44 protein-coding genes and 1 tRNA gene (1 of these 45 cut by a window edge) are annotated in these 57,671 nt (G+C 59.9%); 18 read left to right on the forward strand and 27 right to left on the reverse strand.

Annotated elements, in window-relative coordinates; translation table 11 throughout:
* The 3 genes from PFAS1_RS26205 to PFAS1_RS26215 all read right to left on the reverse strand — a co-directional run.
* Positions 1–312 carry the beginning of a type I secretion system permease/ATPase gene (locus PFAS1_RS26205; protein ID WP_076031111.1) on the reverse strand. The gene continues 1,410 nt to the left of window position 1, outside the view, so the window shows 312 of its 1,722 coding nt (coding positions 1–312); its start codon is at positions 310–312; the stop codon falls past the left edge of the window.
* 335 nt (positions 313–647) lie between these two features.
* Positions 648–1,883: a saccharopine dehydrogenase family protein gene (locus tag PFAS1_RS26210; protein WP_076031112.1), complete on the reverse strand. Its 1,236-nt coding sequence runs from the start codon at positions 1,881–1,883 to the stop codon at positions 648–650.
* A 27-nt stretch (positions 1,884–1,910) separates the two neighbouring features.
* Complete coding sequence (locus PFAS1_RS26215; protein ID WP_074876628.1) at positions 1,911–3,008, reverse strand: carboxynorspermidine decarboxylase; 1,098 nt, start codon at positions 3,006–3,008, stop codon at positions 1,911–1,913.
* Between the two features lie 261 nt (positions 3,009–3,269).
* Between PFAS1_RS26215 and PFAS1_RS26220 the strand changes: the two genes are divergently transcribed.
* Positions 3,270–3,917, forward strand: coding sequence for an MliC family protein (locus tag PFAS1_RS26220; RefSeq protein WP_076031113.1), 648 nt, complete (start codon positions 3,270–3,272; stop codon positions 3,915–3,917).
* 132 nt (positions 3,918–4,049) lie between these two features.
* Here PFAS1_RS26220 and PFAS1_RS26225 read toward each other — a convergent pair whose 3' ends face one another.
* From PFAS1_RS26225 to PFAS1_RS26250, 6 genes are all read right to left on the reverse strand, one after another.
* The gene (locus tag PFAS1_RS26225) at positions 4,050–5,234 is read right to left on the reverse strand and encodes a patatin-like phospholipase family protein (protein ID WP_076031114.1); all 1,185 of its coding nucleotides are present in this window, start codon (positions 5,232–5,234) and stop codon (positions 4,050–4,052) included.
* A 99-nt stretch (positions 5,235–5,333) separates the two neighbouring features.
* Positions 5,334–5,798 carry a MaoC family dehydratase gene (locus PFAS1_RS26230; RefSeq protein ID WP_074876624.1) on the reverse strand — a complete coding sequence of 155 codons (465 nt, stop codon included), beginning with the start codon at positions 5,796–5,798 and terminating at the stop codon, positions 5,334–5,336.
* A 13-nt stretch (positions 5,799–5,811) separates the two neighbouring features.
* Positions 5,812–6,543, reverse strand: coding sequence for a hypothetical protein (locus PFAS1_RS26235; RefSeq protein ID WP_076031115.1), 732 nt, complete (start codon positions 6,541–6,543; stop codon positions 5,812–5,814).
* A 66-nt stretch (positions 6,544–6,609) separates the two neighbouring features.
* A complete protein-coding gene (locus tag PFAS1_RS26240) occupies positions 6,610–7,710 on the reverse strand; it encodes an AI-2E family transporter (protein WP_074876620.1) in 1,101 nt (366 codons plus the stop codon).
* A gap of 78 nt (positions 7,711–7,788) precedes the next feature.
* Entirely contained in the window at positions 7,789–8,424 is a 636-nt protein-coding gene (locus PFAS1_RS26245) for a response regulator transcription factor (RefSeq protein WP_076031116.1), read from the reverse strand.
* Positions 8,425–8,428: 4 nt separating this feature from the next.
* Entirely contained in the window at positions 8,429–10,705 is a 2,277-nt protein-coding gene (locus tag PFAS1_RS26250; protein ID WP_074876614.1) for a PAS domain-containing sensor histidine kinase, read from the reverse strand.
* 231 nt (positions 10,706–10,936) lie between these two features.
* Here PFAS1_RS26250 and PFAS1_RS26255 point away from each other — a divergent pair, with 231 nt between their 5' ends.
* The 6 genes from PFAS1_RS26255 (at position 10,937) to phaR (ending at position 18,629) form a co-directional block, all read left to right on the forward strand.
* Positions 10,937–12,559: an acyl-CoA synthetase gene (locus PFAS1_RS26255; protein ID WP_076031117.1), complete on the forward strand. Its 1,623-nt coding sequence runs from the start codon at positions 10,937–10,939 to the stop codon at positions 12,557–12,559.
* A gap of 125 nt (positions 12,560–12,684) precedes the next feature.
* Entirely contained in the window at positions 12,685–13,011 is a 327-nt protein-coding gene (locus PFAS1_RS26260) for a DUF485 domain-containing protein (protein ID WP_074876610.1), read from the forward strand.
* The gene (locus PFAS1_RS26265) at positions 13,011–14,681 is read left to right on the forward strand and encodes a cation acetate symporter (protein WP_074876608.1); all 1,671 of its coding nucleotides are present in this window, start codon (positions 13,011–13,013) and stop codon (positions 14,679–14,681) included. The genes PFAS1_RS26260 and PFAS1_RS26265 overlap by 1 nt, the downstream gene beginning before the upstream one ends.
* Positions 14,682–14,745: 64 nt before the next feature.
* Positions 14,746–16,518 (forward strand): acyl-CoA dehydrogenase C-terminal domain-containing protein, encoded by a 1,773-nt coding sequence (locus PFAS1_RS26270; RefSeq protein WP_076031118.1) that lies wholly within the window; start codon positions 14,746–14,748, stop codon positions 16,516–16,518.
* A gap of 129 nt (positions 16,519–16,647) precedes the next feature.
* Entirely contained in the window at positions 16,648–17,916 is a 1,269-nt protein-coding gene (locus PFAS1_RS26275; RefSeq protein ID WP_076031119.1) for an OprD family porin, read from the forward strand.
* 164 nt (positions 17,917–18,080) lie between these two features.
* A complete protein-coding gene (phaR, locus tag PFAS1_RS26280; RefSeq protein WP_102614684.1) occupies positions 18,081–18,629 on the forward strand; it encodes a polyhydroxyalkanoate synthesis repressor PhaR in 549 nt (182 codons plus the stop codon).
* A gap of 35 nt (positions 18,630–18,664) precedes the next feature.
* Here phaR and phaP read toward each other — a convergent pair whose 3' ends face one another.
* Positions 18,665–19,234, reverse strand: coding sequence for a TIGR01841 family phasin (phaP, locus tag PFAS1_RS26285; RefSeq protein ID WP_076031120.1), 570 nt, complete (start codon positions 19,232–19,234; stop codon positions 18,665–18,667).
* A 255-nt stretch (positions 19,235–19,489) separates the two neighbouring features.
* Between phaP and PFAS1_RS26290 the strand changes: the two genes are divergently transcribed.
* Entirely contained in the window at positions 19,490–22,027 is a 2,538-nt protein-coding gene (locus tag PFAS1_RS26290; RefSeq protein ID WP_076031121.1) for a DUF3141 domain-containing protein, read from the forward strand.
* Positions 22,028–22,051: 24 nt separating this feature from the next.
* Here PFAS1_RS26290 and PFAS1_RS26295 read toward each other — a convergent pair whose 3' ends face one another.
* Complete coding sequence (locus tag PFAS1_RS26295) at positions 22,052–23,089, reverse strand: AraC family transcriptional regulator (protein WP_076031122.1); 1,038 nt, start codon at positions 23,087–23,089, stop codon at positions 22,052–22,054.
* Positions 23,090–23,409: 320 nt separating this feature from the next.
* Here PFAS1_RS26295 and phbB point away from each other — a divergent pair, with 320 nt between their 5' ends.
* The 3 genes from phbB to phaC all read left to right on the forward strand — a co-directional run bounded on the left by phbB (position 23,410) and on the right by phaC (position 27,194).
* Positions 23,410–24,156: an acetoacetyl-CoA reductase gene (phbB, locus tag PFAS1_RS26300; protein WP_076031123.1), complete on the forward strand. Its 747-nt coding sequence runs from the start codon at positions 23,410–23,412 to the stop codon at positions 24,154–24,156.
* Positions 24,157–24,213: 57 nt separating this feature from the next.
* Positions 24,214–25,392: an acetyl-CoA C-acetyltransferase gene (locus PFAS1_RS26305; protein ID WP_076031124.1), complete on the forward strand. Its 1,179-nt coding sequence runs from the start codon at positions 24,214–24,216 to the stop codon at positions 25,390–25,392.
* 98 nt (positions 25,393–25,490) lie between these two features.
* Positions 25,491–27,194: a class I poly(R)-hydroxyalkanoic acid synthase gene (phaC, locus tag PFAS1_RS26310; protein ID WP_076031125.1), complete on the forward strand. Its 1,704-nt coding sequence runs from the start codon at positions 25,491–25,493 to the stop codon at positions 27,192–27,194.
* Positions 27,195–27,378: 184 nt separating this feature from the next.
* Here phaC and PFAS1_RS29655 read toward each other — a convergent pair.
* The 7 genes from PFAS1_RS29655 to fdnG all read right to left on the reverse strand — a co-directional run bounded on the left by PFAS1_RS29655 (position 27,379) and on the right by fdnG (position 36,465).
* Positions 27,379–27,471 (reverse strand) — tRNA-Sec (locus tag PFAS1_RS29655).
* Between the two features lie 6 nt (positions 27,472–27,477).
* Positions 27,478–29,385 carry a selenocysteine-specific translation elongation factor gene (gene selB / locus PFAS1_RS26315; RefSeq protein ID WP_076031126.1) on the reverse strand — a complete coding sequence of 636 codons (1,908 nt, stop codon included), beginning with the start codon at positions 29,383–29,385 and terminating at the stop codon, positions 27,478–27,480.
* Positions 29,382–30,806 carry an L-seryl-tRNA(Sec) selenium transferase gene (selA, locus tag PFAS1_RS26320; RefSeq protein WP_076031127.1) on the reverse strand — a complete coding sequence of 475 codons (1,425 nt, stop codon included), beginning with the start codon at positions 30,804–30,806 and terminating at the stop codon, positions 29,382–29,384. Before selA ends, selB begins: the two co-directional genes overlap by 4 nt.
* 76 nt (positions 30,807–30,882) lie before the next feature.
* A complete protein-coding gene (gene fdhE / locus PFAS1_RS26325; RefSeq protein WP_076031128.1) occupies positions 30,883–31,809 on the reverse strand; it encodes a formate dehydrogenase accessory protein FdhE in 927 nt (308 codons plus the stop codon).
* Positions 31,810–31,813: 4 nt separating this feature from the next.
* Positions 31,814–32,467 carry a formate dehydrogenase subunit gamma gene (locus tag PFAS1_RS26330; RefSeq protein ID WP_076031129.1) on the reverse strand — a complete coding sequence of 218 codons (654 nt, stop codon included), beginning with the start codon at positions 32,465–32,467 and terminating at the stop codon, positions 31,814–31,816.
* Complete coding sequence (fdxH, locus tag PFAS1_RS26335; RefSeq protein WP_076031130.1) at positions 32,464–33,399, reverse strand: formate dehydrogenase subunit beta; 936 nt, start codon at positions 33,397–33,399, stop codon at positions 32,464–32,466. Before fdxH ends, PFAS1_RS26330 begins: the two co-directional genes overlap by 4 nt.
* Positions 33,400–36,465, reverse strand: a complete 3,066-nt coding sequence (gene fdnG / locus PFAS1_RS26340; RefSeq protein ID WP_156886759.1) for a formate dehydrogenase-N subunit alpha — start codon at positions 36,463–36,465, stop codon at positions 33,400–33,402.
* 385 nt (positions 36,466–36,850) lie between these two features.
* Between fdnG and PFAS1_RS26350 the strand changes: the two genes are divergently transcribed.
* Positions 36,851–38,005: a MalY/PatB family protein gene (locus PFAS1_RS26350; protein WP_076031133.1), complete on the forward strand. Its 1,155-nt coding sequence runs from the start codon at positions 36,851–36,853 to the stop codon at positions 38,003–38,005.
* A gap of 133 nt (positions 38,006–38,138) precedes the next feature.
* Positions 38,139–38,996, forward strand: a complete 858-nt coding sequence (locus tag PFAS1_RS26355) for an SDR family oxidoreductase (RefSeq protein WP_076031134.1) — start codon at positions 38,139–38,141, stop codon at positions 38,994–38,996.
* A gap of 194 nt (positions 38,997–39,190) precedes the next feature.
* Here the strand turns inward: PFAS1_RS26355 and PFAS1_RS26360 are convergent, their stop codons facing one another.
* The 3 genes from PFAS1_RS26360 to PFAS1_RS26370 are packed head-to-tail and all read right to left on the reverse strand — an operon-like array spanning position 39,191 to position 40,677.
* The gene (locus tag PFAS1_RS26360; RefSeq protein ID WP_076031135.1) at positions 39,191–39,640 is read right to left on the reverse strand and encodes a DUF421 domain-containing protein; all 450 of its coding nucleotides are present in this window, start codon (positions 39,638–39,640) and stop codon (positions 39,191–39,193) included.
* A 7-nt stretch (positions 39,641–39,647) separates the two neighbouring features.
* Positions 39,648–40,166, reverse strand: a complete 519-nt coding sequence (locus PFAS1_RS26365) for a hypothetical protein (protein ID WP_076031136.1) — start codon at positions 40,164–40,166, stop codon at positions 39,648–39,650.
* Positions 40,159–40,677, reverse strand: a complete 519-nt coding sequence (locus PFAS1_RS26370; RefSeq protein WP_076031137.1) for a CinA family protein — start codon at positions 40,675–40,677, stop codon at positions 40,159–40,161. The genes PFAS1_RS26365 and PFAS1_RS26370 overlap by 8 nt, the downstream gene beginning before the upstream one ends.
* A 170-nt stretch (positions 40,678–40,847) precedes the next feature.
* Here PFAS1_RS26370 and PFAS1_RS26375 point away from each other — a divergent pair, with 170 nt between their 5' ends.
* The 4 genes from PFAS1_RS26375 to PFAS1_RS26390 all read left to right on the forward strand — a co-directional run bounded on the left by PFAS1_RS26375 (position 40,848) and on the right by PFAS1_RS26390 (position 44,059).
* Entirely contained in the window at positions 40,848–41,459 is a 612-nt protein-coding gene (locus PFAS1_RS26375; protein WP_074876562.1) for a Yip1 family protein, read from the forward strand.
* 40 nt (positions 41,460–41,499) lie between these two features.
* Positions 41,500–42,843 carry a cation:proton antiporter gene (locus PFAS1_RS26380; protein WP_076031138.1) on the forward strand — a complete coding sequence of 448 codons (1,344 nt, stop codon included), beginning with the start codon at positions 41,500–41,502 and terminating at the stop codon, positions 42,841–42,843.
* A 186-nt stretch (positions 42,844–43,029) separates the two neighbouring features.
* On the forward strand, positions 43,030–43,326 hold the full coding sequence (locus PFAS1_RS26385) for a hypothetical protein (protein WP_074880683.1): 297 nt from the start codon (positions 43,030–43,032) through the stop codon (positions 43,324–43,326).
* 256 nt (positions 43,327–43,582) lie between these two features.
* A complete protein-coding gene (locus PFAS1_RS26390) occupies positions 43,583–44,059 on the forward strand; it encodes a hemerythrin domain-containing protein (RefSeq protein WP_076031139.1) in 477 nt (158 codons plus the stop codon).
* 220 nt (positions 44,060–44,279) lie between these two features.
* On the opposite strand, the gene PFAS1_RS26400 is transcribed toward PFAS1_RS26390, so the two are convergent.
* The 3 genes from PFAS1_RS26400 to PFAS1_RS26410 all read right to left on the reverse strand — a co-directional run bounded on the left by PFAS1_RS26400 (position 44,280) and on the right by PFAS1_RS26410 (position 50,259).
* Positions 44,280–46,199, reverse strand: a complete 1,920-nt coding sequence (locus tag PFAS1_RS26400; protein ID WP_076031141.1) for a hybrid sensor histidine kinase/response regulator — start codon at positions 46,197–46,199, stop codon at positions 44,280–44,282.
* Between the two features lie 173 nt (positions 46,200–46,372).
* The gene (locus PFAS1_RS26405; protein ID WP_076031607.1) at positions 46,373–48,658 is read right to left on the reverse strand and encodes an ATP-dependent DNA helicase; all 2,286 of its coding nucleotides are present in this window, start codon (positions 48,656–48,658) and stop codon (positions 46,373–46,375) included.
* Complete coding sequence (locus PFAS1_RS26410) at positions 48,655–50,259, reverse strand: VRR-NUC domain-containing protein (protein ID WP_232252295.1); 1,605 nt, start codon at positions 50,257–50,259, stop codon at positions 48,655–48,657. Before PFAS1_RS26410 ends, PFAS1_RS26405 begins: the two co-directional genes overlap by 4 nt.
* 269 nt (positions 50,260–50,528) lie before the next feature.
* Here PFAS1_RS26410 and PFAS1_RS26415 point away from each other — a divergent pair, with 269 nt between their 5' ends.
* Complete coding sequence (locus PFAS1_RS26415; protein WP_046055248.1) at positions 50,529–50,753, forward strand: YgdI/YgdR family lipoprotein; 225 nt, start codon at positions 50,529–50,531, stop codon at positions 50,751–50,753.
* 119 nt (positions 50,754–50,872) lie between these two features.
* Here the strand turns inward: PFAS1_RS26415 and PFAS1_RS26420 are convergent, their stop codons facing one another.
* From PFAS1_RS26420 to PFAS1_RS26430, 3 genes are all read right to left on the reverse strand, one after another.
* Positions 50,873–52,726 (reverse strand): polyurethane esterase, encoded by a 1,854-nt coding sequence (locus PFAS1_RS26420; RefSeq protein WP_076031143.1) that lies wholly within the window; start codon positions 52,724–52,726, stop codon positions 50,873–50,875.
* 94 nt (positions 52,727–52,820) lie between these two features.
* Positions 52,821–54,509 carry a polyurethane esterase gene (locus PFAS1_RS26425; RefSeq protein WP_076031144.1) on the reverse strand — a complete coding sequence of 563 codons (1,689 nt, stop codon included), beginning with the start codon at positions 54,507–54,509 and terminating at the stop codon, positions 52,821–52,823.
* A gap of 23 nt (positions 54,510–54,532) precedes the next feature.
* A complete protein-coding gene (locus tag PFAS1_RS26430; RefSeq protein WP_076031145.1) occupies positions 54,533–57,604 on the reverse strand; it encodes an autotransporter serine protease in 3,072 nt (1,023 codons plus the stop codon).
* Between the last annotated feature and the right edge of the window lie 67 nt (positions 57,605–57,671).

The following is a 57,671-nucleotide window of genomic DNA, read 5'->3' on the forward strand; positions in this document are numbered from 1 at the left end:
GAAGGCGGCATCGAAAATCCGCTCGCCCAAGGCATCGTCCAGCCCCGCGCTCATGCGAATCATCACCTCACCGCGCACCCACTCGATCAGGGCGCTGAACATGAACAGGCCCAGGGCGATCAAGGTGAGCATGAACAAGGTGGTTTCGTTGCGGCTGGTGAGAACCCGGTCGTACACCTGCATCATGTAGAGCGACGGCACCAGCACCAGCAGGTTGATCACCCCACTGAACAGCGCCAGCGACCAGAACACCCGGCGATAGCTTAATAAAGCGGCATCAATGTCATGACGCGGATCGAGAAGCAAACCCATAAAGTGTCGCCCGCAAAAGAAATAGTCGGTCCAGGACGCAATCCATCGCTGGTTTTTGCCCTAAGGCAGTGGAGAAAACGCTAAACGTAGCCTGATGTGCCGCTATCAGAGACGATCCTCGTCGCTACTGGCGCCAATTACTGACCGCGCAACCTCGGGTTAGTGCCGGTTCGCCGGGCCGGGTTGGCATGTGGGTGACGGGCGGGAATGTTGCACCCCTGCCGTCCAAAGTCATGAGCCCATTACGCACAAACAAAAACGCCGCTCAATGAGCGGCGTTTTTGCGTATGGCGCGGGAAACTCGGTTCAACTGTAGGTTGCGAGCTTCAAGCGTTTCAGCTCCACGGACGATCTCCATTTTCGTCCTTGATGCGGGTCGGCAGGCCCATCACATCCAGCGCCTTGAGGAACGGCTCGGCCGGAAGCTCCTCGACGTTGGCCATGCGCTGCACGTCCCACTCGCCACGGGCGACCAGCAAGGCTGCGGCCACGGGCGGCACGCCTGCGGTATAGGAAATGCCCTGGCTGTCAGTTTCCGCGTAAGCGTCTTCGTGATCAGCCACGTTGTAGATGAACACTTCGCGCGGCTGACCATCCTTGGTGCCCTTGACCAGGTCGCCAATGCAGGTCTTGCCGGTGTAGCCAGGCGCCAGCGAGCTCGGATCAGGCAGCACGGCCTTGACCACTTTCAGCGGCACGACTTCCAGGCCTTCGGCGGTCTTGACCGGTTGCTCGGAGAGCAGGCCAAGGTTCCTGAGTACGGTGAACACATTGATGTAGTGCTCGCCGAAGCTCATCCAGAAACGCACGTTGGGCACGTCGAGGTTCTTCGACAGCGAGTGCACTTCATCGTGGCCGGTCAGGTACAGGTTCTGCTCGCCTACGACCGGCAGGTCGTCAGTGCGTTTGACTTCGAACATCGTGTTGCTGGTCCACTGGCTGTTCTGCCAGCTCCACACTTGTCCGGTGAATTCGCGGAAGTTGATTTCCGGGTCGAAATTGGTGGCGAAGTACTTGCCATGGGAACCGGCGTTGACGTCGAGAATGTCGATCGAATCAATGCGGTCGAAATACTGTTGTTGCGCTAGTGCTGCATAGGCGTTGACCACACCCGGGTCGAAGCCCACGCCAAGAATGGCGGTAATGTTCTTTTCTTTGCACTCTTCGAGGTGGTTCCACTCGTAGTTGCCATACCAGGGCGGCGTCTCGCAGACTTTGCCTGGTTCTTCGTGAATGGCGGTGTCCAGATAGGCCACGCCGGTATCGATGCAGGCGCGCAGCACCGACATGTTGAGGAACGCGGAACCGACGTTGATGACGATCTGCGATCCGGTTTCGCGGATCAGCGTCTTGGTCGCTTCGACATCCAGGGCGTTCAGCGAGAAGGCCTGGATTTCGGCGGGCACTTTGAGGCTGCCCTTGGCCTTGACGCTGTCGATGATGGCCTGGCACTTGGAGATGTTGCGCGACGCGATAGCAATACGACCGAGTTCATCGTTGTGCTGCGCGCACTTGTGGGCCACCACCTTGGCGACACCTCCTGCACCAATGATAAGCACGTTCTTCTTCAATTTTTCTCTCTCTCCTTCTCTGCCAGCTTACGAAAGGCTGGACATGTAGTCGTTGTAATCAAACTCACGAACCACTTCGACTGTACCGTCGAGTTGTTTCACTACGATGGACGGCATTTTCAGGCCGTTGAACCAGTTCTTCTTGACCATGGTGTAACCCGCTGCATCGATGAACGACAGCCGATCCCCAATCGCCAGCGGACGATCAAACTGATATTCACCGAAAATGTCGCCGGCCAGGCAGGATTTGCCGCACACCATGTAGGTGTGCTCACCCTCGCTGGGCGCCAGCTTGGCATTCAGGCGATAGATCAGCAGATCGAGCATATGCGCTTCGATGGAGCTGTCCACAACCGCCAGGTGCTTGCCGTTGTAGAGGGTGTCGAGCACGGTGACTTCCAGCGACGCGCTCTGCGTGATGGCCGCTTCGCCCGGTTCCAGGTAGACCTGAACGCCGTATTTTTGCGAGAAAGCCTTGAGGCGCGCGCAGAATTCGTCCAGTGCGTAGCCTTCACCCGTGAAATGGATACCGCCACCGAGGCTGACCCACTCGACCTTGTGCAGCAAGTCGCCGAAGCGTTCTTCGATGGTGCACAGCATCTGGTCGAACAGGCCGAAATCACCGTTCTCGCAGTTGTTGTGGAACATGAAGCCAGAGATCTGCCCGATGACCTGCTCGATCTTCACCGGGTCCCACTCGCCCAGACGGCTGAACGGTCGCGCGGGGTCAGCCAACAGATAGTCCGAGCTGCTCACTTGCGGATTGACCCGCAGGCCACGCACCTTGCCGGCCGAAGCCTCGGTGTAGCGCTGCAACTGACCGATGGAGTTGAAGATGATCTTGTCGCAGTTTTCGAGCATCTCCTCGATCTCGTCGTCGGCCCAGGCCACGCTGTAGGCGTGGGTTTCGCCAGCGAACTTCTGTCGACCGAGCTTGAGCTCGTAAAGCGACGACGACGTGGTGCCGTCCATGTATTGCTGCATCAGGTCGAACACCGACCAGGTGGCGAAGCACTTGAGTGCCAGCAGGGCCTTGGCCCCGGACTGTTCGCGCACGTAGGCGATCTTCTGCATGTTCGCCAGCAGCTTCTGTTTATCGATGAGGTAGTACGGCGTTTTGATCATTTCGAGGCGCCTCCGGCAAGGCCAGCCAAAAAAGGATGCGCATTGTGCCTTCACTGGCCACATATCGAAAGAGCAGGAAGCGCTCTGCGGGTGAAAGGCGGTTCAATTTAAGTCCAAAGCGCCCCGCAAGCCAGACCGGGAGTGGCAAGTTTTGAGCACTGACTTACACTCGATACACCCAATGCGAACGAATCAATGACCAACGGATCGATAGGTTCCATGGCACTCCGGGGATCACGTAATGATCTGGGTGAAGCCAACATGAAAACGGTCACCAACCTTTTCACCTGTCTGCTCGCTGCCAGCGTTTGCGCGGTGACGAGCACCTGCGCACAGGCGGCATCGTTCGAGACCAGCTTCGACTGCGCCACGGCAAGGGCATCCGTCGAAAAACTTATCTGTCGCGATCGGCAACTGGCGCAGATGGATATCGAACTGACGCGTCTTTATCGCCTGGCGCTCACGGATCAACGGTCTGTACCGCGGCCAGATAAAATCTTGATCGACCAGGAGTTCTGGATCGACTCCCGCAATCAGTGTGCATCCACGTCTGAGCCCAAGGCGTGCACGATCCGAAGTTATGCCGAGCGCGCGCACCAGCTGCGCCAAGGCTCGGCCATTGTGAGAACCAAGGATCCAGACAGGCTCACCGAAGGCCCCCTGGCTTTCCGGTGTACCGGGTTAAACCCACTGATTGCCGCCACCTTCTTTAATACGCAGCCAGGCGTCGTGTACCTGAAATGGGCGAACACCTCAGTCACCCTGAACCAGGTGCCGAGTGATTCGGGAACCCAATACACAGGCAAGGATTCCCAAGGCAACTACCGCTTCTGGCAAGACGGCAACGGGGTGATTTTCCAGAAACCAGGCTCGGGGGCGATGAGTTGTGTGGCTGAGCCGGTCAGCTGATTTCGCTGTGGCAAGCTCCGAAAAATCAAGCGCCGCTATTCCCGTATTTCAGCCGCAACACTTTTGTAACGTGGCGAGGGGATTTATCCCCTCGCCACAACGGCACGCATCAGGTAGAGCGCCAGCCCTCTCTCACGTACTCGGCGATTTATGCCACGGATAGCCTTTCGCGCTGAGTTCAAAGGCGTATTCGAACAAGCGCTTCATGTACTCGCCATCAAATCTGTGATTACGGGAAATATCAAAGTCGGAGCCGATGTACGCCAGATTGAAGTCCGCGCCATCCTGCTGCGCAATTCGGTAAATCCGATCCAGATCGCTGATCCCCTGAGTCTGGATCAACGCGCTGATGGCGCGACCGCCGATGCTCAAGGTGCGACGCTTGGTTCCAGACCATTGCAGCTCCAGTTTGCCGTTGCGAATGACATAAAAATGCCGTTCATCACGTAAACGCGCCCCGGTCACGCGGTTCAGCGCCATCACAGTGCCCGGTGGATAGAGAAACACCTGAGTCAGGACGCCTCCGTCCACGTGCATTTCCTGAAACTGTTGGCCATCAACCTCCACATCGATCATGACCGGTGAGACGGCGCCGGGAATACTCATCGAGGCGATCATGATGTTGCGAAACAGGTCGAGCGCGCCCGGTGCCTGGCTGGAGGCAATAGCGCCCATGTTCCAGGTGACCGGGCGCCCTGAATCGAGATCGGTGGTGCCGATCATCAGCAGACGCCCTTTGGCGTATTCCGAGGCGATCGCCGCAAGAACCTCGGCAGTGACATGCTGTGCAATCAGCCGCGACAGCGGCTTGCTGTGCGCCATACCATCGCTGGCAAGACGGGTCAGCATATTGCGCGGATGGAAAATGTCTTTTGGACCGACTGCATTGCAGATACCCAGAATGACACTGTCGTACTGGGGCCCAAGGTAGGCAAACGGGGCGACCAGGGCGCCAGCGCTAATGCCGGTGACGACTTTGAACACAGGTCGAGACCCATGCAGGGTCCATCCCGCAATGATGCCCCCCGCGAATGTGCCAGCATCGCCGCCCCCCGAAACGGCCAACATGCTGGCCAACGGCAGGGTGTCATTGGGCATCCCTGCGCTGGCAAGCGCTTCGGCTTCTCGGAGGTTGGCCTGACTCACATCCCGAATGAACGGCGTCAGGTCCTGGTCCAGCCAGTAGCGTGCATCTGGAATGCCTGGGATGAGCGCTTTTTCGGTTAACGTTGGCGGCACCGCATCACGGCGTTGCAGGCACGCTTGACGCAACATGTTCAGCGTTGAGGCGCTAGGCCTGAGCAGGAATGTTTTCAAAACGCCTCCTCCGGCCCCTGCAATAGACAAGGAACGCGCTCAATGCAACGGCAAGACGCCTTGCCGCTCACGCCCGCTCCATATACCCATGACTATTTCTCAATCAGGCGCCGGTCTTCTGAACACCAGCAGTTTGCCGGTGGCTCGCTGCACGACCTTGTCGTTTTGATTGAGTGTTTCCATGAACAGGGTCACCACACCCCGATCTGGTTTGGTGCTGGATGGATCGATGGCCTGCACGGTGCATTGCAGACGCAACAGATCGTCCGGGTAGGTTGGCGTCGGCCAGCTCAACTCGATGCCTAGGCCGATGATCCCGTCTGCCAATGGCACGCTTTCCACCAGCAGCTTCATGGTCAGGGCTGCGGTGTTCCAGCCACTGGCTGCCAGACCACGGAACAGGCTCAGCTCGGCGGCTTCAGGATCGAGGTGAAACGGTTGCGGGTCGAATTCCTGAGCAAAGGCCAGCATCGACGCTCGATGGACACGCAGGCTGTCGCTTTCGAACTGCTGACCCAAACTCAGGTCATCGAGGTAGAGTTTTTCCCAGGAATGAATGGTCATGATTCAACCCTCTCTAGGCGTAGCCGATTTCGCTGAGGTCGATAGCCACCAACAAGTCATCCTTGTCTGGCTGCCCGTCCGCTCCGCGACGATAGGCTCGCCGTTTGCCGGGCATGCGCAGCCCGTCTGCTTCAACGTAGTCATGAACATACTGCGCGGCAGGCAGGCCACCACTCACGTCAACGTTGTAGTCATGTCGACGAAGCAGGAAGTCCTCGCCGAAATAGAAATCCTGCACCGCGCAGTGGGTGGCGATGTTCTCGGGAAAGGTCACCTGTAATCGTCGCCAGCGCTGTGTACCCTCTTGCCAGGGTTCGACTTCCTCGGCCAGGACACCCGACAAGGTGAACAGGAACGGCATGGTCAGGTAGGACCAGAGCGCGTAACCGTTGAAGTACGCCCGCTGAAGTGGATCCCAAGGGGATGTTTGCCCGTGTCCGCGAAAGGATTCCCGGGGCGCTGGTCGCTCGGCAATCACCTTGCCCTCGGTGGTTTCGATGGCGATGCGGTCCGGCGTGTAGGCGGTCCGTTGATCAGGCCCACCGAATGGCATCACCGAAGCGCGCTGTTCATGCAGCCAAACAGTCATCTGCCGGGGGAAGCTGTCCTGCGCCAGCCCTTTCATGCCCCATAGCGAGCCGCCGGTCACGAGGGTGGCGCGAACTTTACTGAAGTGGCTCCAGCGCTCCAGACCACCATGGGCGATCAGCACCTGGTCCAGCAGTTGATGACTCTGTGTCGTCATGGTGGCAGCCCTGCTCGTCAGGGCGAATGGCCTGAATATCTTTCATGCTAGCGCAAGCCCGGGCAGTCATAACGTCGGCGGGACGTCCGGTCTGTTCGGCGGCTGATCCTCTACCCATTGCCAGAACAACTGATAGCCGACCGCAAGCACTACCGGGCCAATGAACAAGCCGAGGATACCGCTCGTGACCATGCCCCCCAAGGCACCGATCAGCACCACCGGCATTGGCACATCGACGCCGCGCCCCAGCAGCAAGGGCTTGAGTACGTTATCCACCAGACCGGCAATGAACACATAGATGGCGAAGATGATCGTCACCGTACTGGCCCCTTCGGTGGCGAACACATAGGCAATCACCGGCAGCGTAATCAAGGTTGCAGGTAATTGCATGATGCCGAGCAGCAGCACCGCCAAGGCCAGCAGACCGGCACCGGGCACCCCCTTGAGCACGAATCCGATGCCCACCAGCAGCATCTGGATGAAGGCGATGCCGACCACGCCCAGCGCTACTGCACGAATCGTCGCGGTACACAGTTCGGCGATTTTCGGCCCCTTGCCCGGATCGCTGACGCGGGAAGCGATCTGTATCGCACTGCGCCTGCCGCTCTCGCCGTAGGCCATGAAAATGCCGGCAATGATCAGGGCAAAGATAAAGGTAAGAAAGCCCATGCCGACGCCGGCCAGTTTGGCGAGGAAACCCACACTGAAATGTTTTATCTGCGGCAGGTACTTCGCTGTCAGGTCTGGAAGATCGGTAGAGGCCTGCAGCCATACTGCCGAGATCGACTTGCCCACTAAAGGCCATTCAGCAACTGAATCGGCGGGTGGCGGAATATGGAATTTGCCGTCCCTGATGATGGTCATGGCGTGCTCGACCGAATCGGCAATCGAGGTGACCAACAGATAGATCGGCACCATCAGCACTACGATTGCGACCAGCACAATCAGGGTCGCAATACGGCCGTCTTTCTGCCCCAGCGGCCCCTTGAGCCGCTCTTGCAAGGGATAAAGCGTGATCGCCAGGATCAGCGACCACAGCATGAGGTCGCGAAACGGGCTGAAGATCTCAAAGCAGAACAGCACCAGTACGGCAATCAGCCCGGCGCGGATCAAAACATCGAGCAAACTGCGGGTGAACGCCTTCTCGGAACTGGATGTGGGCACCATTGCTGCCTCCTTGCAGATCGCTGCAGAGGGATGGGATCGGTAAGCCCAGCATAGACGCCAAATGGAAAGCGTGAGCAATCACCGCAGCTTCAGCGGATCGACCAGTTCAGCGGCGATGGCCATGCCCACCAGGTCCGGCAAGGTATTGGCCTGCATGCGTTTCATCACCCGCGAACGATACAGATCGACGGTCTTGGCGCTGACACCCAGTTGTTCAGCGATTTCGCGGGTGGTGTAACCCTGCACCAGCGGCAGCAAGACATCGCGCTCCCGTGGGGTCAGTGTCAGCAAGCGCGCCTGCAAGGCTTCTTGGCCCTGATTGCCCGAGCGGTTTGCCGCGCAGTTGCTGAGCGCCTGTTGCACGCTGTCCAGCAGCAATTGTTCGTTGTAGGGCTTCTCGATGAAGTCATGGGCGCCCGCCTTGAAGGCGCGAACCACGATCGGTACATCTGCGTGCCCGCTGACGAAAATGATCGGCAGGTTCAGCTCACGTGCGCGCATTTCTTCCTGCACGTTCAAACCGCCCATGCCGGGCATGCGAACATCGAGCAGCACGCAGGCATCAAGACTGGCATCACAGGCATTGAGAAACGCCACGCCGCTGGTAAACGGCAAGGCCTTGAGTCCGACCGATTCCAATAACCAGACCGTTGAGTCGAGCATGCCTTGATCGTCGTCGACGACATACACCACGTGCTCCGTCACACCTGCCATTACGTTATTCCTGTTGTTGTTTTGTTGGGCCGGCCAGCGGCAAGCGGCAGCACATCAGCAGCCCGACAGGTTGGCGTCGGGCCTGCAATTCACCACCGAACCCTTCGATGATGCTGCGGCTCATGGACAAACCAAGCCCCAGGCCATCGGCCTTGCTGGTATAGAACGGGGTAAATATCTGCTCCAGTTCCGGCTCGCTGACACCCGGGCCCTGGTCTTGCACACTGATTTCCACGGTTGCACCAGCGCCCTGCTCCGCTGCCATCACGATCAGCGAAGGCTGCCCCGGATGTCGTTCGCGGTTGGCGTCGATGGCGTTTCGCAGGAGATTAAGCAGGACCTGCTCCAGCAGCACCCGGTCGGCATAAATCGGCGGCAGATTATCCGGCAGGCGGTCCTCGATTGTCACTTGGCAATTGCTCGCTTCCCAGGCACACAAGCGCACGGCCTCGCGGGCGACGTCGGTGAAATTCAGGGCTTGCATCCGGCGTTGTCCCTTGCGCAGAAACGCGCGCAAACGTCTGATCACCTCCGAGGCATGCGTGGCGTGATGGGTAATGCGCTCCAGCCCTTGCGCCACTCGGGCGGCGGCTTGGGGATTGGAATCCAGCGTCTGCAAATAGCGCTGGCTGGCATTGGCGTAATTGACCACCGCCGCCAACGGCTGGTTGATTTCGTGTGCGATGCCCGAGGCCAATTCACCCAGGGTGACCAACCGCGCGGTGTGCGCCAGTTCATCCTGATGGCGGCGCTGTTGCACTTCACGCAGTTCACGCTCGGTCATGTCCCGCGCCACCAACGAGTAATAGCGCTCGCCGCCGGCCGAACGGTGCGCCAGCAGCACCAGCGACACCGGCACCGAAGTGCCGCCCCCCGGTGGCTGCAATCGCGCATCGGTGCTCCAGACACCGTCGCGTTCGGCGCTGCTCCAGCCATCACGTTGCAGACGTGCCAGGTCGCTGCTGGCGAACAGTTCCGCCAGGGCCGGCATCGGTTGTTGCTCGTCGATCCCGAGGATGCGCCGCGCCGCGGGATTGAGGTAAGTGACTTGCCCCTCGGGGTCGATGAACAACACCGGGTCGGTGTTGGCCTCGACCACCTCCGCCAGGCGTCGCTTGTTCTCCTCGGCTTGCACCCGGGCGGTAATGTCCCGGGATACGCTGACCACTTCAACCACCGTCCCGGTGTAGGTTTCACGAATCGCCCGGCTCGCGGTTTCGAACCACAGGTAATGCCCGTCGCGATGGCGAATGCGATAGGTCATCGTGTGATAACCGTCCTGCTCCAGGGCATCCCGCGCGCGTTGCACCAGGCTGGCCAGGTCCTGACCATGGAACAAACCCTGGGCCATTTGCCCGCGCAGCTCTTCCGGCCAATAGCCGAGCAACGTCCAGGACGCGGGCGAAGCATCCAGAAAGCGCCCGTCGGGTGTATGCCTGGAAATCAGGTCGGTGGTGTTTTCGATGATCAGCCGGTACAACCGGCGTGCCGTGGCCGCTTCACGCTCGGCCAATACTTGTGCCGTGGCATCGCGACACCGGGCAAGCACGCGGTTGTCCTGGGGGTCGGGGATAAACGTCCAGATCAGGATCTGCGCGTCCAATTGGGCTTCGACCCCTTCGATGGCGCGCTGCTGGTCCAGGCAGGCACGGACCAGCACCCGGTGATTGACCGGCAGAAAACCCAGCACATCAGTCAGCGGCTTTTCGGCGAGCAGTGCCAACAGCGCGGCATTGAACTCCAGCGGTCGGCCCTGGGCATCGAGCAACAGGCTCGGTTGCGGGTCGTGACCCAACAGCGGCGAGCCGCGCAGCATGCCGTTGACGCTGCTCAGCAAGGTCGTCAGCAAGTCCTGCACCCAACCCAGCCAATCAAGGCTCACGCCCTCGCACACTTCCACCAGCAACAACCCCGGCTGCCCCGGCTGCAAGGCCAGATCAAACACCTGGCCATGGCTGATAGCGGCACGACGCAGTCGCCCGGCCAACCAGCAATCGAGTTGACGTACTTGCGCCAGATCCAGCCGCCCCGCTTCGGCCAGCCGATCAAACAACCGCTGATCGCTGGCCAGCGAAGGGTCGCCCAGCCCCGGTGGAAAATGCTGGGCGGCGCCCTCGTGGCTGTAAATCCGCGCATTGGCTTGCCAACTCAGATAAACCGCCCGGCGCACCTCGGGGCAATCCTGCAGCGCACGGCACAACGCATCGGCCCGGGCGGCCAGGGACACACCCTCGCGCTGCAGGCGCAACCAGCTGTGCAATCGAACGGGGGTCAGGGTCATCACAGGTCCGCTTCGTTGGGGAGGCCAAGGATATACCGGCCTTGGCGGTGTGACTGTATTGATTTAGATCCGCAAGAATCAAATATAGTACATATCCTATATGACGTAGGTTGTACTTCCATATAGGTGGCTGAATGTTATATAAAGCAAACCGGACATAAAAGGTGCCCCCAGCGGCGACGCTGCAAGGGTCACCTATAGAGCTAACAATCAGCCACCGAGTACCCGTACATGTCGATCTATGAACAAGGGCTAGGCCCTGCGGCTGTCAATCATATTGCCTTGTCTCCGCTCAGCTTCATCGAGCGCACCGCCAGCGTTTATCCAGACTACCCCGCCGTCATCCATGGCTCTATCCGCCGCACCTGGGCGCAGACCTACACCCGCTGCCGTCGCCTGGCGTCGGCGCTGGCCGGGCGCGGCATCGGCAAGAACGACACCGTAGCGGTGATGCTGCCCAACATTCCCGAGATGCTGGAAGTGCACTTCGGCGTGCCGATGATCGGTGCGGTGCTCAACCCGCTCAACGTGCGCCTGGATGCCGAAGCCATCGCCTTCATGCTGCAACATGGCGAAGCCAAGGTGCTGATTACCGACCGCGAGTTCCATGATGTGATTCACGCGGCGATTGGCATGCTGGATCACCCACCACTGGTCATCGACGTTAATGATCCGGAATACGGTGAAGGCCAGGCTGTCAGCGAGCTGGACTATGAAGCGCTGTTGGCCGAAGGCGACCCGGACTTCGCCTGGCAGTGGCCGGCGAACGAATGGGACGCCATTTCGCTGAATTACACCTCCGGCACCACCGGCAACCCGAAAGGCGTGGTTTACCACCATCGCGGTGCGTATCTGAATTCGTTGGGCAACCAGATGACCTGGGCCATGGGCAACCATCCGGTGTACCTCTGGACCTTGCCGATGTTCCATTGCAACGGTTGGTGCTACCCGTGGATCATCACCGCCATGGCCGGTGTGCATGTGTTCCTGCGCCGCGTCGATCCACAGAAAATCCTCACGCTGATCCGCGAGCATCAGGTCACCCACCTGTGCGCCGCGCCGATCGTGCTCAATGCCTTGGTCAACATGCCGGAATCCGCTAAAGCGGCGATCGATCACCCGGTCAACGCCATGGTCGCCGGTGCCGCGCCACCGGCCAAAGTGATCGGCGCCGTGGAAGAAATGGGCATCAAGGTCACCCACGTCTATGGCCTGACCGAAACCTACGGTCCGGTGACGCTCTGCGCCTGGCATGCCGAGTGGGACGAGTTGCCGCTGGACGAACGGGCGCAAATCAAATCCCGTCAGGGCGTGCGCTACCCAACGCTCGAAGGCGTGATGGTCGGCGACTCGAAGACGCTGGAGCCGACCCCGCGAGACGGTCAAACCATCGGTGAAATCTTCATGCGCGGCAACACCGTGATGAAGGGCTACTTGAAAAACCCGACCGCCACGGCCGAAGCGTTCGAGGGCGGCTGGTTCCACACTGGCGACCTGGCGGTGTGTCATCCCAACGGTTACGTCGAGATCAAGGACCGACTCAAGGACATCATCATTTCCGGCGGCGAGAACATTTCCACCATCGAACTGGAAGGTGTGCTCTACCGCCATCCAGCCGTCATGGAAGCAGCCGTCGTCGCCCGTCCCGATGAGAAGTGGGGCGAAACGCCTTGCGCCTTTATCACGTTGAAGGCTGATCACCAGGACGTTCGCGAGGCCGACATCATCGGTTTCTGCCGCGAACACCTGGCCGGTTTCAAAGTCCCGCGCACGGTGGTGTTCACCCTGCTGCCGAAGACCTCAACCGGCAAGATCCAGAAGTACGTTCTGCGCGACAGGGCTAAAGCGCTCTAACCCGAACCAACGTTGTACCCGTCAAGCGGCAGGTGTTTTACCTGCCGCTTCGGGCTCGCGCAGGCTGAATTTGGCCCTGCCCTGCCCCCTTACACACTGATAACAAAAACAATGTGGAGCCACCCATGATCGACATCCATTCAACCGATACCCAACGCTGTGAACGCATTCGGTCCAACCCGAAATTCCTTCAATTGGTGAACAGCCGTTCGCGCCTGGCCTGGTCGCTGAGTGCTGCGGTGCTGGGCATTTACTATGCGTTCATGCTGGTGGTGGCGTTTGCCCCGCAGTGGCTGCATGCACCGCTCGCCGAACATCGGATGTTGACCCTGGGCATGCCGGTTGGCGCGGCGATCATCATTTTTTCCTGGCTACTGACCGGTTGGTACGTCTACAGCGCCAACACCCGCTTCGACGCACTGGGCGCGGCCATTCTCGAGGAGAGCAAGTAATGAACCTGCTACGTAAACTTCTCCTCGCCGCTGCCGGGCTGTTGCCGGCCTCCGTCGTGCTGGCTGCACCCGCGCTGGGTGCGGTGGAAAAACAACCACTCAACCTGCATGCGATCGGCATGTTCTTCGTCTTCGTGCTGGGCACCCTGGCCATCACCTGGTGGGCCGCGCGGCAAACCAAATCAACGTCCGACTTCTACACCGCGGGCGGTGGCATCACCGGGTTCCAGAACGGTCTGGCGATTGCGGGCGACTACATGTCTGCGGCCACGCTGCTGGGGCTGTCCAGCCTGGTATTTGCCAAGGGCTACGACGGCTTCATCTATACCATCGGTTTCTTCGTCGGCTGGCCGATCATCACCTTCCTGATGGCCGAGCGCTTGCGCAACCTGGGGCGTTACACCTTTGCCGACATCGTGTCCTATCGACTGGACCAGAACAAAGTGCGGATCTTCGCCGCGTTTGGTTCGCTGACGGTGGTGTGCTGCTACCTGATCGTGCAGATGGTCGGTGCGGGGCAGTTGATCAAATTGCTGTTCGGCCTCGACTACCCGGTTGCGGTGGTGATCGTCGGCGCGCTGATGTTGGTGTATGTCATTTTCGGCGGCATGATCGCCACCACGTGGGTACAGATCATCAAGGCTGTGTTGCTGCTTGCCGGCGGTACGACCCTGGCGTTGATGGCCATGTCGCAATTCGGCTTCAGCTACGAGACCCTGGCCAGCAAAGCCGTCGAAGCCCATGCCAGCGGCTGGAACATCATGGGCCCCGGCTCAATGCTCGCCGATCCGATCAACACCGCTTCGATGTCGCTGGGCCTGGTGTTCGGGATTGCCGGTCTGCCGCACATCCTGATGCGCTTCTTCACCGTGCCTAACGCCAAGGAAGCGCGTAAGTCGGTGTTCTACGCCACGGGCTTCATCGGTTTCTTCTTCCTCGTTGTCTGCACCCTGGGCTTTGCCGCGATGGTGATCATCGGCACTGACCCGCAGTACTACGTTAATGGTGAAGTCGGCGGCGCCTTGATTGGCGGCGGCAACATGGTTGCGATGCACCTGGCCAAAGCGGTCGGTGGCAACCTGTTCTTCGGTTTCCTCTCGGCCGTAGCCTTCGCCACCATTCTGGCGGTGGTCTCCGGGCTGGCCCTGGCCGGTGCTTCGGCGATTTCCCACGATCTCTACGCCACGGTGTTCAAGAAAGGCAAAGCCAGCCAGAAACAGGAAATGCGCGTGACCCGCATGGCCACTGTCGGCCTGGGCATCATCGCGATTCTGCTGGGCATTCTGTTCGAGAAGATGAACGTCGCGTTCCTGGTGGGCCTGACCTTCGGTATCGCCGCATCGACCAACTTCCCGGTGCTGATCATGGCCATGTACTGGAAAGGCCTGACCACCAAAGGCGCAATCATCGGCGGTTTCGCCGGCCTGATCTGCGCGCTGGTGCTGGTGATCCTCTCGCCAGCGGTCTGGGTCACCGTGCTCGGCCATGCTCACGCGATCTTCCCGTACGACCACCCGGCGCTGTTCTCCATGCCGCTGGCGTTCTTCGTGATCGTCGTGGTGTCGAAACTCGACCAAAGCGTGCGGGCCGACAAGGAGCGTGACGCTTACGCCGACCAGTTCGTTCGCGCCCAGACCGGCCTCGGTGCCGCCAGCGCTTCCGCTCATTGATTGAAAGGGCACGGCCTGCTCTAGCGGCGCCGTGCCCATCGCACAACCTTTTGAGGTTCACGTTATGCCCGAATTCAACGCCCCGCTGCGCGACATGCGCTTTGTCTTGCATGAAGTGTTCGACGCCCCGGCCCTGTGGGCACGCTTGCCGGCCCTGGCCGACAGTGTCGACGCCGCCACCGCTGACGCCATTCTTGAGGAGGCGGCCAAAGTCACCTCGCACCTGATTGCGCCATTGAATCGCAGCGGCGACGAGGAAGGCGCCCAGTGGGTCGATGGCCAGGTCAGCACGCCAATCGGTTTCAAACAGGCTTATGCCACCTACATCGAAGGCGGCTGGGTGGGGCTTTCCGGTAACGCCGATTTTGGCGGCATGGGCATGCCGAAGATGCTCGCCGTGCAGTTCGAAGAAATGCTCTACGGCGCCAACTCCAGCTTCGCGCTGTATTCGGCGTTGAGTTCCGGTGCCTGCCTGGCGCTGGATGCTCACGCCAGCGACACCCTGAAAAATCTTTACCTGCCGCCGATGTACGAAGGCCGCTGGGCCGGTTCCATGTGCCTGACCGAAGCCCACGCCGGCACTGATCTGGGAATTATCCGCACCCGTGCCGAACCTCAGGCCGACGGCAGCTTCAGCATTACCGGCAGCAAGATCTTCATCACCGGTGGCGATCAGGACCTGACCGAAAACATTGTCCATCTGGTGCTGGCCAAACTGCCGGACGCACCCGCGGGGCCGAAAGGCATCTCGCTGTTCGTCGTGCCCAAAGTGCTGGTCAATGCCGACGGTTCCCTCGGCGCTGCCAACGCTGTGAGTTGCGGTTCAATCGAACACAAGATGGGCATCAAGGCCTCGGCCACCTGCGTGATGAACTTCGACGGCGCCAGCGGCTGGCTGGTCGGCGAGGCCAACAAAGGTTTGGCAGCGATGTTCACCATGATGAATTACGAACGCCTGTCCATTGGCATTCAGGGCATTGGCTGCGCCGAAGCGTCCTATCAGAGCGCCGTCGCCTATGCCCGTGAGCGGGTTCAGAGTCGCGCGCCGACCGGTGCCATTGCTCCGGACAAAGTGGCTGACCCGATCATCGTCCACCCCGACGTGCGCCGCATGCTGCTGAGCATGAAAGCCATGACCGAGGGCGGCCGTGCGTTCGCCAGCTATGTCGGCCAGCAACTCGATCTGGCGAAGTTTTCCGATGACGACCAGGAACGAGACAACGCGCAAAACCTGGTTGCGCTGCTGACGCCGGTGGCCAAGGCGTTCTTCACCGACACTGGCCTGGAAAGCTGCATCAACGGCCAGCAGGTGTTCGGCGGTCATGGCTACATCCGCGAATGGGGCCAGGAACAATTGGTCCGCGACGTGCGCATCGCGCAGATCTACGAAGGCACCAACGGCATTCAGGCCCTGGACTTGCTTGGACGCAAAGTGCTCGCCGATAAGGGCTGTGCGCTGCGCCAGTTCACCGCTGAGATCCGTCATTTCGCCCATCAGCCTGATGCGCCCTACTGCGCTCAACTGTTCGATGCCGTGCAGCGTCTGGAAGACCTGAGTGACTGGCTGCAGGATCGGGCCGCGACCAATCGCAACGAAGTCGGCGCCGCGTCGGTGGAGTATTTGCACCTGTTCGGTTACGTCGCCTACGCCTGGCTTTGGGCACGCATGGCACAGGTTGCCAAGCAAAAGCTGCCCGAAGACCAAGGGTTTTATGGCGCGAAAATCGCCACCGCCGACTTCTATATCCACCGCCTGCTACCGCGCATTTTGAGCCTGGAGCAATCCATCCGCGCGGGCAGTGCCTCGTTGTTTGGCCTGAGCGCCGAACAGTTCTAACGATTGAACCGCACGCGGCGCCACGCTCCTCTCTTTTTGGCGTTCGCGTTTTTTTATCGATAAGCCCTCGCCCACCTGGCGAGGGCCGCGGGACCTGTCTTTCCATAATAAAAACAAAGGGGCTTCACCATGGACCGCAACACCCGCACCCTCGCTACCCGACTGTTGCTGGCCGGCGGCGTCATCAGCCTCTCGGCCCCCGCCGCCGCTGACTTTGTCAAAGACAGCAAGGCCAGCCTTGAGCTGCGCAACTTCTATTTCAACCGTGACTATCGCCAGGACAACGCCGCCCAATCCAAACAAGAGGAATGGGCCCAGGGGTTCCTGCTGCGCTACGAATCGGGATACACCGACGGGTTGATCGGTGTCGGCTTCGATGCCATCGGCCTGCTCGGCGTCAAGCTCGATTCCAGCCCTGATCGCGCAGGCTCCGGCCTGCTCAAACGTCACCGTGACACGAGTAAAGGGGCGCAGGACGAGTACGGCGAACTGGGCCTGACCGCCAAAGTGCGCGCCTCAAAAAGCACGCTTAAACTGGGCACGCTGCTGCCGAAACTGCCGACGGTACTGGCCAACGATTCACGGCTGTTGCCACAAACCTTCAAGGGCGGTCAGTTGACGTCGCTGGAACTCGAAGGCCTGACCGTGGATGCCGGGCGACTGACCCAGGTCAATCAGCGCGACTCCTCGGACTACGAGGACATGGGCATCACCCGCACCGGCGCCAAGGGCATCACCACGCGACATCTCGACAGCGACAGCTTCGATTTCGCCAGCCTGAACTACAAATGGACCAGCAACCTCGCCACCGGCTACAGCTATGGCCACCTCGACAACTTCTACAGCCAGCACCTGGTCAACCTGACCTACGTCTTGCCAGTCACCACCGGCCAGTCGCTGAAGACGGATCTGCGCTTCGCCCGCTCCACGGACGATGGCGGCAGCAATGTCGATAACAACGCCATCGGCGCGATGTTCACCTACAACCTCGGCGGGCATGCGGTGGGCCTGGGTTATCAAGGCATGAGCGGCGACACCGGCTACGCCTACGTCAACGGCACCGACGCCTTCCTGGTGAACTTCGTGCAGATCGGCGACTTCGCCAGCAAGGACGAACAGTCCTGGCAGGCGCGCTACGACTACAACTTTGCGGCCATCGGCATTCCGGGCCTGACCTTCATGACCCGCTACCTCACCGGCGACAACATCGATCTGGGCGGCAACCGCCCGGAAGGCAAGGAATGGGAACGTGATACCGACATTGGCTATGTCGTGCAAAGCGGGCCATTGAAGAATGTCGGCGTGAAGTGGCGTAACGCGACAGTTCGCTCGACCAACTTCGGCAGCGACCTGGATGAAAACCGGTTGATCGTCAGCTACACCTTGCCAATCTGGTAAGCAAGCCCTCCTCCCCTGATCGTTCCCACGCTCTGCGTGGGAATGCAGCCCGGGACGCTCCGCGTCCCAACAGCGGACGCAGAGCGTCCATTGATGCATTCCCACGCGGAGCGTGGGAACGATCGGTACCCGCTAATCCGCGGCAGGGGCCAGAGTAGGTTAAGATGCCGGCAAACCAGGCCCGCCGCGAGACGCCCCGCATGACTGATACCACCCCCCGCCTGATCAAGAAGTACCCCAATCGCCGACTGTATGACACCCACACCAGCAGTCATTTGACGCTGGCGGACATACGCCAGTTGGTGGTCGACAAAGTTGCCTTTCAGGTGGTCGATGCCAAGAGCGGCGAGGACCTGACCCGCAGTATCCTGCTGCAAGTGATCCTGGAAGCTGAAAGCGGCGGTGAGCCAATCTTCACTACCGAAATGCTGATGGGGATTATCCAGTTCTACGGCCCTTACCAGGGCGTACTCGGCAGCTATCTGGACAAGAGCATTCAAACCGTGATCGACATCCAGTCCCAGACCGGCGCACAGTCGTCCGAGGCCTGGAGCGACTTCATGCACCAGCAGGCGCCGGTGATGCAGGACCTGATGCGCCAATATGTCGATCAGTCAAAGGCGCTGTACCTGAACACCCAGAACCTGTTCGGCATGTTCGGCGGCAAGCCCGGAGCCGATGGCGGAACGAAAAAAAATGGCGATGGGGAATAATCCCATCGCCATTGGTGCTGCTTATCTAATGTGACTTACTTGTTACCGCTGGTAGCCTTGGCACTTGCTTCCGAAGCAGCTTTGGTGGCCGTGGCAGTCGCTGCGTCGAAACTGGTCTGAGCCACATCGGCAGCCTGTTTTACGGCTTTCTGTGCGCTTTCGAACACAGTACCGGCGTTCGCCAGGCTCGACTTGAACGCGGCCACAACAGGCTCGGAGCCGGCAGGTGCATTCTTGCTGATGGTTTCAACGAACTCTTGCACCTGTTGGGTGCCCGCTTCGACCTGGCTCGAGGTCAATTTGGCGATGTCCGACTGAGTACCGACGATCAGCGCTTGAACCTGACGGTTGAACTCGGCCAGACGTTCGGTCTGCGCACTCGGCTGGGTGGAAGAAGCCTGCAGCTCGGCGAAACCTTGTGGATCACGGACGGCCAACAGCTTGCGAACGCCTTCGAAGTGCTCTTCGGTGGAGTCGCGCAGTGCCTTGAACTGCAACTGGCTGAGCTGTTCAACGCTGGCGAAGACTTTGCCGCTGATTTGCTGCAAAAGGTCGAGGTTGGCTTTCTGAGCGGTTTGCAGTTTTTCCGAATTGAAAAAAGACATGCTTGAATCTCCTGGTACTGGAAGGCCCTGATGAGCCTGAGGACGCGATAGCGATCCGGCCAGTCATCGCGTTAGCCTTGATATTGCAGTGCACAAAACTATTTGGCAATGTGTATTTTTGTGCGGTGCAAAATAAACTTTGCTAATGCCCTCTACATACGCTGTAAACTCCTGCTCATCGAACGGCCAGGCTAGCCCTCTTTAACTTGAGGGGTCTGATGGGCCGGTTCCCATGCACAGCGTCAGGAGATCACGATGGGTCAGGAATTAAATATTGCGCTGCAAGATGAAGAGTTCTCCGAGCCCGCCGGCTTGTTCGAACACCTGAATCATCTGCAACGCCTCAATACCCGTAACGTCCTCGACGCCGTGCAGAAGCGCCAGGCAAAAACCTTCGCGCCTTTAAGGCTTGGGCAACTCCGACAGCCAACGCCTGCTGACTGGCAGGAATACTTCACGGACCTCGGCCAACGCAGCGTGTTGTTCTGGGACACCTTGCGTCAGCGCGGCGACAACACCCTGGCCCACGAGCGCGCCGGGTATCCGCTGCTGCTCAAGTTCAATCATGAAACGCTGGTCGCCGGTGAAGACCTGCCCCGCCCGGTCAACTATTCGTTGTTGCAAATCCTCGGCGGTCCTGGACAACAGATCGACAGCAAGAAACAGCCGGTGATCATCATCGATCCCCGCGGCGGTCACGGCTCGGGCATCGGCGGTTTCAAACAGGATTCGGTGATCGGCGAAAGCCTGAGAGCCGGCCACCCCACCTACTTCATCTCCTTCAGTCACTCGCCGCGCCCAGGGCAAACCCTTGCTGATATCACCGACGCCCAAGCGCGGTTCATCGAAGTCGTCAGCGCCCGGCATCCAGACAGCGCCAAACCAGTCGTCATTGGTAATTGCCAGGCGGGCTGGGCGTTAATGGGCCTCGCGGCCACCCGGCCGGAGCTGCCGGGGCTGATCATCGTCAACGGTGCGCCGTTGTCATACTGGGCCGGCGTCAATGGCCGCAATCCGATGCGCTACACCGGCGGTTTGCTGGGCGGTGGCTGGATGGCGCGGCTCGGTAGCGACCTCGGCAATGACCGTTTCGACGGCACCTGGCTAGTCAGCAATTTCGAAAACCTGGACCCGGCCAACACCTTTTGGGGCAAGTACTACCACCTGCTCAGCGAAGTCGACAGCGAGGCCGCACGCTTTCTGGACTTCGAACGCTGGTGGGGCAGCCCGACCCTGCTCAATGGTGAAGAGATCGAGATGATTGTCGACGACCTGTTCATCGGCAATCAGCTGTCCGGTGGACTGGGCCGCAAGAGCAGCGGGCTTGATCTCAAACTGATTGAAGTGCCGGTGGTGGTGTTCTGTTCGTATGGTGACAACATCACCTCCCCGCAGCAGGCACTGGACTGGATCACCGACGTCTACCCCAGCGATCTCGCGTTGCAAAATGCCGGACGCACCATCGTTTACCTGCGACACGCGAGCATCGGTCACCTGGGCATCTTCGTGTCCGGTGACGTGGCGCGGCGTGAACACCGTGAATTGCTCGGTGCGGTCGACGCGATCAATGCACTGTCAGCCGGGCTGTATGAAATGCTGATCGACGACCTGCCGGAGCATTCGGCGACGCCATATGCCGTGCGTTTCGAGCGCCGGCGTATCGCAGACATCCATGGCGAAGTGAAGCCGCCCCGTGATGATGATCGCGAATTCGCCCTGGTGCAGCGCGCGTCCGCCATCAACAACAGCGTTTACGACGAATGCATACGTCCGTGGTTGCGCCAGCTGATCAACGAACCAAGCGCCGAAATGCTGCGCCGGGCGCATCCTTTCCATCAGCAACAAGTGGCCTGGAGCAGTTTGAACCCGGCGCTCTGGTGGCTGGCAGGCAGCGCCGCCCAAGTGAGCAAGGATCGTCACCCCGCCAGCCAGAACAACCCGTTGCTGGTCTGGCAGGAACTGTTTTCCAATCAGGTGCAGGACGCCTTGAACGGTTATCGCGACCTGCGTGATGCGGCTCAGGAAATGTGTTTCTACGGCGTGTATGGCGTACTCAACAGCCTCACCGGCAATGCACCGGGGCGAAATCTGCAGGAACATGCCGAGCAGCACGACAAGGTGTTGATCGAGCGTTTGCAGGATGCCCTGCCCCTCGGCGGCCTGATGGAAGCCTTGATACGGATCCTGTTCCTGCTGGGCCGCGACAGCGACGAGCCGGGCAAGGAAAGTGTCGAAAAATTGATCCTGCAACTGCAAGTGCTGCTTCAGGACTACAGTGCCGAGCCGCTTGATTTGCGCGAAACCCTGCGCCTGCAAAAACTGCTGGTCGCCACCCATCCGCAAGAAAGCCTGCACAGCCTGCCCTTGATGCTTGCCGAGGTCGAAGAACGCCAGCAAGTACTCGCGGCCGTCGCCAACTTGCTGCCGGAACTGCTGACCAGCGGCGCAGACAACCTCTTCTGGCGTGAGCTGCACACCCTGCTCGAGGTGCCAATGCCAGGTTTCAGCCTGACCCAACCACCGGGTGAAGCCGATGCCAGCGTAGAGAACGTGCCGGTGGTTACCCCTGAGCCGATCAAGCAGAAAGCCCCAGCGGTAACCCCGGAGCCAATCAAACAGAAAACCCCGGTCGTCATCCCCGAGCCAATCAAACAGAAAACCCCGGTCGTCATCCCCGAGCCAATCAAGCGAAAAATACCCGCAGTGACCCCAGACCCCATCGCCAAGGTTGCGAGTCCAGTGCGCAAACCTGCCAAGGGCAAGAAAGGCGTGAAAAAACCTCCGGTGAAATAACGTTGAACACCGAGGAGGACCGCGTCAGACCGACGCGGCTTCCTTGATTTCAAACGATTCATCGGCCCGATACTGACCGGGCGTCATGCCAAACCAGCGGCTACAGGCTTTGTTGAAACTGCTGTGATCATGAAAACCAAGGAGATACGCGACATGCTTCATGTTGAAGTGAGAATGGCGCAGGTAGAAATCGGCCAATTGCCGGCGCACCGCGTTCTGCACATCCTTGAATTGCGTCCCTTCCTTTTCCAGTGCACGTTGCAGCGTCCGCTTGCTGATGTTCAATGCCGCCGCGATCGACTCCATGTCGCATTGCCCCTGGCCCTGGCTCAAGCGCTCGGTAATCAACGCGCGAATCCTGCTGACAATGCAAAAACCAAACAGCAGGTCCAGTTGAGCCTCGGCAAAACTGTCATGCAGCACCGCCAATGTTTCATTGGCCATGCTCAACGGACGCATCAGTTCCTGACCGTCAAACAAAATGCTGTCGAAAGGCGCGTCGAAATGCAGGTCGCAGCCAAACAGCCGACGATGCTCGGTGGTGTCTTCAGGTTCGGGATAGGTGAATCCCACGCTCAAGGGTTGCGGGGCGTTGCCGCCCGCCAGCTTACGACAGAAGCCCAGCAATGAAGCCAGCGCTGCATCGGTGTATTGGCGAGGTTTGACCGAACCTTTTTGTTGATGATCGAAGCCGGAAAGCCGGTAGCTCTGCTGTTCCGATGTAAAGAAAAGGCTGAAGCCGGTACCGATCAACGGACTGAAACGGACCAGTCGTTCAAGGGCTTTTTTCAGATTCAGGCTGGACATCATGGTGTAGCCGACGATCTGAAAGCTGCCGGGGTGGAAACTTCCATAGGCCTTCAAGCCGATGTCTGGATCACCCGAGGCCTGGGCGGCCAGATCCCATAGTCGATAGATTGCCCTTCGCTCGCAAAACGCTCCTGGCTTGTTCGCAAGCTTCATGTCTAGTTCAGCCTCCTGGCACAGACTGGCAACATCCAGTCCTTGAGCCAAGAGCGTATTTACCAACACGCTGGCATAGCCTGAACTCATTCTATACATGGCGTCCTCAATGACCTGTGGAACCGAACATCCTGTCCGGAGCCATAACTGATCTGCGATGAATCAAAACTCTAACGGGTTGTTTCGTTGCCAATATTGATCCCAGTATAGGTACTCCTCGTTTTTAGCCAGTATTTCAGGCCGGTCGTCGCCTTGTAGCAGTGGCCGATGAGCGTCGAGACGACGACAGAAAGTTCCGTTGCGCTTCGTGCATGGCACCGTTGGACACCAGACCGTCACCTCTCAACACTTCCGCACACCCCGCCAATACCGAACAATCCCCCATCTTGCAGCGCAAAATACAAAAAGGAAGAGTGCATATGAAGTCGCTTGGTCGTATTGCGTTGGTCACGGGTGGTATGGGTGGGATTGGCACTGCGATTAGCCAGCGCCTGTACAAGGAAGGATTCAAGGTCATCGTGGGCTGCAGCTCCGATTCCGCCCGCAAGAAAGAATGGATGGCGAGCCAACAGGAGGCGGGTTATCAATTCGAATGCATCTATGGCGACATCACCGATTGGGAATCAACGCGCAAAGCGTTCGAAATGGCACGTGAGCAATTCGGCCCGATCGATGTATTGGTCAACAACGCCGGGATCACGCGTGATGCGTCCTTTCGCAAGCTGACGCCCGAAGACTGGAACGCGGTCATCGGCACCAACCTCAGCGGCCTGTTCAACACCACCAAACAGGTGATTGAAGGGATGCTGACCAAGGGCTGGGGCCGGGTCATCAACATCTCCTCGATCAACGGTCAGCGCGGCCAGTTCGGTCAGACCAACTACAGCGCGGCCAAGGCCGGCATCCATGGTTTCACCATGGCCCTGGCGCGGGAAGTATCCGGCAAGGGCGTGACCGTCAATACCGTTTCCCCAGGCTACATCCAGACCAGCATGACCGCGGCCATTCGCCAGGACATTCTCGACACCATGATCGCGGCCACACCGGTCGGGCGTCTCGGCCAACCAGAAGAAATCGCCTCCATCGTGGCCTGGCTGGCTTCCGATGAATCGGCCTACAGCACCGGGGCCGACTTCTCGGTCAACGGCGGCATGAACATGCAATAGACCTGTCAGGGCATGGACGCCCTGCTTTCGCTCGACAACATCTTAATGAGGTCACGCATGAACGAAGTCGTAATCGTTGCCGCTACTCGTACCGCCATTGGCAGTTTTCAAGGTGCCTTGTCCGCGATTCCAGCCACCGAGCTGGGCGCGGCGGTCATTCGCCGTTTGCTGGAAGAGACCGGTCTGGACGGCTCGCAGATCGATGAAGTGATCCTCGGCCAGGTACTCACCGCAGGCTCGGGGCAAAACCCGGCACGCCAGACGGCGATCAAGGCCGGCCTGCCCCACACCACCCCTGCCCTGACCCTGAACAAGGTCTGCGGCTCGGGCCTCAAGGCGGTCCAATTGGCGGTCCAGGCCATCCGTTGTGGCGACGCCGAACTCATCATTGCCGGCGGTCAGGAAAACATGAGCCTGGCGCCTTATGTTCTGCCCAAGGCCCGTACCGGTTTGCGCCTGGGTCATGCGCAACTGCAAGACAGCGTGATTCAGGACGGTTTGTGGGACGCCTTCAACGACTACCACATGGGCATCACCGCCGAGAACCTGGCGCAAAAATACGAACTGAGTCGCGAAGACCAGGACGCTTTCGCCGCGGCCTCGCAACAGAAAGCCGCTGCTGCCATCGAAGCAGGCTACTTCAAGCGTGAAATCACCCCGATCCTGATCCCTCAGCGCAAGGGTGAGCCGCTGGTCTTCGACACCGATGAACAGCCGCGTCCGGGCAGCACCCTGCAAGCGCTGGGCAACCTCAAACCCGCGTTCCAGAAAACCGGCAGCGTGACCGCCGGCAACTCGTCGACCCTCAACGACGGCGCCGCCGTGCTGTTGCTGGCCAGCTCCGCCAAGGCCCTGGCCCTCGGCTTGCCGGTACTGGCGCGGATCAAGGCTTACGCGAGCGCTGGCGTGGACCCCTCGATCATGGGCATCGGCCCGGTCCCGGCCACCCGCTTGGCATTGACCAAAGCCGGCTGGAGCCTGGACGACCTCGACCTGATCGAAGCCAATGAAGCGTTCGCCGCGCAATCACTGGCCGTTGGCAAGGAACTGGGTTGGGACACCAGCAAGGTCAACGTCAACGGTGGCGCGATTGCCCTGGGTCATCCGATCGGCGCATCAGGCGCGCGAATCCTGGTGTCGCTGTTGCACGAACTGATTCGTCGCGACGGAAAAAAAGGCTTGGCTACGTTGTGCATCGGTGGCGGCCAGGGTGTCAGCCTGGTCATCGAGCGCTAGAAGAAACACAGGACTGCTTGCTTGACTGCTGACGCGGCGCCGAAGTCCGGCGCCGCGGTTTTTTTCTGCCCGGTTTACTGATGTGGGCAAGGAGTTCCATGGACAACAACGCGCATACCTTCAACACCTTCTGGTCAGGCCAGGTTCCGTTCATTGCCTCCTTTGCAGTGCAACAGCTACGTCTCTGGGTCAGCACCAATCCGTGGTTTACCGGCCAGGACTACAACGCGTGGTTTGACCTGCCGCGCAGCACCCTGGACAGCCTTCAATCGGACTACCAACAGCAATGGGGCGCACTCGGCCAGCAACTGCTGACCGGTCAGCCATTCAGCTTCGAGGATCGGCGTTTTGCCAGCGGCAACTGGAGCCAGCCCCTGTTCGGCTCGCTCGCTGCGTTTTATCTGCTCAACGCCGGGTTCCTGCTCAAGCTGCTGGACAAGTTGGCGATCCCGGACAAAAAACCGCGCCAGCGCCTGCTCTATCTGGTGGAACAAGCCATCGCCGCCGGCGCGCCGAGCAATTTCCTGGCGAGTAATCCGGATGCGTTGCAACGTGTCGTCGATACCCAGGGCAGCAGCCTCCTCACCGGCCTGTTGCACCTGGCCAGCGACCTGCAAGAAGGCAAGATGCGCCAGTGCGACGCCGGTGCATTCAAAGTCGGTGTCGATCTCGCCAACACCCCTGGTGAAGTGGTGTTCGAGAACGAACTGTTCCAGCTGATTCAGTATTACCCGCAAAGCGAAACCCAATACCGGCGCCCGGTGTTTGTCGTGCCGCCGTCCATCAACAAGTACTACATTCTCGACTTGCGCCCGGACAACTCGATGGTTGCCCATCTGTTGAAACAAGGGCATCCGGTGTTTCTGATGTCGTGGCGCAACTTCGACCAGGAGCACGCCGCCACCACTTGGGATGACCTGATCGAAACCGGCATCATCAAAGGCCTGCAAGTGACCCGCGAGATCAGCGGCGAGCAACGGCCCAATTGTGTCGGCTTCTGCATTGGCGGCACCTTGTTGAGTTCGGCGCTGGCGGTCCTGGCGGCGCGCGGCGACCGCGAGATTGGCAGCGTGAGCCTGTTGACCACCTTCCTTGACTACCTCGATACCGGTCCTATCGACATTTTTGTCGACGAACAATTGGTGGCCTACCGCGAGCGCACCATCGGCGGCCAGGATGGGCCCATCGGCCTGTTCAAGGGCGAGGACATGGGCAATACCTTCTCGCTGCTGCGGCCCAACGACTTGTGGTGGAACTACAACGTCGACAAATACCTCAAGGGCCAGAAACCGATCCCCCTCGACCTGCTGTTCTGGAACAACGACAGCACCAACCTGCCGGGCCCGATGTACTGTTGGTATTTGCGCCACACCTACCTGCAGAACGACCTGAAATCCGGTGAGCTGGACTGTTGCGGGGTCAAGCTGGACCTGCGCGCCATTGATGCTCCGGCGTACATCCTCGCCACCCACGACGATCACATCGTGCCGTGGCGAAGCGCTTACGCCAGCACCGAGTTGCTCTCCGGGACCAAGCGTTTTGTGCTGGGCGCATCAGGGCATATCGCCGGGGTGATCAACCCGCCGGCCAAGGAAAAACGCCACTACTGGACCAACAACCGGGTCACCAAAAATCCGGAAACCTGGTTCAAGAACGCCCAGCAACATTCCGGTAGCTGGTGGAATGATTGGTTCGTCTGGCTGGCTGAACAGTCCGGCGAACGCCAGCCCTCGGTGCTGCACACCGGCAACGCGCAATACCCGGCAATCGAGTCGGCGCCGGGGCGTTATGTGATGCAGTGACAGTGTCGGCCTTGTGGCGAGGGAGCTTGTCGGAACGCCGCACCGTCCCGCTTGAGTGCGCAGCGCTCACAAAAATCGGTATGGATATCAGATTTTTGGGGCCGCTACGCAGCCCAGCGGGAGCGAGCTCCCTCGCCACGGGTTCTCGCTGACTCAAGACGATTTGAAGTGAATCAGAAAACGGCGGAAGGCAGCCGGAGTCGAACCTGCCCGGGAACGGATGCCGTCCCCAACCGGGTTTGAAGCCCGGCCGCGCCACCGGGCGCGATTGCCTTCCTTGAAATCAGTAATCGGTGCGTTGGGCCAGGGCATTGTCGAGGCGCAGATGGCGCTTGTCGCCAAACCGTCGCGTCAGGCCGATCCGGTCGAAGTATTCGAGAATCTGGATGCTGCGCTTGCGACCCAGGCCCACGGCATCACGAAACGCCGAGACCTGAATCACCGGGTTTTGCGCGGCCAGTTGCACAAGCATAGCCGCCAAACGGCGGATCATCGTGTCGGTGTAGAACAGGTCACGGACGACTTGATGCAGCAATCCCAACCTCGCCATTTTGCACAACAGCAAACGCACGGCCGCCTCGTCATGGCCAATGTCGCGCACCCACGGCGGAGCAAAACCAGCCTGTTCGAACAACGGTTGCAAGTGCTGCCACAGGGCTTCGTCGGCTTCGCTTAAACGCACTTGATGGTCAGGCAAATGCAGCCATGGTCCGCTGGCGGCAAGGGCACCGCTGGCGAGCAACTCGTCGAGCAGGCTGATGAACGTCGGACGCTCCAGCGCTGTGCCGCTGAACCGCCGCAGGCGATCCCGGTCCGGGCCCATTTGATCCGGTTCCAGTTGATGAAAACGGGCGAGGTGGTCCAGCAACGGCGCTTTCAGCGCGTCCCAGCGGGCCGCACTGAACAGCAACGGGCCTTGGCGGGTGTCGATCAGGCGCACGTCATCGGGCAAAACCCAGGTGTTGCGGGGGCGGTTGAACTGACGCTCCAGACGCCGCGGGTCGAACCCGGTGTCGCTGTTGGCCAATAACGCCGGCAGGATCTCCTCCAACGCATTGCCTGTGGCGAGGGCATGTAACTGCGCCAACCGTTCGGGGCTGCGGCGTTGTCGGGTCGGTGCAAACGGGTCGAGCACCCGCGCGCCGCCAAGGGTGCGTTGGGCGCTCTGGTCCCGCAGGATCAATGGATCGCCCTTCACGACCTGTACCGGCGCGTTCAACAGCAGCTGCGCGAACATCCGCTCACTCGGCAAAAGGCGGGAGCCTTCCAGCAATGCCACCCGGCCGGTGACATCCTGAGTTCCCACGTGAACATGCACAGGCTGAAAGTGCTCGAAGGCTTTGGGTTCGCTGGCCAACAATTGCAGGTCGATATCCACTCGTTGGGTCGGCGCGTACAGCCACTCGGCCGACAGCCACTGACCGCGATGGATCTGCTCCAGGGCCAAGCGTTCGCCACTCAGGTTCAACGCGACGCGCTGTCCGGCCATTGCGATCTCGGCCGCCCGATTCTGCGCATGCAGCCCGCGCACGCGAACGGGTTTGCCCCGCGGGCCGAGCATCAGCGTATCGCCCACGGCCACCACGCCAGACAACGCAGTGCCGGTCACCACGATACCGACGCCGGCGACGCTGAAGGCACGATCGATCGCCAGGTGAAAACCGCCAAGGGTGCTGCGTTGAAGCACTTCACGTTGCGCCGCGAGCAAGGCCTGTCGCAACGTCTCGACGCCCTCCCCGGTCACACTCGACAGCGCAATCTGCGGCGCGTCGGCATAAGGCCCCGGTGCCAACAGCGTCTGGACCTGATCGCGAACGGCTTGCACTCTGGACGGTTCGACCCGGTCGCATTTGCTGATCGCCACCAGCGCCCGAGGGATGCCCAGCAGTTCAACGATGGCCAGGTGTTCGCGAGTCTGCGGCATGACGCCATCGTCGGCCGCGACCACCAGCAACACCAGATCAATGCCCTGGGCCCCCGCCAGCATGTTGTGGGTGAAGCGCTCATGACCGGGCACGTCGATAAAACCGGTCAAGGGCGCATGGGATTCCAGTGCCGCGTAGAGGTAGCCGAGGTCGATGGTCATGCCGCGTTCACGCTCTTCCCGACGCCGGTCGCCGAGCAGGCCGGTCAGTGCCTGGAGCAAGGCCGTCTTGCCGTGGTCGATGTGCCCTGCGGTGCCGACGATCACGCTAGGGTGCCTGCAATCTGATCGAGTTGCGCCAGCCACGCTGGCTCATCGTCCAGTTGCCGCAGGTCCAGCCACAACGCATCGTCATCAATGCGCCCGATTACCGGAATCGGCAACGCTCGCAGGGCAGCTTCCAGGCCATGCAGCTGCCGTCCACGAAGACGTTTGGAGACGTGCGGTCGCAGGCATAACGCGGCACTGGGCAATCGCGCCACCGGTTGGCTGCCGCTGCCGATCATCCCCAACGCCAGTACTGCGCTGACGCTCCAGTCATCGCCCAGGATTTTAGCCAGCGAGGGTTGCAGGCGCTCAGCCTGGGCGAGGATGTCCGCCTGCGGTCGGGTCAACAGGCGCAAACTCGGCAGCCGCTCAGCCAGACGTTCAGGGTCGCGGTACAAGCCCAACACCGCTTCGAGGGCAGCGAGGGTCAGTTTGTCGACCCGCAAGGCGCGTTTGAGTGGGTTCTTCTTGATCTTCGCGATCAGGTCTTTGCGGCCGACAATCAACCCGGCCTGTGGGCCACCCAATAGTTTGTCGCCACTGAAGGTGACGATGTCAGCGCCATCGCTCAGCGCCTGGCGCACCGTTGGTTCGGCGGGCAAGCCCCAGCGCGTCAGGTCCAGCAGGCTGCCGCTGCCGAGGTCTTCAAGCAATGGCAAACCGTGTTGATGCGCGAGTAGCGCCAACTCGGCGGTCGGCACCCGCGCGGTGAAGCCTTCGATGTTGTAGTTGCTCGCATGGACGCGCATCAGCAAACCGCTACGTGGGCCAATGGCCGCCTCGTAATCCCGGGCATGAGTGCGATTGGTGGTGCCGACTTCGTGGAGCCTGACCCCGGCCCTGGCCATGATGTCGGGAATGCGGAAGGCGCCACCGATTTCGATCAATTCGCCCCGGGAAATGATGCCTTCCTTGCGCGCGCCCAGACTGTTGAGCGCCAGCAACACCGCAGCGGCGTTGTTGTTGACCACCGTCACCGCCTCGGCGCCGGTCAGCTCGCGGATCAAGCCTTCGATCAGGTCATCACGGTCGCCGCGCTGGCCGCTGTTTAGATCGAATTCCAGGTTAAGCGGATAGCGGGCCGCCCTTTGCACCGCTTCGATGGCTTCCTCCGGCAACAACGCTCGCCCCAGATTGGTGTGCAGCACCGTGCCGGTGAGGTTGAACACCCGGCGCACATTGCTGCGATGCTGAAAGGCCAAGCGTTCACCCGCCCTGCCCGCCAACGCTTCAGGCGCGATTTCAATGGCGTCGAGTTGCCCTGAAAGCACCGGTTCACGCAAGTCATCGAGCAATTGCCGCAGGCTGGCCAGCAGGGCGTCACGCCCGTAACGCTCGGCCAATGGCTGACAGGCGCGATGACGCAGCAAGCTGTCGATTGAAGGCAGCCGCAGGGTTGAGCTGGCGGATCTGGAAGACATCAGGCGCTCCCGCAAACGTTGACCGTCGCGCCTGAGTGTAGCTGCTGAGCTCGGAGGGATAGCTTAAAGGGATAGCTCAGTCACCTCCCGGTGCCAGCAACAGATTAGGCGCCGGACGCTGGTAGCCTTCCTGCTCCAGGCGCATGTCCAGCAGAAGGCTGGTCAGGTCTGTGGAGAGCGCTTCGGCCTCGGCGTCGTTTTCCAGGTAAAGCAGTTTCAGGTAGCTGCGGCAGCCGGGGCAGACCTCCGCGCGTATGGGTGCCTGATTGGCGGCGTGACGGTCGTCATCGAGGCTTACGTATTCAAGGCCTTTGCTTTGTTCGCAATACACGCATTTGACCCGCACCACATGCCATTCGCAGGCACACAGCGAGCACACCAGATACCGCAAGCCGTTGTACTTGCCGCGGTGTCGAATCACCCCGGCCATGGCCGGCGAACCGCAGGCCGGGCATTGGCTGAGGCTGTCACCGGGTTTCAACGCAAGGTCCGGTGTGCTCAGCAACCAATGACTCCAGGCCACTTGCAACGCCGCGCCGAGAAACGGCACCACCGCGGCGGGCAGCAAGGTGAACTGGCCGCTGACCAGCGCAATCGCCCAGGCCTTGCGCTGCCCGACGTTGGCGCTGCGCAACATCGCCACGGCTTTTTCCACGGCCGGTTGCGGCGGTGGCTGGTAACACTGCAACAGGGCTTCGAGGTAAGGCAGCCAATGGTCTTCGCGCACCAGGCTGTCGGCAGCGAACGGCGGCAAGCCGTGTTGCTGGCACACGCGCAGACGTTCGGGATCGGGCATGGCGGTGACGGGCGGGTCGTCCATCAGTCCCTGCTGCACGTGGCACAGGCCGGTCACCAGCCGCAGGTAATCGGCCAGCGGATGGCCGTCGACCAGACGCTCCAGGCGCAAGGCGCGCAAGGTGAACAGGTTGTTCGGGGGCAGGTGCAGGAACGGCGGCGAACTCGCCGCCGCTTCGATCTCGCCAGGCTCAAGAATCGTCGCCAAGGGGTTATCCTTTTTTGTTGATCGGCCGGTCGGGGTGCTCGTCGCGGGTCACTTCGCGGTACCAGAGTTCATGGTGTCTCCTCGCCCAGGCGCGGCTGACCCAGCCATGCGTCATGGCGCTGACCGCCCCCCTGATCCAGATGCCGGCATAGATGTGAACGATGATGCTCAGCACCAGGATCAAACCCGCCAACGCATGCAGCAGCATGGCCCAACGAATGCTGGTGATGCCGAAGTACTCGCTGAAATATTCGCGCCAGATCACCAAGCCGCTGAACAACAGCACCAGCATGCATATCAGCAAAATCCAGAACAGCAGCTTTTGCCCCGGGTTGTACTTGCCGATCGCGGGCACGCCTTCTTCTTCGTTGCGGATCACCCGCCCGACACGTCGCAGCCACAAGCGATCGTTAGTGATAAAAATGTTCGCCCGGAAAAATTGAATCACCAAGCCCAGGAACAGGACGAACATCACCACGCCCATGAACGGATGCAGAATGCGCGTCCACGGCCCACCGCCAAACAGGTTGCTCAGCCAGAACAGTGCCGGGTGGAACAACGCCAGCCCCGACAGTGCCGCCATCAAGAAGAAAATCGCCACCAGCCAGTGATTGGTGCGCTGGTTCGAGGTGTAGCGCAGGATCTGTCTGCGGATCATGGTCTGTCCTCCCCGCGCGGATCAAAGGTATGTACCGACGGATCGACTTCATGCACCGCAGGGTCAACGGTGGTCGGCAGTTCGTCCTCCTCGACCAATTGCGGCCCGATCCGCACGTAGTGGAAGAACCCGGCCAGCACCGCCAAGCCCATGGCCAGCAATCCCAAGGGTTTGCTCACGCCTTTCCACAGGTCCACCAACGGACTGATGGTCGGAGCGCTCGGCAGGCCGGCATACAACTTCGGTGTGTCGGCGTGGTGCAACACGTACATGACGTGGGTGCCGCCGACACCTTCGGGGTCATACAGGCCAGCATTGTCGAAGCCACGACTCTTGAGGTCGACGATCCTTTCGGCCGCATGATCTTTCATGTCTTCCTTGGTACCGAACACAATGGCGCCCGTCGGGCAGGTTTTGACGCAGGCCGGCTCCAGCCCCACCGCCACGCGGTCCGAGCACAATGTGCATTTGTAGGCCTTGTGATCCTTTTGCGAGATTCGCGGAATATCGAACGGGCAACCGGTGATGCAATACCCGCAGCCGATGCAATGGTCCTGGTCGAAATCGACGATGCCATTGGCGTGCTTGATGATTGCCCCCGGGCTCGGGCACGCGGCCAGGCAACCGGGCTCGGCGCAGTGCATGCAACCGTCCTTGCGAATCAACCACTCCAGATTGCCGGCGGCGGTTTCGTGTTCGGTGAAGCGCATCAAGGTCCAGGTTTCTGCGCTCAGGTCCCGGGGGTTGTCGTAGGTGCCGAGGTTGTGACCGACCTCGTCGCGCAACTCGTTCCATTCCGAACAGGCGACCTGACACGCCTTGCAGCCGATGCACTTGGTGGTGTCGATCAGCTTGGCCACTTCCTCCTGGTTGCGCACCGAGGACGGGACGGTCGTGGTGGCCGAACGGGCGATGATGTCTTGGCTGGCCATTTAGACTTTCTCCACGTTGACCAGGAATGACTTGGATTCCGGGGTCTGAGTGTTGCCATCGCCGAGGAACGGCACCAGGGTGTTGGTCAGGTAACCGTGGCGCGTGAGCCCGGTAAAACCCCAGTGCAGCGGGATACCGATCTGGTGCACCACCTGATTGTTGACCTGCAGCGGACGAATCCGCTTGGTCACCACCGCCACCGCTTCTATGTGCCCGCGCTTGCAACTGACACGAACCCGGTCGCCAGCGACGATGCCTTTTTCCTTGGCCAGCACCTCACCGATCTCGACGAACTGCTCGGGTTGGGAAATCGCGTTGAGCTCGCAATGCTTGCTCCAGAAGTGGAAATGCTCGGTCAGCCGGTAGCTGGTTGCGGCATAGGGATAGTCCTTGGCTACGCCTAAGGTCTCCCAGACCGAATCGAAGATCCGCGCCGCCGGGTTGCTGGTGGCTTTCTTGTTTTGCGGGTGCAACGGGTTGATCCCGATCGGCGTTTCGAACGGTTCGTAGTGCTCGGGGAAAGGTCCTTCGTTCATCTTGTCGACGGCAAAGAACCGCGCCACGCCTTCGGGGTTCATGATGAACGGATTCATCCCGGCTTCCGGTGGCGAGTCGGACTTGAAGTCAGCCACATCGGTACCACCCCAGGATTTACCGTTCCACCACACCAGGCGTTTTTTCTCGTCCCACGGCTTGCCTTGCGGGTCGCACGAAGCGCGGTTGTAGAGAATCCGCCGATTCGCCGGCCAGGCCCAGGCCCAGCCCTGGTGTTGCTTCATGCCATACGGATCGCTGTTGTCGCGCCGGGCCATCTGGTTACCCGCCTCTGTCCAGCTGCCGCAGAAAATCCAGCAACCGGAAGCCGTGCTGCCGTCGTCCCTGAGCAGGCCGAAACCGGCCAGTTGCGCGTTGCCCTTGATCGTCGCGCCGTTAGCGTCGGTGAAATCGGCGGTGGCATAGCCGTTGATTTCCTTGGCCAGCTCTTCCGGCGAGGGCTCTTCGGCGATTTTGTAGGGCCAGGACAGTTTGAGGATCGGCTCGGCATAAGCGCCGCCGTTGGCCTGGTAACGCTGACGCAGACGGATAAACAGCTCGCTCATGATCCGTATATCGGTGCGCGCTTCGCCTGGGCCGTCGGCGCCTTTCCAGTGCCATTGCAGCCAGCGGCTGCTGTTGACCAGCGAGCCGTCTTCTTCGGCGAAACAAGTGGTGGGCAGGCGAATCACTTCGGTCTGGATGCCGGCGGTTTCAACGTCGTTGTACGGCCCGACATTGCGCCAGAACTCCGAGGTCTCGGTGGCCAGCGGGTCCATCACCACCAGCCACTTGAGCTTGGCCAACGCCGCCATCACCCGGTTTTTGTCGGGTAGCGCGGCGATGGGGTTGAAGCCCTGGCACATGTAGCCGTTGACCTTGCCCTGGCTCATCAGGTCGAACACTTTGAGGATGTCGTAGTTCGGGATGTCCAGTTTCGGCAGATAGTCAAAAGCCCAGCGGTTTTCCAGCGTGGCGTTCGCGCCGTACCAGGCTTTCATCAGGCTGACGTGGAACTTGCCGTAGTTCTGCCAATAGGACAGTTGCCCCGGCCGCAACGGCAGTTGCGTGCGTTTGGTGATATAGGCGCTGTAATCCTGCTCCGCATCCTGCGGCAACGTCAGATAACCCGGCAGCGCATTGGACAGCAAGCCGAGGTCGGTCAGCCCCTGGATGTTGGAGTGCCCGCGCAAGGCATTGACGCCCCCGCCCGGCATGCCGACGTTGCCCAGCAGCAATTGCACCATGGCGGCGCTGCGAATGATCTGCGAACCGATCGAGTGCTGAGTCCAGCCCAGCGCGTAGAGAATCGTCATGGTCTTGCCCGGTTGCGAGCAAGTGGCGATTTCTTCCCAGATCTTCTGCATGGCATCGACGGGCATGCCACAAATCTGGCTCGCCAGTTCGATGGTGTAGCGGCTGTAATGGGTCTTCATCAATTGATAGACGCAACGCGGGTCGTGCAGGGTCGGGTCGACTTTGACAAAGCCGTCATCACCAATTTCATAACCCCAGCCAGACTTGTCCGTGTAGATGCGTTTGGCCGCGTCGTAGCCGCTGAAGATCCCGTCCTCGAAGCCAAACCCGGCTTTGACGATGAATGACACGTCGGTATAGGCGCGTACGTACTCGTGCTGGATTTTGTTTTCGGTCAGCAGGTAATTGATCAGCCCGCCCATGAAGGCGATGTCGGTGCCGGTGCGGATCGGCGCGTAATAGTCGGCCACCGAGGCGGTCCGGGTAAAACGCGGATCGACCACGATCAAGCGTGCCTTGTTGTGCGCCTTGGCTTCGGTCACCCATTTGAAGCCGCACGGGTGCGCTTCTGCTGCGTTGCCGCCCATCACCAGGATCAGATTCGCGTTACCGATATCGGTCCAGGTATTGGTCATGGCACCACGGCCGTACGTTGGGGCAAGACTTGCCACCGTCGGGCCGTGTCAGACACGCGCCTGGTTATCGAACCCCAGCATGCCGAGACTGCGAATGACTTTGTGGGTGATATAACCCGCTTCGTTGGACGACGCCGAGGCCGCGAGGAAACCGGTGGTCAGCCAGCGGTTCACCGTTTGGCCCTGGGTATTCTTCTCGATGAAGTTGGCGTCGCGGTCGGCCTTCATCAGGTCGGCAACGCGATCGAGCGCTTCATCCCAGGAGATGCGCGTCCACTCGGTGGTGCCGGGTTTGCGCACTTGCGGGTATTGCAGGCGGCCGGGACTGTGAATGAAGTCGAGCAGGCCGGCACCTTTGGGGCACAGGGTGCCGCGATTGACCGGGTGGTCGGAATCGCCTTCGATGTGGATGATGTTTTGCGCGACGTTCTTCGCTGCATCGCCCTGGCTGTACATGATCAAGCCGCAGCCGACCGAGCAATACGGGCAGGTGTTGCGGGTTTCATGGGTGTGGGCAAGCTTGAAGTGGCGCACCTGCTCGGCGAAGGCAGTCGCGGGGGCCATGCCCAGCGCGCCGAGGCTCGAGCCCGCAAGGCCGATACCAGCGACCTTGAAGAACTGACGACGGTTGAGGTCCATCGTGCACTCCTGTCAGGTGGAGACCCGGTATTTTTGCCGGGTTTTTCTGGACAATCACGGTTGTGGCAGTCTGGCTGCCGACACTTGAAACTGTAGACAATGTTAGAACTGACTGTGTGAAAACCGACCATCGGGCAATCCCAAGGCGTAAGCCATCACACACCCTGTGGGAGTGAGCCTATGTGGCGAGGGGATTTATCCCCGTTCGGCTGCGAAGCAGTCGTAAACCATCGTGTGCGGAGTACTTGGCACACCGCGGTTTTCGATTTCGGGGCCGCTTCGCAGCCCAACGGGGATAAATCCCCTCGCCACATAGGCTCGCTCCCACAGGGGCTTGGCGCTTATCATTGCCCCACGTTCAACCCCGCTTTTTATGAGACTGAGCATGACTTTCGATTTTGATCAGGTGTTCGACCGCCACAACACCGGCAGTACCAAATGGAGCCGTTACCCGGCCGACGTGTTGCCGATGTGGGTGGCCGACATGGACTTCTGCGCACCGCCGGTGATCATCCAGGCCCTGCAAAAACGTCTGGAACACCCGATGCTCGGCTACAGCGTGGCCCAGGACGACTTGCGCGATGCCATCGTCGCCGACCTCTGGAACAAGTACGCCTGGCGCGTATTGCCTGAGGAACTGATTTTCCTGCCGGGCGTGGAATCGGGGTTCAACATGGCGCTGAATGCGCTGGTGCAGCCGCAACAAAACGTTGTGGTGCAGGTCCCGAACTACCCGCCGCTGCGCCATGCGCCGGGGCACTGGGGGCTGAACAAGGTTGAACTCGAATTCGACGCGTTGGCGGACGGCACTTACGCCACGCCACTTGATGCCCTGAATCGGGCGCTGACCGGTGGCGGTGCGCTGCTGCTGAGCAACCCGCACAACCCGCTAGGCAAAGTCTTCCCGCGAGAAGAACTGCAAGCGGTTGCCAACATCTGTCTGGAGCAGGACGCCTGGATCATCTCGGACGAGATTCATGCCGAGCTGTGTTTCGACGGGCGCGTGCACATTCCGACGGCCTCTCTGAGCCCGGAAATCGCCAAGCGCACCATCACGCTGATGTCGGCGAGCAAGGCCTACAACATTGCCGGGCTGAAAACATCGTTCATGATCATTCAGGACTCGGCGTTGCGTGCAAAGGTCAACCACGCCCGCTGCGGCATGGTCGACAGCGTCAACCCGCTGGGCATGGAAGCGACGCGCGTCGCCTACAGCGAAGCCGGCCCTTGGCTGGCCGGGTTGAAGGCGTATCTGCAAGGCAATCGGGATTATCTGGTGGACGCGGTCAACACCCGACTGCCGGGAGTGACCATGAATATCCCGCAAGGCACGTACCTGGCGTGGCTCGATTGCTCGGCGCTGGGACTGGAGAACCCGCAGCAGTTTTTCCTTGAGCAAGCCAGGGTCGGTTTGAGCCCTGGCCTGGATTTCGGCGATGCCAACAAACAGTTCGTGCGCCTGAATTTCGGCTGCCCACGGTCGTTGCTGGAAGAAGGCATTGCGCGGATGGAACGCAGCTTGCTCAATCGCAAAGCCTGATGATGATCGTTCCTACGCTCCGCGTGGGAACGATCGGCGACAAGAGTGACCATCACGGAAATCCAACCGAACTCAAGGCAAAACACCAGGGTCAACCCTTTGATTCCTCTGCCTTGAGAACGGAGATTTCGCAATGACTTCCTATCCAAAACCACCCTTCCCTAAGCAAAGCCAGCCTGTCCCCGGTTCCCAAAATAAAATGGACCCGTACCCCGACTGTGGCGAACAAAGCTACAAGGGTTCAGGCCGACTGGACGGCAAGATCGCCCTGATCACCGGCGCCGACAGTGGCATCGGTCGCGCCGTCGCCATCGCCTTCGCCCGTGAAGGCGCGGATGTCGTCGTCGCCTACCTCAATGAACATGAAGACGCACAGGAAACCGCACGCTGGGTCGAACACGCCGGCCGGCAGTGTCTGTTATTGCCCGGTGACCTTGCGCAGAAAGCCCACTGCCAGGCACTGGTGGACAAGACGGTCGAACGTTTTGGCCGAATCGATGTGCTGGTCAACAACGCCGCGTTCCAGATGAGCCACGAAAACCTCGAGGACATCCCGGACGAAGAATGGGTGATGACCTTCGACGTCAACATCACCGCTATTTTCAGGCTCTGTCAGGCCGCGTTGAAGCACATGAAACCCGGCAGTTCGATCATCAACACCAGTTCGGTCAATTCCGACATGCCCAAACCGACCCTTTTGCCGTACGCCACGACCAAAGGCGCGATTGCCAACTTCACCGCTGGCCTGGCGCAGATGCTGGGGCCGAAGAACATTCGGGTGAACTGCGTGGCACCGGGGCCGATCTGGACACCGTTGATTGTCTCGACCATGCCCACTGAAGAGGTTCAGGACTTCGGCGGCCAAACCCCGCTCGGACGGCCGGGCCAGCCGGTGGAAGTAGCGCCGATTTATGTGTTGCTGGCATCGGATGAGGCCAGTTACATCACGGGCCAGCGGTACGGGATCACCGGCGGTAAGCCGATGCTTTGAATGCAATGCTCATGTGGGACCGGTACTTCAGGCACACACTTGTGGCGAGGGGGCTTGCCCCCGTTGGGTCGCGAAGCGGCCCTGCTTTTCTTCAGCTAAAACGCATGAATTACGACTGCTCCGCAGCCGAACGGGGGCAAGCCCCCTCGCCACAAGTGTGTGCCTGCCTCGATATTTCATTTAGCGCACAGGAGTCACGACGGCTCATGAGCAATCACCGATATCTTGCCGTTGCGCTCCAGGATCGCGAACTTGATCTGCTCAAGGGTTTCGATGCCCTGGCTCGAGCGTGCCGCCTCCATGATGTCGGCCTCGATCAATCGCGCGTGGTGCAGGCGTTTGTGCAGAACCTTGCCGTTCTCGACGATGATCGTCGGTCCGCCATCGATCAACTGCGATACCCATTGCGAGCGCTGTTTGAGCAACGACAGGCCGACGTCGATGACAATCAGCGTGACGATCACCAGCATCGAATTGGTCAAGGAAAAGTCATCGCCCAGTAACGCCTGCTGAGTCGCCTCACCCATGATCATCAACAGCACAAAATCGAATGTCGTCAGTTCGGCCAGGGAGCGTCTACCGGCAATCTTGAACAGCACCATCAGCGCCAGATATATCGCAGCCGCGCGCAATACCGAGTCCATAGGTCACCTAAGGAAAAATGAATTGATCGATGTTCACTGGCATGGCGCCAGGTGATGCAACGCGGCTGCGAAACAGTCCCAGCCCATCGCCGCGAAACGTCAGGTAAAGGTTCGCCTGGCCCTGAGCGTCGGTTTGCACCCACAACCTCATGCCGTGCCCGGCACTGATGGCGCGCAGGGGTTGTGGTTGCACGGTTTCAATGTTGAAACCGTCCAGCAGCGCGCCGGTCAGTTCCAGCTCAACCGTGGCATTGGGCGCACCGCTCAGGCTGATCTGCATCGGATTGGTCGATCCGTGGCGGTGGAACATCTCGTATTGCACCCGGACCTTGCCATCGTCGCCCTGAACGTCCCGGGTACTCAGCGGCCCGCGTGAAAACAGGCCGAGCAACGCCAGCAACACCACCAACGCCAGGAAGTACCAGCCCCAACGCTCGAATTGCCAGACCTTGACCTGATGCGCCATGTCTTCGCGCACGGGATAGTCGCGGCTGTGGTAATCGGTCTGGCCGGATTCATCATTCATCGAGTGCGCCCTGCCCTTGCTCACCGGCCAATGCCTGTTGGTGGAAGTGCGGCAGCAACTTCAGCGCGTGCTCCGCGGCCAATAACTGCACCTCACTGCGTGTACCGGAAAACCGCACCTGTCGGCTGAAAACACATCGTCCCTGGCCGGTCTGATAGGCCCAGGCGAAACAAATGGTGCCAGCCGGGATGCCATCGATGTCTTCCGGCCCGAGGATGCCGGTGGTCGCCACCGCAACATTGGCCGTGCTGTCGCGCAGCGCACCCACGGCCATTTCCTGAGCGACTTCACAACTGGTGAGATTGAATGTTTCGATCGTCTTCGGGTTGACGTGGAGCAAGCGCTGTTTCGCTTCGGTGGAATAGACCACGTACCCGCATTCGATCGACTCCCCGCTGTGCGGGACCTCCGCCAGCAGCGTGACGATTTTCCCGGCGGTACAAGACTCTGCGGTGGTCAGCAGCAAGTCGTTTTGACGCAAGTATTCGACCACGGATTGGCTGACGTTCATGGCACATCATCCAGAAAGGAGAGCTGCTCGGTTGACCTTGCGCGTTCGCAAACATTCCCTCTATCCGACCACGCCCGGCTTTGGGATAAAAAACTGAACCCCTGTCAAAACTCGCCTCTCAATACGTTTAGGGCCCCCTGCTACGGGCCGCTCCAGATCCGGAGGTCATCATGTCCGCACCTATCGTCAAGCTGTTCACCCAACCGAACTACGTATGGACGGATATCCGCAAGGAAGAGGAAGCGCATCCATGCCACTACCTCGCCCATTTATTGTTGCTCGCCATGATTCCCGCCGTGTGCCTGTTTGTTGGCACCACCTACGTCGGCTGGAGCCTGGTCGAAAACGAACTCGTCAAGCTCAGCACCGCCAGCGCGCTACAGCTCTGCGTGTTGCTCTACGTGACCATCGTCGTCGGCGTGGCGTTGATGGGGCTGTTTATCCGCTGGATGTCGCGCACCTTCGACGCACGGCCGACCGTCAACCAATGCATCGGCTTTGCCGCTTACACCGTGACCCCGTACTTCCTCGCCGGCATTGCCGGTTTGTACCCCAGCCGCTGGCTGGCGATTGTGGTGCTGGGCGCAGCGTCGATCTATTCGACGTTTCTGCTGTTCGTCGGCTTGCCGACCTTTATGCATGAACGCAAGGAACAAGGCTTGCTGAACGCCGCTTGCGTCTGGGGCGTCGGCCTGCTGGTGCTGGTCACCCTCCTGGTCTCGATGATCCTGCTATGGTTCAACGTATTGACGCCTGAATACCTGCGCACGACCGTCGGTTGATGGCAGAGGCATCGCGGCAGGCACCCAACGAGTACCGAGCATGAGCTTTATTCTATGGGTGGCGGTGTTGGGTGCGGTGCTGCTGACACTGGCATTGACCTCTTCGTACCTGCGCTGGATGCCGGTGACCACGTCGGCGGTGTGCCTGGTGCTGGGCGCCGCCATCGGTCCCGCGGGGCTGGGGCTATTGAAACTGGACACCGAAGAAGCGTCCATCTGGATGGAGCACCTGACGGAAGTCGCGGTGCTGTTTTCATTGTTTGTCTGCGGTTTGAAGTTGCGCTTGCCGCTCAGGAACGAAAACTGGCGCATCGCCTACGGCCTGGCCGGCCCGGTCATGGTGTTGACCATTGCCGGGGTCAGCCTGTTGCTGCATTACGGCTTCGAATTGTCCTGGGGCGCGTCCGTGTTGATCGGCTCGATTCTGGCGCCCACCGACCCGGTACTCGCCGCCCTGGTGCAAGTCAACGACGCCCGGGATGACGACAGCGTGCGCTTCGGGCTGTCGGGTGAAGCCGGGCTCAATGACGGGATCGCCTTCCCGTTCGTTATCCTTGGCCTGCTGCTGGTGCAACAAGACGGTAACCCCGGCTGGCTGAGGGACTGGGTGCTGAGCAGTCTGTTGTGGGCAGTCCCGGCCGGTTTGCTCACCGGCTACTGGATGGGCCGTGGCATTGGCCGCCTGACCTTATTGATGCGCATCAAAAATGACGACAGTACCCTTTCCCCGAACGATTACCTGGCCCTCGCCTTGATTGCCCTGGCGTATGTCGGGGCCGAGTGGATTCACGGTTATGGCTTCTTGTCGGTGTTCGCCGCCGGTCTGGGTTTGCGCCACGAAGAGGTCAAATCCACAGGCGACGACGAGCTTCCCGCCGAGCATCTGGTTCAGCCCGTGGTGGGACATCAGAACGTCGAGCCGCAACATGCGGTTCATGGTGATACCGCAAGCCTTGAGGACACGCAGGTCGCTGCAGGCATCATGATGGGCGACATGCTCGCCTTTGGCAGTCTGGTGGAACGGGCCATGGAAGTGTTTCTGATGACGCTGCTCGGCGTGGTGTTGATGGCTCACTGGGATTGGCGTGCGTTGCCGATCGCCGGCGCGCTGTTCTGCCTGATACGACCCCTTTGCGTCGTCGCCATGCCTTGGGGCCGTTTGCTCAACGGCCACCAGCGCATGCTGATTGGCTGGTTCGGCATACGCGGCATCGGCAGTCTGTATTACCTGTTTTATGCCGTGAATCATGGGTTGGGCGATTCGATAGCAACGTTATGTATCGACCTGACGTTATCCGTGGTTGCGCTCAGCATTCTGTTCCACGGCATCAGTACTCAACCGATCCTGGCTCGGTATGAACGGCAAAAAAATCAACTTTTTTGATATGGCCGTGAATGTTTGCCGCATGAGTTATCGAATTTCTTCGCTGATAAATTTGAAATCCTTGAGCAATCCCGCAGGTCACAACCTTAATCCCGCTCGGCTTTTGCACGGCGGGACGTGTCGGGTTCGGGCCCCTGCGGCATCGATCCCTATCAAAAAGAACTTCGAAAAAATCAGGTGCTGGTCATGGTTCACTATTCCACCTCCGATGAAATCAAAGCCTGCCGGGCTTTCGCCCTGGAACGTAATCATCAAATGTTTGAAGAGGCCCAGGCACTCAGCCGCAGCGCCTTCGCGTTACTGGAGGGCGGCGACATGGATGTGAACCAGTTCGATCGCTATCAGGCCTTGCGCAGAAAGGCCGACATGAAGTTCGAGGAGGCGATCGAGCACTTGCGGCTGCTCAACGAAAATTTCCCGCCTGTCTCGATATCCACGCAAAACGCACATCGTTCGCTCCAGCAGCCGGAATCCATATCCTGAACTGGAAAAGCCCGGCACAGTCGCCGGGCTTTTTTTGACTGAAAAAACATCAATGCTCCACTGCGAACTGCATGAGTCAATTTCCAGGCTCATGCAGGCTGCATGACCCCAGTTCGCCATCAGTCACTCCAACCTATTGTTTTATAAACACGTTATCGCACTGGCAAACCGGCACGACAAATGCTCAGAGACTATGAGCGACTTTCGGCCTTGAGACCGTTCGCGCTCACCCCCTGACATGTGGAGAGACTCGACCATGAACGCTATAGACCTGTTGAAAGCTGACCATGAACGCGTAAAAGGCATCCTGACCCAATTAAGCGAATCCACCGAACGTGGTGTTAAAAAACGCGGCGAGTTGCTGGCCAAGCTGGAAATGGAGGTTGCCATCCATACCCGCCTCGAAGAAGAAGTCTTGTACCCGGCCTACAAGAAAGCCGGGGGCAAGGAGCAGGACGTCATGTATTACGAAGCCAAGGAAGAACACCGCACCGTAGATTCGCTGGTGCTGCCAGACTTGAAGGCCACCGACCCGACCACTCCGGAATTTGCCGGTCGGGTGAAAGTGATCAAGGAACTGCTGGAACATCACATCGAAGAAGAGGAAACCGAGATGTTTCCTCAGGCCAAGAAGCTGCTGGGCAAAGCCACCCTGGAAGAGTTGGGCGCGCAGATGGAAAGTTTGAAAGTTCAGTACAAGAAGGAGATGAGTGCAGGCAATATGGCGGCTTGATGTACCGTCATGCTGTTTGGTTGATTACTCGCTTACCCATTGATCGTTCCCACGCTCTGCGTGGGAATGCCGCCGGGGACGCTCCGCGTTCCGCTGCGCAACGGTGACGCGGAGCGTCACAGGATGCATTCCCACGCAGAGCGTGGGAACGATCAGGAAACGATAAGGAAAAAGCTGCGAACACTCGCTTCTCATGCAGCCAAACGCCGAGCATGCGTAATCACTTCATGGTCGAGGCGATGATTTCCACCAGATTGAGCTGGGTAAAGGGTTTGGACAGACGCGGCAGTCTGGTCGCAAAACCTTCCAGACGCTCGGCGTAACCGGTAGCAAGAATGATCGGCAGGTCCGGCTTTTTAGTGCGGATAGCTTGCGCCAGTTGTGCGCCGTTCAACTGCGGCATGGCCATGTCGGTGATGACCAGGTCGATCGCTGCTTCGGCGTCGAATACTTCCAGCGCTTGCGCCCCGGACGTCGCACTGACCACCCGATGCCCCAGGTCTTCGAGTAACAGGCAGGTACTGGTCAACACCAGGCTATCGTCATCCACCACCAACACGCATAGACGGGGCACCGGCGGTGCGGTCTCCTCGGCAACGGGCCTGGCAACCGTACCGGTCGTGGCGACGGGTATCCACAATTCGGCGACGGTGCCTATGTCCTTCTGGCTCTTGAGGACGAATCGCCCACCCAATTGCTCGATGTAGCCATGCACCATCGAAAGCCCCAGTCCCGTGCCTTTGCCAATACCTTTGGTAGTAAAGAACGGGTCCATTGCCGAACCGAGCGTGGTTTCATCCATGCCCTCCCCCGTATCGCTGACGCTCAGGCACACATACCGGCCTGGCAGCAGGGATAACTGCGGTTGATCCACGGTTTCTTCGGTCTTGGTGCTGATGACGATTTTCCCGCCATGAGGCATCGCATCACGGGCATTGGTTACCAGGTTCAACACCGCCAGCTCAAGCTGATTGACATCCGCCAGGACCGGTTCGAGTTCTGGTGAAAAGCGGGTTTCGAGCACCACGGACGGCCCGAGCGAGCTGCGCAACAGGCCAATGATGCCTTGCACCAGCGCCGGGATCTCAACAGGTTCGGCTTTGAGTTCCTGACGCCTGGCAAACGCCAGCATGCGCTGGGTCAGGGAGACACCGCGCAAGGCGCCCTGGGTGGCATTGTCCACCAGTCGGGTAATTTTCGGATCCTCTCCCACTCGTTTGCGCACGATTTCCAGATTGCCGAGGATGACCGTCAGCAAATTGTTGAAGTCGTGGGCAATGCCACCGCTGAGTTGGCCAATGGCCTGCATTTTCTGCGCCTGGAACAGCGCTTCGCGGGTTTGCTCCAGCGTCTGCTGGGCTTGCGTGACTTCGGTGATATCACGGGTGATCTTGGCGAATCCGAGCAAAGTGCCGGTTTCGCCCCAAATCGGATCGACCACGACATTGGCCAGGAATCGCGTACCGTCCTTGCGCACGCGCCAGCCTTTGTTTTCGAACCGCCCTTCTCGCACGGCAATATCCAGGGTCCGTTGCGGTTCGCCGGCCTCGCGGTCTTCCGGGGTGTAGAACATCGAGAAGTGCTTGCCGATGACTTCTTCAGGCAAATAACCCTTGATGCGCTGGGCTCCGGGATTCCAGTTGGTCAGGCGGCCATCCGGGGCGAGCATGTAGATGGCGTAATCAGTGACGCTTTGAACCAGCAGGCGGAACTGCTGCTCGCTTTGCTTGAGGACTTCTTCGGCCATCTTGCGATCGGTCAGGTCGCGGGTAATCTTGGCAAACCCGAGCAACTTACCCGACGGGTCGAGAATCGGGTCAATGACCACGTGGCACCAGAAATGCGTGCCGTCCTTGCGAACCCGCCAGCCTTCCCCCTCGAAACGCCCCTCCCTGATCGCCGTGTCCAGTGCCCGCTGGGGCAAACCGGCACGGCGATCCTCTTCGGTATAAAACCGCGAAAAGTGCTGGCCGAGGATTTCGAACTCCTCGTACCCCTTGAAACGCCTGGCGCCGCTGTTCCAGCTGGTGATGATGCCATCGGGATCAATCATGTAGATCGCGTAGTCAATCACAGCATCGATCAACAGGCGAAAACGACTGTCGTCGATGGCATTGGCTTTGGTCCGATCTTCGTTCATTGATCCCTCTTGATATGCCCGGTTTTTTGGGAGTATGCGACAAACCACGCATTTGGAAAGTCGGAAAAACGTACTCGTCGCCCAGCATTATCGATTCACGTGCTTGACGATGATGTGGACGTACACATGGTTGTAGACGAATTTCGGACTCAGAGTGTGCATTTACTGCGCAGCTACCGACATATCTCGACTTCCAACGGCCTCGGAGCAATCGACCACCAGCGCGGCAGTAGCTGCTTGACCTTGCTGTCGCCAAACCGGTCATCAATCAACATCACCACCCCTTGGTCCTGCTGGGTGCGGATCACCCTCCCCGCCGCCTGCACCACTTTCTGCACGCCGGGAAACAGGTAGGTGTAGTCATAACCGGCGCCGAAAATGGCTGCCATGCGCTGCTTCAACTGCTCGTTGACCGGGTTGAGTTGCGCCAGCCCGAGGGTGGCGATAAACGCTCCGATCAGTCGCGCGCCCGGCAAGTCGATGCCTTCGCCAAAAGCCCCGCCCAACACCGCGAAACCGACGCCCTGACTCTCGGCGGTGAACTGATCGAGGAAGTCCTGTCGCTGCCCTTCCCCCATACCCCGGGACTGCGACCACAGAGTGATGTCGGGATGCCGTTGGGCCAGCAACTGCGCCACTTGCTGCAAATAATCGAAACTGCTGAAAAACGCCAGGTAGTTGCCGGGGCGTTGGCTGAACTGCCGGGCGATCAGCTCGACGATCGGTGCGAGGGATGACTGGCGATGGACAAACCGTGTGGAGATCTGGCTGACGATGTGCACTTGCAGCTGATCGGCGTGAAATGGCGATTCAACGTCTATCCACACCGTGTTCGCTGGCGTACCAAGCAGGTCGGCATAGTAGTGGCGAGGGCTCAGGGTCGCGGAAAACAGCACGGTGCTGCGTGCGGCCGTCAGGCGTGGGCGGATGAAGCCGGCGGGCACTACGTTGCGCAGGCACAACTGCGACAGGTTGCGTTGGCGGTCGAGGTCGCGCTTGCTGATGTCGAACAGGAACTGTTCATCAAACAGCTCGGCCACTCGGCAAAACTGCAGCATGTCGAAATAGAAATTCTGTAACGCCCCATCCAGGCCTTGCGGGTGATCGTTCAGGTAATCGCCGATGCTCGCGCTGCACGATGACAACGCCTGGAGCAGTTTTTCCGGCGCCTTGTCATAGGCCTGATAGGCGCCGAGTTGCTGGTTATGCAGGGCATTCCACTCACGATTCACCCGCTGCAAGGATTTTTTCAACGCATCGGGCGCGGTTTTTCGTACAGCGTTGAGGGTCGATTGGTCGAGGCTGGCGCTGTACATCTGCCGGCCGCGCTCCACCAGGTTGTGGGCTTCATCCACCAGCACCGCGACTTTCCAGTTATTGGCCTGGGCCAGCCCGAACAGCAGCGCGCTGAAGTCGAAATAGTAGTTGTAATCGGCGACCACCACGTCTGCCCAGCGGGCCATTTCCTGGCTCAAGTAATAAGGACAGATGTCGTGTTGCAGGGCTACCTCGCGCAAAGCGTTCTGGTTCAGCAGGGACAATTTGCTGGCCGCCTGGCGAGCGGCGGGCAAGCGATCATAAAACCCCTGGGCCAACGGGCAGGATTCGCCGTGACAGGCTTTGTCCAGATGCTCGCAGGCCTTGTCCCGGGCGATCATTTCAAGCACCCGCAAGGGTGGCGCGCCGGCGCTGTCGAGGATCACTTGCGCGGCGTCCAGCGCCAGTTTGCGCCCCGGGGTTTTCGCCGTGAGGAAGAACACCTTGTCCAGTTGCTGCGGCGCCAGGGCCTTGAGCATCGGGAACAGCGTACCGACCGTCTTGCCGATCCCCGTGGGCGCCTGTGCCATCAAGCAACGACCGGTGCTGACCGCCTTGAACACCGACTCCGCCAGATGACGCTGACCCGGTCGAAAGTCGCCATGGGGAAACGCCAGTTGTTGCGCCGCCCGATTACGCCCTTCGCGATGAGCCATTTCCTGTTCGGCCCAGTGCAGGAACAAGGCGCAATGTTGTTCGAAGAACAGCCGCAGTTGCGCGGCGCTGAAAGCCTCGACCAGGCAGGTTTCCTTTTCATTGACGATGTTGAAGTACACCAGGGCCAGATTGATCTGTGCCAGCTGCAGTTTCTCGCACATCAACCAGCCGTAAATCTTCGCCTGCGCCCAGTGCAGTTGACGGTGGTTGGCCGGTTGCTTGCTCAAGTCGCCGCGATAGGTTTTGACTTCTTCCAGGCAATTTTGCGCGGGGTCATAACCGTCGGCCCGGCCCTTTACCTTCAACGTTTGGTACAGGCCTTCAAGCGCGACTTCACTCTGGTAGCCCTCGCTGCGCCGGGACGCCACCGTACGGTGCCCGACCATCCCTTCCAGCGCCGTCGGCGAAGGCGTAAAACGCAGGTCGAGGTCACCGACCTTGGCAGTGAATTCACACAGCGCCCGCACCGCGATGCTGTAACTCAAGCGCCCTGCTCCGCCCATTGCACGTAGCAGACGGCAATCGGCATCTGGTGCTCATGACAGAACTCGAGCCAGCGCAATTGATTGTCTTGCAGGCGATCACCGGGGCCTTTGACTTCGATCATCCGGTAGGTTTTGTCCTGCGGCCAGAACTGGATCAGGTCCGGCATGCCGGCACGATTGGCCTTGATGTCCAACAGCAGTCGATTGAACCAGTGCCTGAGGTGTTCGGCCGGCAGGCAATCGAGTGCCTGATCGAGCAATTCTTCGCTCAGCACGCCCCAGAACACGAAGGGCGACTGCACGCCCCACTTGCTGGCATAGCGTTGGCGAATCGTCTGGCGGTAACGCCCGTCATCGAGTTCAGCCAGGCAGCTGTGGAACAACTCCGCGCGGCGTGCGTGAAAGTCCTCATTGAGCAGGTCCACCGGCCCACGCTGGAACGGGTGGAAAAACGCCCCCGGCAACGGCGCGAAAATCGCCGGCCAGCACAGCAGGCCAAACAACGAGTTGATCAGGCTGTTTTCGACGTAGTGCACCGGTGCCGAATCTTCCATCAAATGCGCCTGAACGTAGGATTCCACCGACAATGCCGGGTCGGTTCTGGGCAGTTGCAAGTCCAGGCGCAGCATTTCCCGTGGCGACGAGCGCTTTATCACCGGTCCGCCCAGCTTGCGCCGCAGCCTGGGCAGTACACGCAGCAATTGTTGCCGCTCGGCAGCACTTTCCGGCGCTTGCTCCACCGCAGTGGCCAGGTCCATGGCCAGTTGGTATTCACCGCAGCGCTCCAACACGCGAATCAAGCGCAGGCGCGCGCCGGGATAGGCGCACTCGCGGTAGATCGCCAGTGCGGTAGAGAAATCCGCCACACGCTCGCAGTGCTGACCGATCTGGAACAACAGTTTGCCGCGACGTCTTTGCAGCCAGGGATTGCTCAGCGCCAGCCCTTTGATCTGCTCGACAATGCCTTCCACGGGTTCGCCGGCCTCGAAACGTTGCTGGCATTCATGCAGGAAGAGGCAGGCGTCCACGTCGTCGCGGCTGCGCAGCCCTCGGGAATCGGCGCAGAACTCGACTTTTTCATAGGTGAAGATGCCAAGGTCCGCCAGTACGAACTCGGACCAGTCCTGGTAAAGATTGCCAAAAAACATCAAGCGCAGCCGGTCGCACAGGCACATGATGGTCAGGCTGAACAATCGGTCATCCAGCGACGGGCACCATTGGCCGAAGCTATGAGCCTGAGGAAACTGTTCGCTCAGCGCGGGCAGCCAATCGGTCTTTTTTCCTTTGGGTTGATCGACGGTGGCGCCAAAACACTGGAGAATTTCCGCCTTGAGCAGCACCTCGAACAGCACTTCGATCGACAGCGGCAATTGCTCATCGATCCAGCCCAGCGCCAGCAGTGGATCGGCGGCGATGCCGATGTCGCCGATCTCCAGGTAACGCAGCTTGCTCGCCCGGAAGTGATGCCCCTTGCGCATCACCATCCTGACCAGCAATGCCCTGGATTCCCGGGGCAACCGTTTGAACTCGCAAATGAAGTGTTGCTCTTCGACACTCAACAAATCGGCATAGCGATGCTCAAGCCAATCAAGCACTTGCATGAAGTTGTTCAAGTAATAGAACGGGTCGTCGAGAGGATTTGCAGTCACAGGAAAAAAGCCATGGTGAGCGAGTACTGGTTATGCGTACAGATACCAGCTACGCCCCCGCCGGGCAAACGGAAAAGGATAAGCGGCGGCCTGATCCGCTAATTTTTCCTGTGCCTCTGAACTTTCTGCCGATCCATCGCACCAACCGCGATAGAGGTACAGTGACGGTTGATTTCGTTCGCGGCAGTCGCGCTGTTTTTTTTAAAGGATGAGAGGTGGTTATGAATATCAAGACTCTGGGTTTGCCCTTGGCGGTAGCGGCCTTTCTGGCCCTGGCCGGTTGCTCGACGCCAACGGTTGTGACGTTGCAGAACGGCACCCAGTATTTGACCAAGGACATGCCGAAAACCAAGACCAAGGACGGCTTCTTCGAGTTCGAAGATATTTCCGGGGCGAAAGTGAAGGTCAAGGCCGATGAAGTGACCACGATTCGGCAGGAAGACTAAATACCGCGTTATCGTTCTTCGCGAGCAAGCCCGCTCCCACAGGGGATTTGTGAACACCACAGATCCAATGTGGGAGCGGGCTTGCTCGCGAAGAGTCCCTCAGAAACGGCGCATCACCCTCAGGCGATAACAATCCCTCCACTGGACAAGCTATCCAGCCCAACCCCGACCAACGTCACCGAATCCCCCCCAAACGTCAGCACCGTGTCATGCCCCACCGCCGTGGCATGGGACCGATAATCGTTATCCGGCGTCACCCCCTGAACCCCGAGAAACACCAGTTTGTCGCTGGCCTGGTAGCCAACCACCCGGTCCTGACCGAACGCGCCGCTAAACAGAAACGTATCGACCCCGCCCCCCGACTCCAACACATCATTGCCCGCCCCGCCGACAAACACGTCGTTACCGTTGCTGCCGAGCAAATGATCGTTGCCGTCCAGTCCAAACAACCAATCGCCACCAGCGTGAGCCGTAAGCGTATCGGTCCCGGCGCCGCCCTTCACTGTTGACGCGTACTGCGTCAGGTTGTTGTCCGCCTTAAGGCCTTCGGCAGTGACGCTGTGGATCACGTCATCCTTGAACAGCCCCCACAGAAAACCCGGCTCCTTGCTCACAATGCTGCCGATGTCGCGGGTGATGCTGATGCCGCCATTGGCGTCGCGGATGTACAGGTTGCCGGCGCCGTCATTGGCGAAGTCGAAGTTGTTCACCGACTGCTGCATGTCCAGCACGTTGTTGCCCTTGCCCCCCAACAGGATGTTGTAGCCACCACCGTCGCGGAAGGTGTCGTTTCCATCGTGGCCTTCCAGATAGTCGTTGCCTCGGCCACCCTGGATCAGATCGTTGCCGTCACTGCCGATGATGAAAGTGCTGCCCTTGTGGGTTTCAGCGTTGCGATTGAGGTCCTGAACCCAGGTGTTGGCACGCGCCGGGTCCGATAGATTGGCAACGATGATCGTCGAGTCTTTGCTGGTGAGGTCGTAGAACTTCGACTCGATCACCCGGTTCATGCCGTCGCCATAGGCGGTGGGCAAGTGCGAGATCCAGGTCGGGATGTTGAGGATGGAAAACGGCAACACATTCCACGCTGTCGAAGCGTAGTGGTCGTTGAAGCTGACGATGTTATCGGTCGCCGAGGCCTTGGCGGCATCGTGCACGCCCACCGATGACAGGTTGAACGATGAACCGTCGAGGGCGCGGTACACCGGGTCGTTCTCATAACCGACGTTCAGCACTTTATCGGTGCTGCTTTGGGTCGGCGAGGCGTAGGCGATGTAGTTGGAATCCTGGTAGAACCCGGCCCACTTGTCGTTGCTCAAATCCGCCAGGCTGTTGACCGCCAGCCCACCGAGGCTGTGACCGCTGACCAGCACGTCCTTGCCCGACAGACCATTGGCCCGGGCAAACGCCGCCACGTCGCTGAGCAGATTACCGAAGGCTTCGCCGACGTAGTTTTTCGCATAATCCTTTGGCCCCAACGCCGCCAGCAGATCATTGATCACATCGCCGATGGAGTCACTGATCTGGCTTTCTCGTGGGCCGCTGGTGCCGCGAAAGGCGATACCGATTTCGCTGAGATGACCCTGCGCGTCGTACTTGCCGAGGATTTCCACCTGAGCGCTGGTGTACCCGGCCTTTTCACCGAAGAACGTTCCGCGTGCATCAACCTTGCCGTCATAGCCCAGTTGCGCGGCGGTGATCGGCGTCCAGCCGGCTTTCTGCACCGCGTCCAGTGCGGCTTTTTCCGAATCGGGGTTCCAGGGGATTCCGGGAATGACGCCCTGGGAGTCGGTCCCACCGATCAATGCGCTGACCAATGTCGCCGGCAAGCCAAAGCCGAAGCCGTTGTGCTGATAGCCGGTGGCGAAGCCGTTATCGAGGTTGTGGTAGGAATACAGCGTGATCGCCATCGCGTCAGTAAATAACGCTTTGGAATCGGCTGTACCGAAGTTTTTGTAGTCGTACACACCCATTGGTATTGCCTCTCTTTTGTTGGAATTGTTAGAGATAGCTCACAACCAGGACGCCCGATCACGAGGCGCCCCGGAGCATTTAGTGCATGCAGCCTCAGGCAAACGTAATGCCTGAAGCCGACAGGTTATCCAGTCCCACCCCCACCAAGGTCACGGCAAAGTCGCCAATTTTCAGCACCGTGTCCTGGCCCGACTGCGAAGCGTGTTGTTTGTAGTCATAACCCTGCCCCGCGCCCTGAACGCCCATGAACAGCAGTTTGTCGCTGCCCTGGTAGCCATTGATCGCGTCGAAACCGAAGGCGCCGCTGAACAGGAACGTGTTGTTGCCACCCGAGGCTTGCATCACGTCATTGCCCGCGCCACCGACGAAGGTCACCTGGCTTTTGTCGCTGCGCAGCAGATCGTCGCCCGCATTGCCGAACAGCCAGTCGCCGTCGACGCTGGCTGCCAGTGTGTTGCCGTAGGCATCACCGTTCAGCGAGTGGTTGTACTGGGTAAGCTCGCTGCCGTTGAGCAAACCGTTGGCGGTAACGCTGTAACTCACCTCCTTGCTCCCCCACCATGAGCCCGGCTCTTTACTGACCAACGCGCCAATGTCACGGGTCATGTTCAGGCCGCCATAGGCATCACGCACGTACAACGTGCCGTCGCCGTCATTGGCAAAGCTGAAATTCTGCAACGGCTTCTGCAATTCGAAGGTGTTGTTGCCCTTGCCGCCCAGCAGGAGGTTGTAGCCACCGTCATCGCGGAACCGGTCATCACCGTCACGGCCTTCGATGAAGTCATTGCCGGCACCGCCCTTGAGCAGGTCGTTGCTGTCGGTGCCGATGATGAAGGTGCTGCCAACGTGAGGTTCGCCGCTGCGACCGAGGTCCTCGACCCAGGTCTTGCCCCGGGATTCTTGCGTCAGGTTGGACACGATCAGCGTCGAGTCCTTGTCGGTGAGGTCGTAGAAACGCGAGTCGATCACCCGGTTCAACCCGTCGGCATAACCCAGCGAACCGTGAGCCGACCAGTTCAGCGGATTCAGGATGCTGAACGGCACCAGGTTCTGCGCAGTGGACGCGTACTGGTCATTGAAGTTGACGATGTTGTTGGTCGCCGAGCCCTGATGTCCGTCGTGCTTGCCCAGGGAGCCGCTGCTGAACGTGGTGCCGTCGAGTACCCGAAACACCGGATCGTTCTCGTAACCGATGTTCAGCACGTTGTTGCCGGTAGCGCTCTGGGTCGGCGAGGCGAAGGCAACGTAGTTGGCCTCCTTGAAGAAACCGCCCCAGTTGTTGCCACTCAGTTCGGCGAGGCTGTTGACGCCCAGCCCGCCCAGGCTATGGCCGCTGACCAGGACGTCCCTGGCGTTCAGACCATGGGCAATCGCAAACTCGGCAACGTTCTTGAGCAAGTTGTCGAAGGCATTCTTCGCGTAGTTCGTCGCGTAATCCACCGGGCCGACGGCGGCCAACAGGTTGTTTTTCATGTCGCCGAATGTGTCGCTGTAACCCAGGCCGCCGGTGCCACGAAAGGCAATGCCAAGACCGATCAGCTTGCCCGCCCCGTCGTACTTGCCGAGCACTTCGGCTTCGGCGCTGGTGAAGCCGTCCTTCTCGCCATAGAACGTGCCTTGAGCGCCGACCTTGCCTTGATAACCCAGCTGCGTGGCGCCAATCGGCGCCCAACCGGTCGCCGGCAGCGGCTGACCGGTTGGCGTGTACGCATACAGCGTCAGCGCGATGGCGTCGGAGTACACCGCCTTGCCATCCGCTTTTTTGTAATCAAACAGTCCCATAGGTTTGCTTCCTTTGCGTCAAATCAGAACTGCCAGTCGAGCGTCAGACCCACACCGTGGTCTTTCTCGCTGGAACCAAGCAGTCCGTTGTAATCCAGGCTCAAACGAACGTCCTGCGCCACCGCCAGGCCGGCCCGCGCACCCACAACGGCGGCGTTACGATCCAGGGAAACGCTCTGCACGCTGAACCCGGTGTTGCCGTTGGCGAAGGCCAGATGACTTTCGGAACGGGTGTTGCTCAGGTTGTGCTGCCAGCCCAGCGTGGCGGACAGTTCCAGTTGCTGTTGGTCCGACAGGGCAATCGCTTTGCTTGCCCGCACACCGAGGGTTGAGAGCACGGCGTCGCGGTTGTCTTCGCCACCCTTGAGCGCCGCGGCATCACCTTTCTCGGTGAAGCTGTCGCTGTTGAGGTGCACGTAAGCCAGGTTGGCGAACGGCTCCAGTGCCAGCGGTTGCAGGTCCAGGCGATACGCCGCTTCGGTAAACAGTTGGGCGGTGGTCGCATCGCGTTTGGATTTCTGTTTGCCGCTGACGTCGCCCAATTGCAGGTCACGCTTCACGTCAATGCGATGCCAGCTGTAAGCGCCGCCGACGCTCAGACGAAGCGCATCGATTTCATGGCCCAGATAGGCGCCCAAGTGGTAGCTGTCGACGGAGGCTGACGAATGCGTGCCATCGCCCATGCTCAACGAACTGTCGCTGTAACCGGTGACGAAACCCAGGCGCGTATCTTCAGTGATCAGCCCGTCGACACCGGCCAGCAAGCCGCCAATGGAGCTGTTGGAACTGGCGTTGTCATGCCCGCCATCGCTCTTGCCCCAGGCGCCAAGCACTTTGACCCAGGCGTTGCTGCGGTCATCGGTGGGTGCCGCCGCGTTGAACAGATCACGCTCGCGCAGGCGTTCGCCGACGGCATCGCGCAGGTAACGGCTGTCGTTGATCAGTAGCGTGCCGACCGCCGGGTGAATCTCACCCGACAGTTGCTGGAAGGCTTGTTGCGCAACGGCGGCGGTCGGCGAAAGCAGCAAGGTTTCATAGAGCGAATTACCTGCGCCCAGTTGCTCGGCGGCCGCGGCAACGGCGCGTTGATTCGGGGTTTGGCCGACGCTGGCGAAGGACGCTGCGTTGCGCTCTACCGCCAGTTGGATGCCATTACCCGAGTAGTCGAGTGTGCCTCCGATGAACAGATAATCCGGGAGCACGGCACCGAAACGCCCTTCGATCCCGCCGGCCGCTTGCAGAATGTTGTATTGGTTGCCGAGCAATGATTTCACTTCGCTAGTGGTCAGCAAGGTCGGACTGTTTTCCAGGGACAGGCTGACGGTCGCGCCGTCGATCACGGCTTTACCGCCCGCCACGATCTGATCGCTGCTGGTCGGCGATAACTCCACGGCGTAGGTCGAGCCAGGTTCGAAGGTCACGTCACCCGCCACCTGCAAGGTGCCGATGGAATTGCCTGGCGCTACGGTGCCACCGCTTTTCGCGGTTAATGCGCCGATGCGACCGTTACCGCCGAGGATCCCGCTGTCGTTGACGGTGACCGCCGAGAGCAGCGAGCCGTTGATGGCCAAGCGGCCCTGATTGACCAGCGTCGGGCCGGCGTAGGTGTTGGCGCCGGTCAGCACCAACGTGCCGATGCCCTGTTTGGTCAGGCCACCATGGCCGGAAATGTCGTTGCGCCACGTGTCGAGGCCGCAATGCACGTCATTGCACACGCGCTCGGTCGGTTTGCCCTTGTCGATAATCGCGCCGATCCCCGGCAAGTCCGCGACAAACTGGCTCGAACCGTAGGCACCCTGGATGCGGAACTCCTCGGGAATGTCCTGCTCGGTGACAAACATCGCCGGGCCATCAATGCCTTTGCGCAGGTTGATCATGCCCCAGCCGTACAGCGAATCGACACCTGGCGCACCGAGGTCGGTGGCCGTGGTGCGCAACACGCTGGCGACCTGGGCGCCGGTCATGTACGGGAAGCGTTCCATCAGCACGGCCATGGAACCGGCAACGTGCGGCGCCGCCATCGAGGTGCCGTTGTAGTTGGTGTAGCCGGTGGTCAGGTTGTCGGCGTTGGTACCGCTGATGATCGAGCTGTAGATCTTGCTGCCCGGTGCGGACACGCAAAAGCTGGCGGTGTAGCCGCAACGCGATGAGAAGGTGCTGATGTTGTAGGGGTTCGGGCTGTTGAGGTCCGGGTTTTTCTGCAACGCCGCCACGGTCACCCAGTTCGGCGCGATGTCCGGCACGAAGTAGCCCAGGCCTGCAATGGCGTCCGGGTTGTTGAGGTTGTAATCGTTGCCGGCGGCGAAGATCGTCACGATACCGCTGCGGGCCGCCGCGATGGCGCCGTCGTAGGCTCCGCCCGGTTTGGTCCCGAGTAACGGACTGATCTCGTTGAACTGCAATTGCGCATCTTGCACGGTGAAATGCGGGTAGGCGGGGTTGCGTCCGCCGAGGTCGAAGCGATCGGTGATGCCGATGCCCCAACTGTTATTGATGATCCGCGCGCCGCTGGCGATCAAGGCATCCCAACCGGCTTTGTAGACCGCGCCGTCGTTGCCGCGAATGATGCCGTCCTCCGGGCCCGGATCGCCGTTGTCCGCACTGATGATCTGCGCGCCAAACGCCACGCCATGCATCGGGCCGTCATCGCGACTGCCCGCAGCGATACCGGCAACGTGGGTGCCGTGGGCACCATACTCGCCGTCGGAATCGATCGTGGGCGAACCGTCATAACGAAACGCATCGCCGGCTTTGACCGGGATGTACGGGTCGGTGTATTCGCGGATACCGCTGGTGACCAGGTTGATCACTTTGTTTGGGCCGGAGAATTCCGGATGCGCGGCGTAGACCGGTTGGTCGAAGATCCCCAGCTTCACGCCTTTGCCGGTGTAACCGGCGGCATAGGCTTCTTGTGCGTTGACCGCTCCCAAGCCCCAATCGGCGTTGAATTCAGTGCTGCGCCAGCTGTTAGGATCGCCTGCTCGACCGTTTTCCACGTAAGGCGCCGCTTGCGCGGTACCGAGGGTGGCCAATGCGCAGAGCAAAGCCCGGTTGAGGGTTTTCAAGGCGAATAGATTGTTGTTTTTAACTTTCATCCAGCGACCATCCTTAGTTGTCTTGCCAAATCCCTGTGGCGAGGGAGCTTGCTCCCGTTCGGCTGCG

The sequence above is a fragment of the Pseudomonas frederiksbergensis genome (assembly GCF_001952935.1).
Lineage (GTDB): Bacteria > Pseudomonadota > Gammaproteobacteria > Pseudomonadales > Pseudomonadaceae > Aquipseudomonas > Aquipseudomonas frederiksbergensis.

Coding starts and splice junctions, on each gene's coding strand:
- PFAS1_RS26215 (WP_074876628.1), bottom strand. CDS start 3,008: ATGATCAAAACGCCGTACTACCTCATCGATAAACAGAAGCTGCTGGCG.
- PFAS1_RS26220 (WP_076031113.1), top strand. CDS start 3,270: ATGAAAACGGTCACCAACCTTTTCACCTGTCTGCTCGCTGCCAGCGTT.
- PFAS1_RS26230 (WP_074876624.1), bottom strand. CDS start 5,798: ATGACCATTCATTCCTGGGAAAAACTCTACCTCGATGACCTGAGTTTG.
- PFAS1_RS26235 (WP_076031115.1), bottom strand. CDS start 6,543: ATGACGACACAGAGTCATCAACTGCTGGACCAGGTGCTGATCGCCCAT.
- PFAS1_RS26240 (WP_074876620.1), bottom strand. CDS start 7,710: ATGGTGCCCACATCCAGTTCCGAGAAGGCGTTCACCCGCAGTTTGCTC.
- PFAS1_RS26245 (WP_076031116.1), bottom strand. CDS start 8,424: ATGGCAGGTGTGACGGAGCACGTGGTGTATGTCGTCGACGACGATCAA.
- PFAS1_RS26250 (WP_074876614.1), bottom strand. CDS start 10,705: ATGACCCTGACCCCCGTTCGATTGCACAGCTGGTTGCGCCTGCAGCGC.
- PFAS1_RS26255 (WP_076031117.1), top strand. CDS start 10,937: ATGTCGATCTATGAACAAGGGCTAGGCCCTGCGGCTGTCAATCATATT.
- PFAS1_RS26260 (WP_074876610.1), top strand. CDS start 12,685: ATGATCGACATCCATTCAACCGATACCCAACGCTGTGAACGCATTCGG.
- PFAS1_RS26265 (WP_074876608.1), top strand. CDS start 13,011: ATGAACCTGCTACGTAAACTTCTCCTCGCCGCTGCCGGGCTGTTGCCG.
- PFAS1_RS26270 (WP_076031118.1), top strand. CDS start 14,746: ATGCCCGAATTCAACGCCCCGCTGCGCGACATGCGCTTTGTCTTGCAT.
- PFAS1_RS26275 (WP_076031119.1), top strand. CDS start 16,648: ATGGACCGCAACACCCGCACCCTCGCTACCCGACTGTTGCTGGCCGGC.
- phaR (WP_102614684.1), top strand. CDS start 18,081: ATGCCGGCAAACCAGGCCCGCCGCGAGACGCCCCGCATGACTGATACC.
- phaP (WP_076031120.1), bottom strand. CDS start 19,234: ATGTCTTTTTTCAATTCGGAAAAACTGCAAACCGCTCAGAAAGCCAAC.
- PFAS1_RS26290 (WP_076031121.1), top strand. CDS start 19,490: ATGGGTCAGGAATTAAATATTGCGCTGCAAGATGAAGAGTTCTCCGAG.
- PFAS1_RS26295 (WP_076031122.1), bottom strand. CDS start 23,089: ATGTATAGAATGAGTTCAGGCTATGCCAGCGTGTTGGTAAATACGCTC.
- phbB (WP_076031123.1), top strand. CDS start 23,410: ATGAAGTCGCTTGGTCGTATTGCGTTGGTCACGGGTGGTATGGGTGGG.
- PFAS1_RS26305 (WP_076031124.1), top strand. CDS start 24,214: ATGAACGAAGTCGTAATCGTTGCCGCTACTCGTACCGCCATTGGCAGT.
- phaC (WP_076031125.1), top strand. CDS start 25,491: ATGGACAACAACGCGCATACCTTCAACACCTTCTGGTCAGGCCAGGTT.
- selA (WP_076031127.1), bottom strand. CDS start 30,806: ATGTCTTCCAGATCCGCCAGCTCAACCCTGCGGCTGCCTTCAATCGAC.
- PFAS1_RS26330 (WP_076031129.1), bottom strand. CDS start 32,467: ATGATCCGCAGACAGATCCTGCGCTACACCTCGAACCAGCGCACCAAT.
- fdxH (WP_076031130.1), bottom strand. CDS start 33,399: ATGGCCAGCCAAGACATCATCGCCCGTTCGGCCACCACGACCGTCCCG.
- PFAS1_RS26350 (WP_076031133.1), top strand. CDS start 36,851: ATGACTTTCGATTTTGATCAGGTGTTCGACCGCCACAACACCGGCAGT.
- PFAS1_RS26355 (WP_076031134.1), top strand. CDS start 38,139: ATGACTTCCTATCCAAAACCACCCTTCCCTAAGCAAAGCCAGCCTGTC.
- PFAS1_RS26360 (WP_076031135.1), bottom strand. CDS start 39,640: ATGGACTCGGTATTGCGCGCGGCTGCGATATATCTGGCGCTGATGGTG.
- PFAS1_RS26365 (WP_076031136.1), bottom strand. CDS start 40,166: ATGAATGATGAATCCGGCCAGACCGATTACCACAGCCGCGACTATCCC.
- PFAS1_RS26370 (WP_076031137.1), bottom strand. CDS start 40,677: ATGAACGTCAGCCAATCCGTGGTCGAATACTTGCGTCAAAACGACTTG.
- PFAS1_RS26375 (WP_074876562.1), top strand. CDS start 40,848: ATGTCCGCACCTATCGTCAAGCTGTTCACCCAACCGAACTACGTATGG.
- PFAS1_RS26380 (WP_076031138.1), top strand. CDS start 41,500: ATGAGCTTTATTCTATGGGTGGCGGTGTTGGGTGCGGTGCTGCTGACA.
- PFAS1_RS26385 (WP_074880683.1), top strand. CDS start 43,030: ATGGTTCACTATTCCACCTCCGATGAAATCAAAGCCTGCCGGGCTTTC.
- PFAS1_RS26390 (WP_076031139.1), top strand. CDS start 43,583: ATGAACGCTATAGACCTGTTGAAAGCTGACCATGAACGCGTAAAAGGC.
- PFAS1_RS26400 (WP_076031141.1), bottom strand. CDS start 46,199: ATGAACGAAGATCGGACCAAAGCCAATGCCATCGACGACAGTCGTTTT.
- PFAS1_RS26410 (WP_232252295.1), bottom strand. CDS start 50,259: ATGCAAGTGCTTGATTGGCTTGAGCATCGCTATGCCGATTTGTTGAGT.
- PFAS1_RS26415 (WP_046055248.1), top strand. CDS start 50,529: ATGAATATCAAGACTCTGGGTTTGCCCTTGGCGGTAGCGGCCTTTCTG.
- PFAS1_RS26420 (WP_076031143.1), bottom strand. CDS start 52,726: ATGGGTGTGTACGACTACAAAAACTTCGGTACAGCCGATTCCAAAGCG.
- PFAS1_RS26425 (WP_076031144.1), bottom strand. CDS start 54,509: ATGGGACTGTTTGATTACAAAAAAGCGGATGGCAAGGCGGTGTACTCC.
- PFAS1_RS26430 (WP_076031145.1), bottom strand. CDS start 57,604: ATGAAAGTTAAAAACAACAATCTATTCGCCTTGAAAACCCTCAACCGG.